Here is a 57,671-nt window from a genome sequence, read left to right as displayed (position 1 = left end):
ACTGGCTCGACCCCAGCGCCGATGTAGCCGATGGCCTCGCCCCCCTCGAGTTCGTTGCGCGCCGGAGTGAGTTCGAGCGCGAGACGCTCGCCATCACGCAATACTTCGATGTCCAGCGGCTCGCCAGGGCTGGCGCGCACGATATCGACAAAGTGCGGCCAGTCCTCCACGGGTTCACCGTTTACCGCCAGCACTTCATCACCAAGCGCGAGACCGGCCTCAGCGGCCGCCTCGCCCTCGACCAGCTGGCCCAGAACCGCCGGGAAAGGCGGCCGCCAGGGCGTGAGGCCCAGGCTCGGCAGCGGTTGGGGCGGGTCCTGGCCGACCAACCAGTCCTGTACGGGCAGACGATGCTCGCGGGTCTCGCTCTCTGCTTCGTCGCGCGCGCCGATACGCAATTCACCACTCTCGCCGATGGCCGCCACCAGCTTAATGTTGATCTCTTCCCAGGAACGTACCCCCTCGCCCTGTACCGAGGCGATCTCCTGACCGGCCTGTAAGCCACCGCGGTCCGCCGGTGAGTCGGGCTCAACGTCGCCTACCACGGGCGCCACTGTCGTGGTGCCGACGACAAACAGCGCCCAGTAGGCCACGATCGCCAACAGGAAATTGGCCAATGGACCTGCGGAGACGATGGCAATCCGCTGCCACACGCCCTTGCGGTTGAACGCCTCGCCGAGCTGCTCTTGAGGCACCGGGGCCTCGCGTTCATCGAGCATCTTGACATAACCGCCCAGCGGAATGGCCGCCAGCACGAACTCCGTGCCGTGGCGATCCAGGCGCGTCCAGATCGGTTTGCCGAAGCCCACCGAAAAACGCAGCACCCGAACACCGCAGCGCCGGGCCACCCAGAAGTGGCCAAATTCGTGGAAAGTGATCAGCAGGCCCAGCACCACGATGACGGCCAGCACATTCTGGATCAGGCCCAAGGCAGTCTCCTCTCGGGTTGCGTTAAGGGGGCGTCGCGCCTCGCCTCAGTGTTGTTAGAGCCGCTCGAGGGCGACCCGGCGAGCGTGAGTATTGGCCTCGAGAATCGTCTCGAGGTCCACCGCGGGCTGTACCGCAACGGCCTCGAGGGTGCGGCCCACCAGCTCATCGATGCCAGTAAAGCCGAGCCTTCCGGCTAGGAAGGCCTCCACGGCCACCTCATTGGCGGCATTGAGTACGGCCGGCGCGGTGCCACCTGTGGCCATCGCCTCGCGTGCCAGGCGCAGGCAAGGAAACGCACGCTCGTCAGGGGGCTCGAAGTCGAGGCGGGCTACCGAGAAAAGGTCCAGTGCCTTGACACCGGCCTCGATGCGTTCCGGCCAGGCCAGCCCATAGGCGATTGGCGTGCGCATGTCGGGGTTGCCCAACTGGGCAATCACTGAGCCATCAGCATAGGCGGCCATGGAATGAATGATGCTCTGTGGATGTACTACCACTTCCACCTGGTCGGGGCGGGCGTCGAACAACCAGCACGCCTCGATCAGCTCCAGCCCCTTGTTCATTAGCGTGGCGCTGTCCACCGAGATCTTGCGCCCCATCGACCAGTTGGGATGCGCACAGGCCTGGTCGGGCGTCACACCCGCCAGGTCAGATCGCGACCAACCACGAAAGGGACCGCCCGAAGCGGTCAGCAGCAGTTGGGTGACGCCATGGTGATCGAGACCACCGCGATGCTCCAAGGGTAGACACTGATAGATGGCATTATGTTCGGAATCGATCGGCAGCAGGGTCGCGCCATGCCGGATCACCGCGTCCATGAACAGCGCCCCTGACATCACCAGGGCCTCCTTGTTGGCCAGCAGCACGCGTTTACCGGCTTGCACCGCCGCCAGGGTCGGCAGCAGTCCCGCGGCGCCGACGATCGCCGACATGACCACATCGGCCTCGGCGGCCCTGGCCACCTCGACCAGCGCCTCAGGGCCAGCACCCACCTCAGTGGCGAGTCCGGCCTCCCTGAGCCGCTCGCGCAGCCAGCGCGCATCCTGCTCATTATCCAGCACTGCTACCGCGGGGCGATGCATACGACAGCGGTCGAGCAAGGCCTCCCGGGAACGATGGGCTGTCAGGGCATGGACACGGTAGCGTTCGGGATGGCGAGCAATCACGTCCAAGGTGCTGGCGCCGATCGAACCGGTGGCACCCAGCACGGTCACGCCGCGAGGGCGAGAAGCGATATCGGCCATCACGGCCCCCCTGCGGTGAGCAGGGCAAATAACGGCAAGGCGGCGGTCAGGCTGTCGATACGGTCGAGTACACCACCGTGTCCCGGGAGCAGATTACTGGAATCCTTGAGTCCCCGATGGCGCTTGAGCATGCTCTCGAGCAGATCCCCCAGCACCGAAGCCAGCGTCACCATCAGCGTGATGCCCAGCATAGTGACGAAGCCCCCGACTCCCATTCCCTCCCAGAAGGCGAAGATCACGGCCAGCACCGCGGTGACGGCCATGCCGCCATATACCCCTTCCCAGCTCTTGCCAGGACTCACCCGTGGCGCCAACTTGCGCTTGCCGAAAGCGCGGCCGGCGAAATAGGCGCCGATATCGGCCCCCCATACCACCAAAAGCAGGAACAGCAGCCAGATGGCGCCCAAGTCGCGCAATACGTTCAAGCCCACCCAGGCCGGCAGCAGCACCCACAGACCCATGGCCAGCCGGCATGAGGTGGCCTGCCATTGCGACAGTCTGCCGGGGTAGCGCGTCACCCAGTAGAGATTGACCAGCCAACCCACCAAGGCGATCCACAGCGGCCAGATCGACAGCAGCGCGCCCGATAGCCATAGCAACAGCATCAGCACCGCCAGGCCAACGAGTAGCGCCAGCCGCCGCTCCGGCGCCTCGACACCCGCCAGATCCGTCCATTCCCACCCGGCGAGCAGCACGATCATGGCGGTGAACAACGCAAAGGCGCCACCCGTCAAGCCGAAGAGGCCGACCAGCATGAGTGGCGCCAGCCAAGCCACCGTAAGGACACGCTGTCTAAGCATTTCGGTGCGCCTCGACCTGCTCATCGGTCATGCCGAAACGTCGCTGGCGGTGACGAAAATCGTCCAGTGCCTGATCGAAGGCAGCCCTATCGAAATCGGGCCAGAGGGTCTGAGTGAAATACAGTTCGGCGTAGGTCATCTGCCACAACAGGAAGTTGGAGATACGCTTCTCGCCGCTGGTACGAATACACAGGTCCACCGGGGCGTCATCGGGAAGACAGACCTCACGGTCGATGGTCTGCTCGTCGATATCATCGGCCGCAAGCTCGCCGGCGGCGACGCGCTCGGCCAGCCGACGAGCAGCGCTGGCAATGTCCCAGCGACCCCCATAGTTGGCAGCGACCACCAGGTGCATGCGTGTGTTATGGCGGGTCAGCGCTTCAGCGCGGGCGATATGGTTCTGAATCGAGCTAGAAAACGCCGAGCGATCCCCGATGATCGTCAGCCGGATGCCGTTGTCATGGAGTTTTCTGACCTCACGCTTCAGTGCCATCAGGAAAAGCTCCATCAGGGCACTGACCTCGGACTTGGGACGCTTCCAGTTCTCGCTGGAAAAAGCGAACAGGGTCAGCGTCTCGATGCCGCGCTCGGCGGCACGTCGAATCACCGCACGCACCGCTTCGACGCCAGCCCGATGGCCTCTGATACCTGACAATCCACGCGCTTTGGCCCAGCGATTGTTGCCGTCCATGATGATGGCCACGTGGCGTGGCATCCCACTCTCGACAGGCGCCGTCGGGCCACTGTCGAAACGGGAATCGGGAAGCTGCGGTGGCGTCATGATTTCTCGCATGAAAGGTGTGCCGAAAACGGGTGATACGCGTTGCCCGTGCTTACTCAGACCTGCATCAGGTCGTGTTCCTTGGCTTCCAGCATCTTGTCGATATCGGCGATGATCTTGTCGGTCAGCTTCTGTACCGCCTCCTCGGCCTGGTGCTGCTCGTCCTCGGAGATGTCCTTGTCCTTGAGCAGGGCCTTGAGATCACCATTGGCATCGCGACGCACATTACGCACCGCCACTCTGGCGTGTTCGGCCTCCTGACGCGCCTGCTTGATGTACCCCTTGCGAGTCTCCTCGGTGAGCATCGGCATCGGCACGCGGATGACGTTACCGGCGCTGGCCGGATTTAGGCCGAGATCGGAGGTCATGATGGCCTTCTCGATCTTGGGCACCATGTTCTGCTCCCAGGGCACCACGGAAAGGGTACGGGCGTCCTCGGTATTGATCGAGGCCACCTGGTTGAGCGGCACCTGAGAGCCGTAATAGTCCACGGTTACCGAATCCAGGATGCTGGAATGGGCTCTTCCGGTACGAATCTTGTTCAGATTGCCGTGAAGCGCCTCTAGGCTCTTCTTCATGCGGGATTCCGCATCCTTCTTGATATCGTCGATCACGTTGTCAGCCTCTATCTATCAGCGTGCCTTCCTCGCCGCCCATCACAAGATTGAGCAGGGCGCCGGGCTTGTTCATGTTGAAGACCCGTACCGGCATCTCATGGTCCCGCACCAGGCAGATGGCGGTCAAATCCATCACGCCGAGCTTCTGTTCAAGCGCATCGTCATAGCTTAAGCGATGGTACCTGACGGCATCGGGATGTTTGACCGGATCCTTGTTGTAGACCCCATCCACCTTGGTGGCCTTGACCACCACGTCGGCGTCTATCTCGATCCCGCGCAGGCAGGCCGCGGAGTCGGTGGTAAAGAAAGGATTGCCAGTGCCGGCGGAGAACAGCACCACGTCACCGGAGGTCAGGTAGCGGATTGCGGTACGCCGGTCATAGTGCTCTACCACACCGCTCATGGGGATGGCCGACATGACCCGCGACCGAATGTTGGAGCGTTCCAGGGCGTCACGCATGGCCAGCGCGTTCATCACCGTGGCCAACATGCCCATATGATCGCCGGTGACCCGATCCATCCCGGCTTCGTGCAGCGCCGCGCCACGAAACAGATTGCCGCCACCGACCACGATCCCCACCTGCACCCCGATGCCTACCAGTTGACCAATTTCCAGGGCCATGCGATCGAGCACCTTGGGATCGATACCGAAGTCGGCATCACCGGTGAGCGCCTCGCCCGAGAGCTTCAGGAGAATACGCTTGTACTTGGACTTGTCAGGGCGGGTCTTCTCGAGGCGGGAGGGGTCGGTGAGAGGGGTGGCGGGACGAGCCACATCGCGGGGACTCGCGAGTAGGGCATCATCCTGATCAGCGGTGGGCATGACATGTCTCCTGGATCGTCAACGTTGGAAGGTGTCCGACCTGATCCATCAGCCGGATACGCGAAGGCGTGCGCTCTCGCACACGCCATTCACGAACGGGAACCTGTGGCCTCAGCTCCGCTTGGCCTGCTCCATCACTTCCTGAGCAAAATCAACCTCTTCTTTCTCAATGCCTTCGCCGACTTCGAAGCGAGTGAAACCAATCACCTCGCCACCAGCCGCCTTGACGTACTCGGCCACGCTCTGGTTTTGGTCCTTGACGAAGGGCTGCTCGGTCAGGCTGTTCTCGGCCAGGTACTTCTTCAGGCGGCCCTGCACCATCTTCTCGGCGATCTGCTCGGGCTTGCCGGCCATGTCCGGCTGGGCCATGATGATGGCCTTTTCCTGATCCAGCGCTTCCTGGGGCATGTCGGCCGGATGCGCAACAGACGGATTGATCGCCGCCACGTGCATAGCGACATCCTTGGCCACTTCGGCGGTCCCACCCTTGAGCACGGTCAGCACGCCGATGCGACCACCGTGGACGTATTCGCCGACTCGACAGCCTTCACCGGCCTCGATAACGGCGCAACGACGCACGCCGATATTCTCACCGATCTTCTGCACCAGCTGCTCACGAGCGGTCTCGAGCTCGCCTTCCATCACCGCCGCCACGTCTTCGTTGCGGGCGGCGAAAAAGGCCTTGGCGATCGTCTCGGCGAAAGCCTTGAAGTTGTCGTCGCGAGCAACGAAGTCGGTCTCGGAGTTGATCTCGACCATGACGCCAAGACTGCCGTCCTCGGCCACACGGGTGACCACGGCGCCCTCGGCGGCGGTGCGGCCAGCCTTCTTGGCGGCCTTGAGACCGGAGCTCTTGCGCAGGTTCTCGATGGCGACCTCGACGTCACCGTCGGTTTCGGTGAGGGCCTTCTTGCATTCCATCATGCCGAGCCCGGTACGCTCGCGCAGTTCCTTGACCTGGGAGGCGCTGATAGCTGCCATGAGTTTCACCTCTATCTGGTTCTGCCTGGAGTATGTTCCCGAACCCACCGATACCAGCGGGCCCGGCGAAATCTAAGAAACAAATTCTGAGAAACGAATTCTGAGAAAAAAGGGGGCCGCGGCCCCCATCTCGTCTTTTCGGCGCCACCACCGGCGGCCGGCCAGACGCGCCGCGATTACTCAGCAGCGGTATTGCTTTCACTTTCTTCCGTGACCTCGACAAACTCGTCGGGACGCCCTTCCTTCGCACGGACACAAGCGTCGGCAACGGCCTTGACGTAGATCTGGATGGCACGAATGGAGTCATCGTTACCGGGGATCACGTAGTCGACGCCATCCGGGTTGGAGTTAGTATCGACCACACCGATCACCGGGATGCCCAACTTGTTGGCCTCGTTGATGGCGATGCGTTCGTGATCGACGTCGATGACGAACAGCGCATCGGGCAGGCCGCCCATCTCCTTGATACCGCCCACGCTGCGCTCGAGCTTGTCCTGCTCGCGCGTCGCCATCAGCACTTCTTTCTTGGTCAGCTTCTCGAAGGTGCCATCCTCGTGCATGGCTTCGAGCTCGCGCAGACGCTTGATGGAAACGCGGATGGTCTTGTAGTTGGTCAGCATGCCGCCGAGCCAGCGATGATTGACGAAGGGCATGCTCACGCGGTTTGCCTCTTCCTTGATAATCTTGCTGGCGCTGCGCTTGGTGCCAACGAACATGATCTTGTTGTTGGCCGCCGCCATCTTCTCGACCACCTCGATGGCCTCGTTCAAGGCCGGCAGGGTGTGCTCGAGGTTAATGATGTGGATCTTGTTGCGGGCGCCGAAGATGAACTTGCTCATCTTCGGGTTCCAGTACTTGGTCTGGTGACCGAAGTGAGCGCCTGCCTTCAGCAGGTCACGCATATTGACGTGTGCCATGGATGACTCCTGGAAAATCGGGTTAGGCCTCCACGCACCCCATGGATCCGACCGCCGGACTCAGCCGGCAGCACCCGGGACCATGTGCCGGTGCGTGTGTGATTTCAAGGCGTTGTTACTGCTTCAACACATTGTCGTGGTTCGCATACTTTCTCCGCTGCTATGGACCAGAGTGGCCGGATGACCGCGTGACACGACCGGGCACAGCGATTGCAGGAAAGCGCGCAGCTTTATACCATAGATCGACTCCCAGATGAAGTCGCTCATGCCGCGCCGACCTGCGGCGAACCCGGCGACCCCACCCTGACCGAGATTCCATGAACGTACCCATCAAGACGCCCGACGAGATCGACAAGATGCGCGAGGCGGGCCGTCAGGCCGCCAGCGTGCTGGAAATGCTCACGCCCCACGTCCAGGCAGGCGTCAGTACCGGTAAGCTCGACCGCCTGTGTCATGACTATATCGTCCATGAGCTGGGTTCCACGCCGGCACCGCTGGACTACTATGGCTTTCCTAAGTCTATCTGCACGTCGATCAACCGCGTGGTCTGCCACGGCATTCCCGACGATGCCAAGCAGCTCAAGAATGGCGACATCATGAATGTCGACATCACCGTCAAGACAGCCGATGGCTATCATGGCGACTCAAGCATGATGTTCGTGATCGGCGAGTCCATCCAGGGCGAACGGCTCTGCCGTGTCACCCAGGAATGCCTGTACCGCAGCATCGCCCTGACCAAGCCAGGCGCACATCTCTCCGAACTGGCCCGGGCGATCCAGCGACATGCCGAAGCCAACGGCTATTCGGTGGTGCGCGACTTCTGCGGCCATGGCATCGGTGCCGGCTTTCATGAAGACCCCCAGGTACTTCACTACGACGGCTATGCCCCCGAGGCCGATATCGCGCTGGCACCCGGCATGTGCTTTACCATCGAGCCGATGATCAATGTGGGCTCGCACAAGACCAAGGTGCTGCGCGATGGCTGGACGGCGGTGACCCGTGACAAGAGCCTGTCCGCCCAGTGGGAGCATACCCTGCTGGTGACCGAGTCCGGTGTGGAGGTCCTCACCGCTCGTGGCGAGGAAGACCTCTCCTTCCTCGAACGCTGAGTCGATTCCATGCTGCTGCATCACTACCGCTTCACCCCCGACGAGTCGCTGTTCGACGTTGACCGCTTTCGCAATGAGCTCACCGGCAGCCGTTCGCCCATCGCTCCCTTCAAGGCAGCGCTGCGCGAGATCCAGAGCCACCTGGATGAACGCTTCCGCGCCGGCGCCGACATACGCGACCTGGTGCACGGCCGCGCCTGGTGCCTGGATCGGCTGCTGGCAGTCGCCTGGGAGCAGCACACTTGGCCCGATGACGGCGTGGCACTGCTCGCCGTGGGCGGATATGGGCGCGGCGAACTGCATCCCCACTCGGACGTCGACCTGTTGCTGCTGCTTGAGCACGACGACGACGCACCCTATCGCGACGCCCTCACTGCCTTCATCACCTTCTTGTGGGACATCGGCCTGGAGATCGGCCACAGCGTGCGCTCGCTCGCCGATTGCGTGCGCGAGGCTGAGGCCGACGTCACCGTGATTACCAATCTTCAGGAATCACGCACCCTGGCGGGCCCGGAGAGGCTGCGCGATGCCATGCAAACGCAGCTATCCACCGAGCGGCTATGGCCCGCCGACCGTTTCTTCGAGGCCAAGTGGCAGGAGCAGATCCGGCGTCACTACCGCTACAACAACTCCGAATACCACCTCGAGCCCAACATCAAGAGCTCCCCGGGCGGCATGCGCGACATCCAGATGATCGGCTGGGTGGCCAAGCGACACTTCGGTACCGAGCGCTACGAAGACATCGTCGCCAACGGCTTCATGAACGATGCCGAGCTCCAGATATTGAGCCAGGGCCAGGCCTTCCTGTGGCAGGTACGCTACGCCCTGCACATGCTGACCGACCGCGCCGAGGACCGCCTGCTGTTCGACCACCAGAACACCATCGCAGGGCTGTTCGGCTATCGGGATACGCCGGAGCGTCTCGCCGTCGAGCAGTTCATGAAGCGCTACTATCGTCACGTGACTGCCCTGGCCGGGCTCAACGACATGCTGCTTCAGCACTTCGACGAGGCGATCCTCCACGCCGGTGAGAAGCTCGCGACGACCGTGCTCAACGAGCGCTTCGAGATCAAGGGCGGCTACATCCAGGCGCGTCGACGCAGTGTCTTCCGTGACCGACCTTCCGCCCTGCTCGAGCTCTTCTTGCTGATGGCTGAGCATCCCGAGATCGAGGGGGTGCGTGCCGACACCATTCGCCTGATTCGCGATCACCGTCACCAGATCGATGACTTGTACCGCGACGACCTGCGCCATCAGAGCCTTTTCATGGCCCTGCTGCGATCAGGCGGCAACGTGCCGCGCCAGTTGCGGCGCATGAATCGTTACGGCGTGCTCGGCAAGTACCTGCCCGAGTTCGGCCGCGCCGTGGGCCTGATGCAGCACGACCTGTTTCACATCTATACCGTCGACGCCCACACCCTGCGGCTGCTCAAGTTCGTTCAGTGTTTTCGTGGGCCCGAAGGGCGCGATGTATTTCCGGTGGCCGCCACGTTGATCCATCAACTGCCCAAGCTTGAGTTGCTGTGGATCGCCGGGCTTTTCCATGACATCGGCAAGGGGCGCGGTGGTGATCACTCCGAGATCGGCGCGCGAAGCGTCGAAGCCTTCGCCGAGCGACACGGCCTATCGAGCCGCGATACCCGCCTGGTCAGCTGGCTGGTCTGGCACCACCTGTCGATGTCGATGATCGCGCAGAAACGCGATACCACCGATCCCGACGTGATCGCCGACTTCGCCCGCCTGGTGGGTGATGAGACGCGCCTGGACTATCTCTACGTGCTGACGGTCGCCGATATCAACGCCACCAACCCGACCCTGTGGAATGGCTGGCGGGCCACGCTGATGCGCCAGCTGCATAGCGAGACCAAGCGTGCCCTGCGCCGTGGCCTGGAAAACCCCCTGGAGCGCGACGACTGGGTGCAGGAAACCCGCAGCGAGGCCCATTCGCTGCTGGAAACCATTGGTGCCGACATGGCGCGTGTCGACCAACTCTGGGAATCGCTGGGCGAGGATTATTTCCTGCAGTATGCCCCCAGCGAGATCGTCTGGCAGACCCAGGGCATTCTCGGCCACGAGGACAACGAGCTACCGTTGATCCTGATCAGCGCTCCCACCGACGACATGACAGAGGGCGGTACCAAGGTCTTCATTCACACGCGCTCGGCAGAGGACTTGTTCGCCGCCACCTCGGCGGCCATGGAACAGCTGGGGCTCTCCATCCACGACGCGCGAATCGCCACATCGAGCAACGACCGCACCCTGAACACCTTCATCGTGCTCGACGAGCAGGGGATGGCCATCCGCGAACACGCGCGCATCGAAGAGATCCGCCGTCATCTGGTGGAAGAACTCGATGACCCCGACGACTATCCACAAATCGTCACCCGGCATACCCCGCGTCAACTCAAGCACTTCCGGGTACCCACCGAGGTGATCATCGAACAGGATCCGGCCAACGAGCGCACCATGCTCGAGCTCACCGCTCCTGATCGCCCCGGCCTGCTGGCTCGGGTGGGCCGCATCTTCATGGAGCAGAGCATCGCGCTGTCGGCGGCCAAGATCGCCACCCTGGGCGAGCGGGTCGAGGATGTATTCTTCATCACCGACAAGACCGGCGCGCCGCTGACCGACCCGCAACGCCAGCAATGCCTGCGCGAGCGGCTCATCGAGGTGCTTGACGTGGCCGGCTGAGCATTGCCAAAGACGGGCGCCGAGTCCGCGATTGAGGCGTCGCCCGGGCTTGCCTATAATCGACGCCTCACTCGCACGGTTGCACTCCCTACGATAAAGACGCCGATCGGGCGTCCCTGGACTCCCATGAACCCGGACCTCGACGCCCTCAAGCCCTACCCTTTCGAGAAGCTCGCGGCGCTGAAGGCCGGTGTGACGCCGCCGGAGCACCTGGCGCACATCCCGCTGACCATCGGCGAGCCGCAGCACGCGCCCTTCGAAGCGGCGCTCGAGACACTGGTGGCCCATCGTCATGGCATGGCCCGCTATCCGGCCACCGCCGGCACGGCGGAACTGCGTGGCGCCATCGCCGACTGGGCGACCCATCGCTTCGGGCTCGACGGCCTCGACCCGGCGACGCAAGTGCTGCCGGTGAACGGCACGCGCGAGGCGATCTTCGCCTTCGTTCAGGCTGCACTGGACCGCAATCGACCGGCGAGAGTCGCCGTGCCCAACCCCTTCTACCAGATCTATGAGGGGGCGACGCTGCTCGCCGGGGGCAAGCCGCTATATCTCGAATGTCGTGCCGAGACAGGCTTTCGTGCGGATATCGAGGCCGTCCCCGCCGCGACCTGGCGCGAGGTGCAGATTGTCTTTGTCTGCTCGCCGGGCAACCCCACCGGGGCGGTGACGCCGCTGGCCGAACTCGAGCGACTGATCGAGCTGGCCGACGAGCATGACTTTCTCATCGCCTCGGACGAGTGCTATTCCGAACTCTATCTGGACGAGGCCTCCCCGCCGCCGGGCCTGCTGGAGGCGTGCGCGCGCCTGGGGCGCCACGACTACCGGCGTTGCCTGGTGTTTCATTCGCTCTCCAAGCGCTCCAACCTGCCCGGGCTGCGCTCCGGCTTCGTCGCCGGTGATGCCGCGCTGGTCGCCGCCTTCAAGCGCTATCGTACCTATCACGGCTGCGCCATGTCGCTGCCGGTTCAGCATGCCTCGATCACCGCCTGGGGCGACGAAGCCCATGTCCGCGCCAACCGTGACGCCTACCGCGAGACCTTTGCCGCGGTGACCGACATCCTCGCCCCGGTCATGACCTTCCCCGCCCCCGAGGCGAGCTTCTACCTGTGGCCGGCGGTGCCAGGCGGCGACGACGAGGCATTTGCCCGCGAGTTGTTCGCCAAGGAAAACGTCAGCGTGTTACCCGGCAGCTATATGGGTCGTCCCGCTGCTGACGACGGAATCGCCCGCCGTGGGCGGGTCAGCACCAACCCCGGTGCCGGCAGGGTCCGCCTGGCGCTGGTGGCCGAGCTCGACACCACCGTGGAAGCGGCCCGGCGCATCCGTTCGTTCATCGAGAGGAGGTTGTAATGGCGACACTGTTCGTGATCAAGAGCTGTGAGACCTGCCGCAAGGCACGCGAGGCCCTGGACAAAAAGGGTATCGTTTATCAAATTCACGACCTGCGCGAGGATGGGCTTTCGGCCTCACTGCTCGAGCACTTCCTGCAACGGGTCCCGGTGATGACACTGCTCAACAAGCGCAGCACCACCTGGCGAAACTTGGATGAGAACGACAAGGCCAACATCGATGCCAACAAGGCCCGTGAGCTGATGCAGGCCCATCCAACACTACTCAAGCGCCCTTTGCTCGACACTGGCGAAGAGATTCTCGTCGGCTACCGCGACGGGGATTACGACAGTCTCTAACGGGCACCTGCGCCAACAACGGACACGACCTATCGCGTTTCTGTGCTCCCGTATTTAATCTGACAATATTAATTTAGAAATTTTTCATTTAAAAAAAGGACCTCCCCATGCTCAGTTTTGCACTCGGCATCGGCACCCAGAATACCCAGGGCGATTGGCTTGAGATCTATTACCCGGCACCGCTACTGCACCCGGCTGCCAGCCTGGTCGAGGCCGCCGCCAGGGTCGTGGATGCCCCGGCAGGCAACGCAGCGGTGAGCTTTCTGCCCGAACACTGCAGTGAACTGGCCAGCGCCCTGCGCGACGCCGACCACTCCGAACAGGCCGAGTTGGCCGAGACCCTGGCCGCCAGCAAGCGCCCACTGGTGGCGATGTTCCTTGCCGATGATCAGCCGCCCCAGAGCGCGCCGGAGGTTTATCTCAAGCTGCATCTGCTGTCTCACCGCCTGGTCAAGCCGCACGGCGTCGACCTCACCGGCATGTTCGGCCTGCTGCGCAACATCGCCTGGTCCAGCGAAGGCCCCATCGATATCGAGGAACTGCCGGCCCGGCGACTCAAGGCGCGCCTCGAGGGCCGTCCGCTGTCGGTGGATTGCGTGGACAAGTTTCCCAAGATGACCGACTACGTGGTTCCGGTCGGGATACGCATCGGCGACACCGCACGGGTACGCCTGGGCGCCTATCTGGGCGAAGGCACCACGGTGATGCATGAGGGCTTCGTCAACTTCAACGCCGGTACCCAAGGCCCGGGCATGATCGAAGGACGCATCTCCGCTGGCGTCATGGTCGGCAAGGGCTCGGATCTTGGCGGCGGCTGCTCGACCATGGGTACGCTCTCCGGCGGCGGCAACATCGTCATCAAGGTCGGCGAGGGCTGCCTGATCGGTGCCAACGCCGGCATCGGCATTCCGTTGGGCGATCGCTGCACCGTCGAAGCCGGACTCTACATCACCGCTGGGGCCAAGGTCACTCTGCTCGACGACCAGGGAGAGGAGGTCAAAGCCGTGTCGGCCCGCGAGTTGGCCGGACAGGACGACTTGCTGCTGCGTCGCAACTCGATCAATGGCCGCATCGAGTGCCTGACCAACAAGAGTGCCATTGCCCTCAACGAGGCGCTGCATGCCCACAACTGAGGCGCAATCCCCGACCCTGGCGCTGGCTATCGACCTGCTGAGCCGGCCGTCGGTCACCCCGGACGACATGGGCTGTCAGGCAGTTATGATCGAGCGGCTCGAGGCCATCGGTTTTCATATCGAGCACCTGCCCTTCGGCGACGTGGAAAACTTCTGGGCCACACGCGGTCACCACGGCCCCGTGCTGGCCCTCGCCGGCCACACCGACGTGGTACCCAGTGGCCCCCATGTGCACTGGGATACGCCGCCCTTCGAACCCTGCATCGACGCTGAGGGCATGCTGCGCGGCCGGGGCGCCGCCGACATGAAGGGCAGCCTGGCGGCCATGGTCACCGCAGTGGAGCGCTTCGTTGCCGCCCACCCGGACCATCACGGGCGGATCGCCTTCCTGATCACCTCCGACGAGGAGGGCCCCGCGGTCGATGGTACCCGCGCCGTCGTCGAGCACCTGCGCGAGGCCCATGAGCGTCTCGATTACTGCATCGTCGGCGAGCCCTCCTCGACCGACCGACTCGGCGATGTGATCAAGAACGGCCGGCGCGGATCGCTCGGCGGCGTACTGCGTATCAAGGGCGTGCAGGGCCATGTGGCCTATCCGCATCTGGCGCGCAATCCCATCCACCAGGCGATGCCGGCCCTCGACGCCCTGGTGCGCGAGCCCTGGGACACGGGAAACGCCTTCTTCCCCGCCACCAGCTTCCAGATCTCCAACATTCGCGCCGGTACCGGCGCCACCAACGTCATCCCCGGTGACGTGGAAGTGGTCTTCAACTTCCGGTTCTCCACCGCTGTGACCCATGAACGCCTGCAGGCTCGCACCGAGGCGCTGCTCGATGCGCATGGCCTGATGTACCATCTCGACTGGACGCTCAACGGCGACCCGTTCCTGACCGCCGAAGGCGAGTTGATCGATGCCGCGGTGGCCGGAGTAAAAGCAGTACTCGGGCATCGACCCACGCTGTCGACCTCCGGCGGCACCTCCGATGGCCGCTTCATCGCCAGCCTGGGCAGCCAGGTGGTCGAACTCGGCCCGCGCAACGCCACCATCCACAAGGTCAATGAGCGGGTACGCGCCGCCGATCTCGATGACCTGAGCCAAGTCTACGAGGCGATCCTCATCAGACTCTTCGTCGACGGCACCGCCCAGCCTTGAGGCCATCATGACCACTGACGCGATGCGCTACCCCGATATCGAAATCTATCTGGCCAAGGCCTCGCGAGACGACCTGGATGACTGGCTTCGCGTGGCGATCCAGGCTGATACCCTGGCACCCGCCGGCAAGCAGCAGTGGCGTACGCGTGGTCGGTTCGGCCACGATGAGATCCCGGTGATGCTGGTGGAAAAGGCCGCCGATGGATTCGCCAGCCTGTGGTTCGACAGTCCCCACACACCCTGGGACACCGATCGCGCCTGTGCCCGAGCCGCCGCCGCCCATCTCGGCTGCGAGGTTCGCTGCTCGCTGGGCGGCTGGCAGCCCGGCGATGATCCGGATCGGTTCCTGCGAGTCTTCAGCGACGGCCGGGAGGAAGAGATCACCTGGCCCGACTCGGGTCGTTGACGCCGGGGCCAATAGCCCCGAAACGACAGCGCCCCGCAGGTGTTACATGTAGCACATAAATGTGTGTAATTTTGATAATTAGCCACCTTCGGGTGGCTTTTTTGGGCTATCTATTAAGATATTCCTATAGTATAAAGCATGTAAAGAGCGTAAGGAAAAGGGTATGGTCTCGGTCAGAGTGATTGGCAAAATCGTTGAAGATAACACGGGGGTCACCAGCGAGATTCCTCTGCTGATGACAGCGGAAGGAGAGGTTTCGTCGTTAACCGACTACCTGCTGATCCTGCACGCGAATGGACGATCAAAGTCGATGATGAATAAAGTCGTTCGGTCGGTTGCCATGCTTCTCGAGTACTTGGAAGCGAACACCGAAGCGTTCACCGACCCCGAGCAGATGTTTCAGACGTTCGTCAGGCGACTCTATAGCGGGACGACTTCTGAATCGGGGCTAGACCCTTCCGGCCTGTTTTGGGTACCTGCCTCAGAAACGACAGTGAAAGAGCGCATCGACGCACTCTCAGCGTTTACGGAATGGCTTGCCACTAAACAAGGCACCACGCCCTTGAACCCGTTGCGAAAAGCATCGCCCCATGAAGAGCGACTGAATTATGCCGCGTGGTTTCGGTGCAATCAGAACGACTTCTTGGGTCACATCAAAGACAAGTCCATCAGCACTACTGTCAAACGGGCACGAAGCATCAAGGGTCGTACTCTTCTGATGAGGACGGAAGATGATGCGATTGCTTTTCCCAATGCCAAGTTCGAAGCCTTCTTCACACAAGGCATAGGCGGCGCGAAAGATCCCCGGGTCGCCCTGCGAGACAAGCTAATTCTTCTTTTGATACACGGCGCAGGATTGAGGATTAGCGAGGCCATGCTGCTGTGGGTTACTGATGTCTTTGAAAAACCCGAGGACCCCAGCAAAGCCATTGTGCGCATCTACAGTGAGCGCGAAGGCGTGGCTCCTGATGGATGGAAAAACCGCCAGGGTGACAGAACTCGAAAAGCGTATCTCTATGAAAAATACGGGCGCATGCCGCGTTGCGATATGACAAGTACGCAGTTTTTAGGCTGGAAATCGAGGCTGGTCGACCACAATGACGGCTATCTCATTGCTCAATGGTTTCCCACTGACTTTGCCCAGCTTTTTATGAGCTTATGGAAAACATATCTGAAGTACCGAGCATCGGCAGATGCGCACCATCCCTACGCGTTCATAAGTTTCGACAGTAAGGCTTTCGGGAACCCCTACACGATCAACGCCTTTAATCAGAACTATGCAGCTGCATTACGCCGCATAGGCTTGGAGCCGAACAAAGCCGATGGTCTTGACCCCCATGGACATCGACATAACTACGGTCGGCGCTTGACCTTGGCAGGTCTCGACCCGCTGGTCATTAAGAAATGCCTTCACCATGCCTCTTTGGAATCGCAGGTCAGATATACCTTGCCTGGTACCAAGCATGTTTCGGACATGCTCAATTCGGCCACCGAGCAACTAGAACAGTCGGGCATAAACCAGCAACTAGCTCAGTCCAGTACCAAGGCGACGAACATGGACTGGAAATCCTTGGTAGAGCACGGCTTTGGCGATATCGATCCGCAGGGGCTTTATACCGGCAAGCAACCGAAACTGAGAAGCGTATAAGATGGCAAAAATACAAAATTATGGACGTTCGTCAGATCTGACATTGTCCTGGCTCACTCAGATGCATGGCGAAGACTGGCTGCAATGGCAGCAGTATGCCGCCGAGTGGATGGCAACTCAGGATACTGGCATTCACCATAGGCTGGATGCGTTAAGGCACTTCTTTGAAACTTACCTAATCCGCAAGGTTTTCAATACCAAAGACCCTTTAAGTTTTTTAAGAGGGAGAGATGAGCACAAAGCTTCCACTGAGGAGTTTGTCGAAGCGATCCGGACTGCCGGCGTCAGGAGCCAAGCATCACAAGCGGATCATGTGGTTCAAGTGATTGCTTTTATTGATTACATTATCGATCAACATTATTGCGCTGAGGATGATCACGGTATAGCACGACCCATTGTCTCTAATCCTTTTACGCGAATATTAAAGATCACTTCTACGCAGGAGACGGTCAGGAACCCGCTGCCTTACAGATACATTCAGCAGTTGCGGGAAATTGTGTGCCCTTATTCGGCTGGCGGCGTGAAAGAGAGCTCACGAAATGCAAATGGGCAATGCATACCTTGGAGTGGTCGGCATTTCCAGCACTGGTCATGGGCGCAAGAGAATGTGTTTACCTCTTGGTTTGAGGTTGACCCCAGCATTATCGATCACGACGATCCTGACTGCGTTTGGCGCACCATTACCGTTACGCGAAAAATGAAAAAAGTCACTGTGCATCAGATGTGGTCACCAGTGGTGGCCATGGTGCTCTTTGTGAAACTGCACCTTCCGCTCCGCACCTATCAGGTTCGCTTTCTGGATTCCGGTGAGGCGGATACTTGGCGCTATGATGATGCGCGCTGGGCACTGAATCCGCATGCCTTCGCATACGGTAATAAAAAGCGCCCCTACGCCAAGGGCATTTTCCGCCGCACCCATGACGCGATGACAGAGACCTATGCCACCGGTCTCTACGTATCTACCAACAAAACAGCTGATCAAAACAGGGGTGAACTAGATCGCGGGTACACAATTCCCTGGCAGCATGAGGAGCTGTTGTATTGGCTTAATAAGCTTCGCAATTGGCAAGAGAAGTACAACCCTATCACCGGGCCGGTGAGTGCTGTCGAACTGGATAGAAAACATACCAAGCGCGTCGTGAGCAAAACCGCACTTAAAGCAATGGGTGATTTTTGCTTTTTATTTCGACACGCCAGCGCAAGAAATATTGAAGACCGAAAAAAACCAGTTTATGAAAAGCCCGTCCTGAGCTCGTGGTATCAGCTACTGTTCCAGCTGGAGAAGAACTTGAAGGCAACAGGCATTGAGCTAAGTGACGGTAGCGCACTGAAATTAGTGGAGGGCTATTCGGAAGAAACGCCTAACATGGAAAAAGTCAAAACTTTATTTCCTCTCCATAGTCTCCGGGTATCGCTTATCACTGCCTACACAATGGATACTGCCCTGCCCCTTCCGGTCATTTCCAAGTTGTTGGCGGGGCACACGCGCCTGCTAATGACGATCTACTACAACAAGATCACGCCCTCAGTCATGGCGGCAAAAATGCAGGAAGCCCATGATGCGTTGGAAGCCAAGTCCGAAGCCTCGATCCGAACTTTCCTAAAGGACGCCGAGCTTTCCCAAATCCAATGTCGCACCGTCTACAACAGCGAAGAATCGGTTCAAGCAGCCTTGGTCAACCGTAACCCGATTGGCTGGGAGCACCGCTCGGGAGGATTGTGCCTGGTCGGAGGCAACACCGTCCGGTCGGATGAACTCAGCACGCTGGGGGGCTGCTGGAACGGCGGCCCGGCCATAGGGGATTCACAGAGATTTCATCATCGTACTTATTTGCCAGTTCCTCATGGACCAGAAAACTGTATTCGTTGCCGTTGGTTCATTACCGACGCCAGCTACCTGCCCGCGCTGAACAGCCAATTCAACCAAATCAGTTACAAGGCTCATCAGGCGGCAAGTCTGTCAGTGGAGATCGAGGGCGAGCTGGAAGCCTTGAAGGATGAGCTTTTCTTCGCGGAGGAAGAAGGGTCTCTGTTCACCAAACACGATGAACTTCAGGTGCTTGAGAGGCGATACGAAAAGCAACGTGTGGAGTCCGACGAGTACGCCAAGGATTACATCGAATGCTTCAATCTGATCCAGCGCTTGATGGATATCGAAAACCAGCGTGGAGAGGGCGACGAGAGCCAGAAGCTCATAGCGGTGGGCTCGCCTCAAGATCTAGCTGTAAGCATGCGCTTCATTGAGACAAAATCCGAATTACTGCACTTGTCACTACTATGCGAAGACGCTGAGTTCTATCCTGACTTACTGGACGACCTACGCAAGACACCAGCGATCGAAAAGCGAACGCGACAGCTCAGCCGGATGATGATGCAGAAAGGATATGATCCGATATTGATGGAAATGGACGAGCGGGCGCAGTTGATCGCCGCAAACGCACTGCTTCGAAAAATGGCTAAGATCGCGTACCCAGACGACAAAATGGAAGGTTATCGAATCGCGGCGAATTACATCGAAGCTCAAGAGTACCTGAAGGACGATAGTCTTCTGAACATAGGTCTTGAACAAATGCAGATAGCCGCTCCGATGGCGCTTTCGAGCCTCAAGCATGGGCTGATTGAACTTGAGGAGATCACCTGATGGAAATCGATATCGGGGTAATCCTCGAAGGCCTCAAGGACGGCAAGACGAAAAAGACACAGCAGTCGCTCGATAAGCTCAACGAAACCTTGCGCGAGTACTACGAGCGCGGCGAACGCGACTTCTCGATCACCGCCATCGGTCGACTTTCGGCAGAAGACGGGGGTATCGGCTACGAGTCCATCCGGGCGACGGCCAACAAACACTACCGCGATCTGATCGAGGCATGGGCGGCGAAGGCCAAGACCACCACCAAAAAGCCCCTTAGCAGGCAGAGCCGATCCCGCCGGGTGCCGCAAGACAATCAACTGCTTGAGCGCATTCCCGATCCCGCACTGCGGGTGCTGTTCGGGCAGATCATCGCCGAGCGCAACCGCTATCGTACCCAGCTCAATATTCTCAAGAACCAGGCCGAGGTCGTGATCGACAGGAGGCCAGTTAGGAATTTTGAGGCCCAAGCCGAACCCTCGATTGAGCTTCTGCCTTCGCTCAAGGGCATCGTCTCGGATAACGAGATCAAGGCGCTGCGGTTCGCCGCTTCCGATGAATGTATCGAACGTCAGGGGTGGCTGGTCACGCAAGCGGGACAAGTGAAAAACGAGCTTGGGGAGGAGGTGTTTCCCCGTGGGTTCATGACGGGGCTACGTAAGCTGGTGGGCGAGGTGGATGCCGATGCGTAATTGGCGTAGCTACCATCGAAGCGCAGCCGGGCTGCCGCGAAGTGAAGGACACGAGTATGGCTAACGGAAAGCAACTCGCGGCTGAGAACCTGAAACGGTTTGCGTCATGGTCGGCAGAGCGAGAAGCTGCCGGCGACTGGGCCGACTACATCCGTCAAGGCCAGCTTAACCGCACCGAGGTCGCCGCAGAGTGTGGCTTTGCCAAGTCCGTGCTACGCCAGAACCCGGCGGTGAAAACCGCCCTGGAGGTGCTGGAAGCGCGTCTGCGCGCAGAGGGCACCCTTCCCCCAGGTAAGGGGGAGAGGCCGCCGCAAACGCAAGATGAGGCGGCCTCAGCGTCGGTAGGCCGGCGCATTGTCACGATCAACAGCCGCAGCGAGCAGCGCGTGAAGGCGCTGGAAGAGCAGAACGCTGCTCTGCGTGCCGAGGTGTTGGTGCTGCGCGAGCAGCTCAAGCGTTACCGGACGATCGATGACCACCTCGCCCAGACGGGTCGCATGGTGCGGCCATGACAGATCTCTCGGTCGAACTGACCATCACGTCCATCCTGAGTCGCGGGGCGCGCGGCGGAGTCATCATGGCCGGTGTCGATACCAAAGGTCGGCGGTACGTGGCGCGCTGTAGCTGGACGCTGATCCCCGACGCATCCTTCCCCGGCAAAGGCCAGCGCTGGGCGCTGCGCGGTTCAGTGAGCACCTACCAGCAAGAGCAGCAGATCGATGCGACGCACGCCGAACTACTGAGACCCTCGGGCAACAACATGATCACCTGGATTGCCGGTTGTCCTGACATCCCGGGCGTGGGCCAGGTCAAGGCACAGAAGCTCTACGATTGCTTCGGGCCTGATCTGGTGTCGCTGATCGAGCAGAAGGACATAGACGCCCTGAGCGCTGTTGTCAGCCCCGAAGCGGCTGATCTGCTGTGCCATGCCTTTAAGAAATACCAAGTCGCGCAGACGCTGCTCTGGCTCGACCAGATGGACATGCAGCGGCGGATCGGTCAGAAGATCGTCGACTGTTATGCCGATAAGGCGCGGGAGAAGATCGAGGCCAACCCCTATGCACTGATCAGTTTCGAAGTGCGCTGGAAGACGGTGGATGCCCTGGCGCAACACCGATTCAGCGTGACCGAAGATGATCCGAGGCGACTTGAAGCAGCGGTCGAGGAGACGCTTTACCGGGGGCTCAAGGACGGCCACACCTGTTTGCCGGAAAAAGATGTCAAACGTCGACTCAAGACGCTGCTCGGTGACACCGATCTAGCTGAGCAGGCGCTGGTCACCGGCGGGAGCAGTCAGTACCGCAAGGTGGGTGACCTTTACCAGCCAACCGGCACCTATCTGATCGAGCTTGAGATCGCTCAGCGTCTCACGTGCATGACCGCTGGCGAAGTGGCTCAACAGGCGTCGATCTTCGCGACTGGCGAGGTTGATCACGGCGCGATGGAGGCGGCCATCCACTATTATGAGCGCACGCAGGGCTTCGCACTCTCGTCCGAGCAGCGCCAGGCCGTACTGTGCAGCGTGAGCGCCTGTCTCAGCCTAATCCTGGGCGGCGCAGGCACCGGCAAGACCACGGTGCTTAAGGCCCTCTACGAGGCGCTGGAGGCCGTGCAGCCCGGCGTGGCCATCTATCAGCTTGCGCTGGCGGGTCGTGCCGCGCAGCGCATGCAGGAGGCCACGGGGCGTGAGAGTTGCACGATCGCCGCCTTTTTCGCGCGGGTTTCCGAAGTGCCGCTTGGTAGTGATGCGGTGGTCATCGTCGATGAGGTGTCGATGGTGGATGCCATTATCTTCTATCGGCTCCTGCGCCACATCCCGCCTGGCACGCGACTGATCTTGGTCGGCGACCCAAGCCAGCTCCCGCCCATTGGCCCTGGCCTTGTGCTGCACGCACTCGCCGGTCACCCGGCAGTTGCCCAGACGGAGCTGAAAGTGGTCAAGCGGCAGTCGGATGCCAGCGGGATTCTGCCGGTTGCCGCGGCCGTACGCGGGCATACGCTGCCCGAGTACGCGGCCTACCAGGGCCGGGGCAGTGGAGTGTCGTTTATCGATTGTCCGGAAAACGCGCTCGATGAAGCCGTGGCGGGGCTCTACGCGGAGCTTGGCGGCAGCGGTGCCGACTACCACGTTCAAATCCTCTCAACCACGCGCAGCAACCCGGGCGGTGTGAAGCACCTGAATCAACGCCTGCATGAGCGCTATCGGCGTGACGACACGCCAGTGTACTGCGCTGACTCCCAATTCGGCGTGGTGCCCGCCAGGACACTTGAGTACGTGCCGCTCAAGGTCGGTGACCTGATCATCTTTACCAAGAACGACTACACGCTTGGGCTGCGCAACGGCTCGCTGGGCCGGATCATTGAAGCGCTGCCCGTTGAGGGTGCAGAGAGTGACTGCTGCAAGGTCGATTTCGAGGGCATTGAATACACCCTGAAGACTACGCAGCTTGAATCGCTCAGCCACGCCTATGCCATCACCGTTCACAAGTCGCAGGGGTCGCAGTTCCAGCGAGTCATCGTGCCGATTCGTCGGTCGCGCCTGCTCGATCAGGCCCTGATCTACACCGCGATCACCCGTGCGGTGGATCAGGTCGTGCTGATCGGGAATCGGGAGGCAGCGGCCGCAAGCATTCTCGCACCGGCCTCTGCCGCACGACGGTACGTTTCGCTGCCTGGGCTTTTGAAGGAGTCACACCACATGGAGCAAAGGCATATCCTTGATATTTAATGAGAGCCGACAGTCAGCGCTTTCTGGTGTCAATGGCCATCAGAAGTGACTCATATGCGGTCATAAATTTTGCCCCACCCGTACCTCTCGGCCGAGCTCCTATGTTCGAGCAAGCAGCTTCGCCCCATCCGTGCGTAGCTCTCCTTGAGGAGAAAGGTGCCGGTACAGTGTCTGCCGCGTGATGCCCAGCTCTTGGCAGAGATCACCGATGTCATTTTCAGAATACGGCTGCACAGAACACTCAGAAGCCGAATGCACCACGGCAGCGGAGGGAGGAATCCATAAGGCAACGAGGGCGGCAGCCGGTCAAAAACTGAAGTTTAGAAAAATTTGATATTTACTAACCTCAGCTTCAGCCGCAAGCGAAGCGAGTCGGTCTGAAAGCTTTTGTTTGCCCTAGAAACGTGTAAAGGGGGGCGCACCCTATGTCTCATGTTCCTTAGATCAAGGAGGAACGTCAGGGCTCCTCGGGTGGCCAAGATTGGCCTGATTCAAAATCAGGGTGACGCGGCTCATCTCTCGGCCTGCCATACTCCAGACGCCATTCCTCAATTTGGCCGAGAAGCATGCAGGCCGACTTCCGTCGTTTTTCGTCCTCAACCGCCATTCTGAAAAGTCGGACGCGCAGTTCGTTCGACGTGCGTGCGTGTTGCGTGAAGACGTTGGGATTTTGCCCATAGGGTCGTCGCTCGACGAAAGCACTTTCGAGTTGGTCCCAGATGCCTTGCGGCACCGGCGAGGGCTTAGCGTCATCGATCAGGCTCAGATTTCCCGCGAGGGCTTCGGGCGTTCTGAGCCAGTTCATCACCTTCGAGATGACGTGCCGATTGAGTTCCGGCAGGTCGAGTTCACACAAATTCCGCAGCCGCGCGGCCGCCTCGGGCCTGCGCTGGGTAAGCTCCGCGAGCCGTGCGACCAGCACGTCCTTGTGGTGAGGACGGCGCGTCAGCGCGATGCCGCGAATATCCGGATCGACAAAACCCACGAGTAGCTCATGCGCGCGCGGCGTGTCGAGTGCAGCGTAGGCATTGATGAAATTGTCCTCGCACTGCTCGAACGTCGGTACATCGGATGCGAGCTCGTACAGGAGATCGACGGCGGCATCCGATCGGCTCTCGCCGAGAGCGGTGACAAGCTCGCGCAGTTCATACCCTCGCAATCGCCGCTTGCCAAGCACGTCGCGCATCTTGGCGATCCCGGCGGCCGGGTCGTCGACGAACGGGCAGAGCGCGAGGATGCGGCGCAGAAGGTGTCTGTCTGAATCCTGCATCCAACTCTCTGTCCGCTCTACGATGGAATCGACCAGAGCGAACGCAATGGCCGCAGGCAAGACGACACCCGCCATCAACAGGCGATCGGCGGCGTCGAGGCAGGTGTAGTGGTCCCATTGGCCTGGCATGGCAATTACATCGAGCACGACCTCAGCGGAATCGCGACCGTCAATTGCAGCAAGCGCCCTTGCGAGCTCTTTCACGCCAGCGGCGGGTCTCCCGTCTGGGTTCTGTTCTCGCAGGCGCTTGAGTCCGGCATGGATAGCGGCGGCGAACCGTTTGCGCTGCTGGTCGTCGCCGGGCGGCGGAGTGCGGCCTTCGCGTGCGGCCCACATCAAGTCGTAGCGGAACGTCCGGCCGAAGGGACGCTCCGACTTCGGCACGAAGTCGCGCGCCATCGCGGCGGCCGCCTCGGAGCGGTATTCCGGCTCGGGAAGCAGTTCAATGAGTACCTGCTCGGCACCGGCCGCGTTGAGGTGCATGACGGCGACGATGTGCCGACGGGCACAGGTCATGATGCCGCCATTGCCGAGCGGTCCGCGATCGCCGGCTGCATGCGCGGCCCGGCCGCGGCGTACCCGTTCGATGTCGGCGCAGATGAGCCTCACCAGGTCCGCCATGTCTTCGGGCTTTCCGACTTGGGCGATCGACGAGGCCAGGTTGGCTTTCACCTCGCCGTTGAAGTCGTCTTGGCGCAGGACGACATCGACGCTACTTTTCAGGTAGGCGCGAAGGCGTGCCTTCAGGTCGTCGTCGGTGATGCGCAGAGGTTCCACGTCGGACCTGGCGACCCTGCTCAGAAGGCCGACCGCGACTTTGATGTCGAGCGGATCGCCGCTGGTGACGGACAAGAGGACACCGGCCGCGACGATATCGTCGGGAAGGCGGCGGAACACGACTTCCAGCTGCCTCATTATCTGCAACTCGAGTTCGTGCCGTACGCCGGGCTCCGCATCCACCTTACGCCGCAGCTCGCGCAGTTTCGCAAACACGCGCGCCGCAAGGTTGGCGTCTGAGCGCGCGGCAATGATGGAAATCATGCCGCCGAAGTGCCCGTTATTGAGGTCTTCGTTCTCGAGGCGTTGCAGGTATTTCTCGACGAGGCTGTCGGGAATGACGGTCGCAAACGGCAACCAATACTCGTGTTCGTAGAAGACGCCTTCGGCAATCTGGATGGCCACCCACTCGCTCACCCAGGCGGGATCGGTTTTACGCAGGTGCTCGAGTGCCGGCTGGATGTAGTGCGAACCCAGATTGCGCATGTCGCCGCCGGACAGCGCCGCCATCGCATCCTTGATGCTGCTGTCTAGCCCTGTCTCGCCGAAATCGATCAAATCGAGCACGGTTCGCAGACGCGCGGGATGGTCCGTAGTGCTCTCGATGATTTTCCGCATCGCGGCCATCGTCTTGGGTCTGAGGACCGCGGGCATGCGGTCGGTGTTTTGGCGCGCAACCTCCTCGAATGTCTGCGCATCCATCGAGTCGAGGACGCGGGTCAGCGCGTCGTCAGACCCGGTCCACATGAGGCCGGAGACCGCCGCCTTCTTCACCGCGATACTGTCATCCGCCGCAGCGAAGGCCGCAATCTCGCCATCGACACGATGATGAAGCAATTCGGAGACGAAATCCGTTCGCGCCTCTTCGCTCCAGCCGCTCACCTGTTCGCGCCAGTTCGGTCCAAGCGACGAGGCCTGGATGTCCGGCCAGAGCCGGTACGTGCTAAGTCGCGTTTGCTGGTCTTGTCCCGACAGAATTGGCACGATGATGTCGCAGAAGTCGTCCGCGCCGGTGGCGAGCATGGCGGCGATGGCATACTGCCGAAAGCTGCCGTCGCAGATCGCGTAGACGGCGCGGATGCACTCGCCGACGGCCGTGCGAACTTCATTCCAGACGGCTGTGCCGCAAAGCTGCCCGAGCTCGGCGGCAAATACGAGGTCGACGGCGAGCGCCATCTCCACCAGATTCCCGCCGGCGCGGGTGTTTCGCCTGGCGATTTCGCCGTCGCCGGTCTGCTCGGCAAACGTCTCGGCGATCATGCGCAGCGGTTCGGCCCATGCCGGATCGTTCACGTAGTCGGCCGTGAAACGGCTGGTCGCGTCGCAGTCATCTTCCAGCAGGTCGAGAAGCCGCGTGCGGACATTGAGCGCAGCGCAGTACTCCTGCAGTTGCTGATGCTCGAATTGAAACGCCGTTACCGGATAGTCAACGCGCTCGAGAACGTGGTGCGCCGTGAGCGTCGTGAGGACCGCCGGCGCTCCCACCGGCTCGATCTGGCCAAGGTGCGCAAGCTCTCGTGCTACGGCAGCAACGACAGCGCGGGCATCAGCCTCGGGCAATGCCACCGCACCGCGGCGGGTCATCTCAGTTGCAAGGGCTTTCAGGTACTCGGTTTGTTCGCCGAAGACCGGGGCTGATTGCAGTGCGTTTCTGTGTTCGTCTCGTTGTTCTTGCAGGCGAAGAACCTGGGCAATAATGCCGATCTTCGTGGAGGGAAAATCGGCGCCGGCTTCAAACAGCGACGCGACTTCCGAGAGGATGAACGGCGTGCGGGTCAGCTCGTCGAGCGACGGGTCGGCATCGATGCGGGTGCGAAGTTCGGCGACTCGCGCGCCAAGACGGGCCGTCAGATAGGCTGCCCGCTGCACGCGCCGAAGGCGCAACAACCTCAGCCTCAATGCACCTGGAAGCGGCGGCGTCAAGTGGTGAGTTCGGGTTGCGACGATGATGCCCGCGCTCGGAAAATCCCGTTCGAGCTCCCGGAGTGCCTCGTTCGCGTGCGCGGAATTCGACTCCGCAATTTCATTCCAGCCGTTCAACAACAACAGGAACGGTTCCGCCTGCTGCACGCGCGCGAGGTCGGCGGCTGTGAGACCTTCGGCCTGGAACGCAGGCATGCCGGCAATGTACTCAAGAATTCGTCGGCGAGATGACGTCCACGCCGGAAGTTCGACGATGAACGGTGTACCAGCGGTACGCACGCGTTGCGCGAGCTGTATCAGCGTCGTGGTCTTTCCCCGGCCGGCGGGCCCTTCGAGAACGATGCGGCGGCCCTGCGAGAGCGCCTGGTCGATCTGGTCAAGCGACAGCGCGTCGGCAGACTCCGCGCCATTCGGCTCCAGCCGCACCGCTGTGAGATCGATTAGCGGATGTCCTTTCGTCTTGCCGGCCCAAGTTCGCGTGACGGCGTCGGCCGCGCGTCTCGCTCTGAAAATGAGGTCCGCGACCTGCGGTTCGGCATCGATATCGAGGTGGAAGAAGCTGGCCCGAAGCGAGGCGTTCTCCGGCATCAGCATTAGCGTGATGATTTCCTCGCGCTCGATGATGTGAAGTTCAACCCCGTGGTCATTCTGAATTGCCTCTTCCCATCGCTTTCGGTCGGCGTTGCCGACTTTGGCGGACGTTACAAAGAGGAGCATCCCTAGGTCAGGAAAGTTCTTCTTGGCGGTCGCCGCGTCGTCAGAAACCTTCCTTAGCGTCGGCGTGATCGAGGCGGCGAGTCCCTTACCAATCCTCTCCGGCGTCAAGCTTGAGGGCGCGTAGGCATCGAGACCGAGATCCTTCTTGCGCTGGCGTGCAATGAGTTCGGGCCAATGCTTCTTGCCGAGTACTACCGCCAGCCCCTGAAAAAGCATCCCCTCCTCCTGCGAGGCGAGTTCATCGAGAGCCCTTTCGATGTCGGTTCTTAGAACAGCCATTCTCGCCCGCTCTTCTAGCTATAATCCACTGACTTCCCTACAAATCAAGTTTGCCTCGGCAGGCTAACACAGATAAATGCGACTGCAGCATTTTCCAGTATGCCCACTTTTAGTCGTCAGCTGTCTCACCTAGTCCATCAGCATAGGACTAAAGCACTCTTACCGGCCACGAGCAGAAGCTCACTGTACGTTCCTAGCTTCTCGCCATGCAGTTGGTGCAGTGGGTAGCGCCACTCACAACTCCATGACCGGCCGTATCAATAGCCGATTAGCTTTCGATCGGATAGGGCCCTCGGTCGAGCAGCAAGATGCCTGTCAGTGCGGCGGTCTGCGCACAGTGCAAATCAATCTGATCGCCAACGCAGTCGTTGATTATAATTTGCCATACGGCGGACATAAGGTAAGGGGACCGCATGCGAGCTAACTCGAGGTGTTTGTGTCGCCCCGTGCATCTATTGATTGGAATGGACGACGTGCACCTTGCGAGATACTGACGTACCTGGCCTCCGGGCGTCATGCTGCCATGAACAAGGAGATTGCGAATAAGACGAACCTCTGCGAAGCGAGGTGGCCACGTTAAGTGGTCAGTCCAATCTTGAGGCACAGCTGCCGACTCACAGATGCTGTCAAGCATTACTAAGCGTAGAACGGGATCGTCCGTGTGACGTGCGATGTCCCATGCCGAGAGCCTGAATTCGATAGCATCGTTCGACCAGCCAGAGTGGCTGGGCGGCATCTGAACTTGATGGTCCCATGCCGCTGCGACGTTTGCAGTCATTGCGCCGGGGGAAGGGTCAGCGTGCAAGGACGTTGCTTTGAGGAGCTTTCCGGTGAGGGCATTTACTCGCGACAGTTCTCGGCCAATCCACTGCGCTCCTCGATCACGAAATTCATCACTGTTCTCGTCGCTCGAGCGCGTCAAGTTAAACTCGACTGCTTCCCCAGAGACGCGACAGCCGGCCTGCTCGAGAAGAGCCGACTGAGGCTCCCGAAGTCCTGACACTGTGCATCGAAAGACATACTCCGACATTTGATTTGATCTCAGTTGTAAATGACGGCTTCGGGTCGACACCGGCAATTGGATCGTCGCCGAATTGAACCGCTGACCGTTTCAGGTCGTCGCCAATTATGCAGCTTAACTGCGGGAGAGCAGCTTTAATCCGTCTCGCCGCAGTTCGCCCTTGGGAGACACATGCCGGTAGAGCGTCTGCCGGGTAATCCCAAGTTCCTGGCACAAGTCGTCGACCTTGGTTTCCGGTTGCCCCATGCTGGCCATCGCCAGGCGCAATTTGGGGGCCGTCATCTTGTAAGGTCGCCCGCCTTTTCGGCCCCGTGCCCGCGCTGACGCCAGCCCAGCTATGGTGCGTTCGGCGATCAGCTCGCGCTCGAATTCAGATAAGGCCGCAAAGATCCCGAACACCAGCTTTCCAGCGGCAGTAGTGGTGTCGATGGCCGCACCATGGCCGGTCAGCACCTTCAGGCCGATGCCGCGTCCGGTCAGGTCATGGACGGTATTGATCAGATGGCGCAGGTCGCGCCCGAGTCGGTCCAGCTTCCACACGACCAAGGTGTCTCCTGGCCGGAGTGCTTTCAGGCAGCTCGACAGGCCGAGGCGGTCCTCGCGCTTACCGGACGCCTGGTCTTCATAGAGATGCGCCGGTTCGACGCCGGCGGCGCTTAGCGCGTCGCGCTGCAAGTCGGTGGCTTGGGAGCCGTCCGCTTTGGATACACGCATGTAACCAATCAGCATGTTACACCTGTCACATAAACGATCGATTATGTGACAGTGTTCATCAAGCGTGCCTGGTCGTCAAAGCTTGTCACTCATCGCGTCACTTAATCTATATGCTACAGATGGTCCCTCCTGGACATAATGTGACAAAACCCAAGGGAAGGACTTGCTCAGCAAGCACGGCGCCCCAGGCAGCGCGCCGTGCGTAAGGAAAAAGACTGAAACCCAACGCTTGGAAGAACCACTGCAGATGACATTACCCGCATTCGACGGTGCTGGTATGCTAAAGCGTTATAACACCACGCAATAGGAAAAAGTGCCTAACACCACGCGCGAAAAGGGAAAGTGACTCATGCTGGAGCAGGCACTGGTTCAGATGTTGCTGTTGTTAGGCGCTACGGTAGCTGTGGTATTGATCTTTCAGCGGCTTCGCATACCGCCGAGCCTGGGCTATCTACTGGTGGGTGTAATGCTGGGTGCCCATACGGCAGGGCCCGTGGTCGCCGATGAATATATTGGAGTAATCGCCGAGTTCGGCATTGTCTTCCTGCTCTTCACCATCGGCCTCAGCTTCTCAATGCCGCAGATCTATGCCTTGCGGCACACCATTCTCGGCTTGGGCACTGCCCAAGTTGCCCTGACGACGGCTGTGGTCGGCGTGCTGGCCTGGACACTAGGCCTGCCTGGCCCTGCTGCATTCGTGGTTGGGGCGGTGTTTGCCCAATCTTCCACCACTATCATCACCAAGCAGCTGATGGAGCAGGGAGAGAGTCAGACCCGCCACGGCCGGCTAGGGACCACCATGTCGGTATTTCAGGACATTACGGCGGTGCCCTTCGTGGTGGTAATTCCTGTACTGGGAGTAGCGGGTGCTCATGAGATTGCCGGAGCCCTGGGTCTTGCTTTGGCCAAGGCGCTGCTGGCCTTCATCATCGTACTGATCTCGGGGCGGCTATTATTGCAACCGCTTTTTCACCTGGTGGCCGAGAGACGTTCTGCAGAACTCTTCACTTTGACCGTTTTGTTTGTAACCTTGGTTTCCGCCTGGACCACTAAAACCCTCGGGCTCTCCATGGCCTTCGGGGCCTTCCTTGCCGGCATGGTGTTAGGCGATACGGCTTTCCGCCACCAGGTGGAATCCACGATCCGCCCCTTTCGCGATGTTCTCCTGGGGCTTTTTTTCGTCAGCATCGGCATGCTGGTGGAACCCGCCCAATTACCTGCGATCTGGAAGGAAGTCCTGCTCGGCGCCGTCGCCCTGCTAATGATCAAGCTCGTACTGGTCACGCTGATCGTGCGTTGCGCCGGGGTTGAGATGCAAACGGCATTCCGTACCGGCCTTCTGCTGGCCGTCGGCGGGGAGTTCGGCTTTGCACTACTGGCGATCGGCCTCGAGGGTGGCGTCATCGACAACTACTCCGCCCAGGTAGTGCTCACCTCGGTGCTGTTCTCGATGATCCTGGCCCCCTTCCTTATTCGCTACAATCAGCCTCTGGCAAAACGGCTGTTTGGGCACACCTCACGCAAACCGGACGGTAGTGCACCGACCCCAAAGAGCCTCGAGGAGCAGGGGCATGTCGTGATCTGTGGGTTCGGCCGAACCGGCCAAACCGTGGCGCGCTTTCTGGAAGCCGAAGGCGTGAACTATGTGGCACTGGACTTGGATCCTACCATCGTTCGTGAGGCACGCCTCGCGGGGCAACCCGTCTTTTTTGGCGATTCCTCCGATGCTGCTGTTCTGGAAAACGTGGGACTCGCGCGTGCGAGGCTACTGATCATCAGTCACGACGACCGCCCCACCGCGCTGATGACACTGCGCTATGCGGCACAGTTCGAGTTGCCGGCGGTGGTGCGTACCCGGGACGAGTCGGGTGTAGCAGAACTCCTCGAAGCAGGGGCCAGTGAGGTGATCCCCGAGGCCCTGGAAACCAGCATGATCCTGACGTCTCATGCGCTACAGACATTGGGAGTACCGCTCTACCGTGTCACGCGCCATCTACAGGAACAGCGAGCCAGCCATTACAGCATGCTACGTGAGCTGTTTCGTGGCAGCCTGGATAACATCCAGGATCACCGTCCAGAGGGCGAGTCGGAGAGACTGCATTCGGTAGTGCTGCATGAGGGCTGCCCGGCCATCGGTCAGCGCCTGGCTCAGCTGTATACGGAGAACGATCAAGTCTCTGTCACGGCACTGGTCCGAGACGGCCAGCGAAACCGCTATCCCGCGGAGGACACCGAAGTCCAGGCCGACGACGTGCTTGTGTTGCTGGGGACCCAAGATAATCTGGAGAAAGTTGAGCGTCGCCTGACCGGGACCGGCGCACCTTCGTCAAAGGAATAGCTTATTTCACGGGGTGCTCTTTGCTGAGCGCCTTAATGTGCTCGCTGAGTCCCAAGGCTCGACTGACCTCGAGCTCCAAGGCAATGCCGGTATTGAGGCTCTCATCCAGCCCGCCCGCCTCGGTGACCGCTTCAAGTACCTGGGAAGAGCGCCGAGCTTCTACCAGCACCAGAATCACGCTACGAGCCGCCATGAACTCCAGTCCGAAGAAGGTCAGATGCGGCTTGAGTCCTTTCCCCTGAGCGTTGGGGATGATGGTGGCGCCGGTTGCACCTGCATCACGAGCAGCATCCAGCACGATTTCGGTTTTGTCCTGGTCCACGAAGACCATCAGCAGCTTGAAGTCCATGTGATTCCCCCTCTCCAGCCAGATAGTGGACTCTTGGCATACTCTGCGACTCAACCGCCTGCAGCGCAAGATTGACCAGCTGCTAGCCGCGATCCTGTCACTCAACACTGTCGCCCACACTATGGGCGCCACCGGCCCTCGGCAGCTAGGTCACAGTGGCATACGGTGAAGCTTGGCCGGTTATTGCTTCGGCGGTAATGACGCAACTAATCTTTTTCCTCTCCGCGATCATCCCCAAGAGCAGTGCCGTCACTCTCTCTGGGGACTGCTCGATACGGTCACTTCTTCAGGGCAAGTCCCGCTGGGCCGAGCCCTGAGTCTCCATCCTTCGCAAACAATCACTATCACGCTAGCCGGTACTAGACACGACAAAGGCACACTGAATCTGCGTCTGGCGAAAAAGCGTTGCGATGGACTGCTGAAGCGCATAACACAGGGCTCTCGTCCCTGCATCAATAGAGCCGCAGGCCTACCTTGGTAATCCTGTTCCCCTCCATCCCGCTGACGACCCAATGAATACCGTGCCAATCCACATCGTCGCCGACCACCGGGTTACCACCGACCCGCAGGGAGACGAAATCGGCCAGGGTCAAGTCCTTTTCCCTTGGGCTCAAGGTCAGGCCATAAACATCGGCGACATCCCGCATCCTGGCATCGCCTTCGAAGGTAAAAGTGCCGAAGAAAGCACGCTCCTGTCGATGCTTGGCATCGCCGTTGAACAGGCGATTGAGGGCCGGCAGGTCGTGAGTCTGGCCAATCACACAGATTACATCACCGAGCTGAAGGCGCGTGCTGCCCTTAGGATGCAACATGGCATGATCGCGGAAGATCGCGGAAATCAATGCGCCCGAGGGGAAACGCAGCAGGCGGATAGGTACGTCATCGAGGTCGGCATTGGCCACGTCGTAGACGAACATCTCGTAATCATTTTCCGGCAATACCCCCAGGGGGCCACGGAGATTGGGCGTCATTGCGGCCGGGACCTCGACCTTCATCCAGCGGGCCATCCAGCCAATGGCGCCACCCTGGATCAGCAGCGACATTAAGACCACCGCGAAGGCTACATTGAAATAGAGCGACGCGTTCTGGACCCCCCCGATGACAGGGAAAATAGCCAGCACGATAGGGACGGCACCCCTGAGCCCGACCCAGGAAATGAAGCCAATCTCTCGCCAGCGGAACTTGAAAAAGGGTTTGACCGAGATGAGCACGGCCAGCGGACGCGCGACAAAGATGAGGGCCAGAGCGACAAGCGAGGCGGGAACGGCGTATTCAAGCAGTTCACTCGGGTTGACCAGCAAGCCCAGGATCAGGAAGAGCCCGATCTGGCTCAGCCATGCCAAGCCATCATGTACCGGCAGGATATAATTCAGATGGCGTCCTGGTTGGTTGCCGATCATCAGTCCGGCAAGGTAGATGGCCAGGAAGCCGCTGCCCCCTAGGACACTGGTCACACCGAAGACGAAAAAGCCGAGGGCCAGGGCCAGCAATGAGTAGAGCCCCGGCTCTAAGTCGACCCACCGGAGCAAACGGCCGATCGACCAGCCACCACCAACCCCGATGGCCAAGCCCAGTCCAAATTGAGTGAACAGGAACAGAATGTTGTCGACAGGACCACGGACCTCCCCGACTAGGGCTTCCACCAACAGGATGGTGAGGAAGATGGCCATGGGATCGTTGGTACCGGACTCGATCTCGAGGGTGGCCCCGACCCGCTCATTGAGGTTGATACCGCGTCCGCCAAGCATGGAGAAGACTGCCGCGGCATCGGTGGATCCGACGATGGCTCCCACCAGGAGCCCTTCCAGGAGGCTGAGCTGGAAGACCCACATCGACAGCATACCGATCAGGCCGCTAGTGATGAAGACGCCAAGGGTGGCAAGACTGAGCGCCGGCCTGAAACCCACCCGGAATGTCTTGATTCGAGTACGCAAGCCGCCGTCGAGCAGGATCATCGCCAGCGCCAGGTGGCCGATCAGGAATGCCACAGAATAGTCATCGAAGCTAATACCCAGCAGGCCTTCCTCGCCTGCCAGCATGCCCAGCACTAGAAACACCAGCAGCAAGGGCATTCCCACCAGGGTCGAAAGTCGACTGCCGACAATGCTCAGGGCAATCAAGAAGCCGCTGAGAATGAAGATGGTGTTGATGGTTTCCATAGCATCCTGCGTCGGCCTAAGATGCCGGGATTATCGCATGCCGAGGCGGCATCGGCGATGTGAACGCTAGGACGTAGCCCGCTGTTTCGACTCGTCATGGGTAAGTGGCTAAGGCTAAATTCGTCGTTCTTTTCAACTGTCGGAATCGATGGTTACCCTGGACCCATACTCCGATTCCCCGACTGCTGTTAGCTCACAAAGTACACCCTGTGAGCCATCCTCCCAGTGACGTCGCCTGGGCAACTCATAACTGTGGAAATCTATTGGGCCAGCCAACTTTGTCTAATCCATACCCTATGAGACTGAACGGTAGCTGTGCACATATCCACCGGACATCTGCGCCCTTTTGAGGGGGCGCTCCTGTCCAGTGGATATGTGCACAGCAATGTCAGGCACGGCGTGAGCACCCCCACTTCAGCATCTCGGCGGGAGTCGAGGTTTCTTACACACATAATTACACAGTGTGTAATAAAGGCAGTATTGAGAAAGCCCTGCCGTAGCAGAGCTTTATGTCACTCACTCACTTACACAAAATCTGCTATAAAGAACGCCTGCGGGGCGCTGTCATTGGTGGTGTAGTAGCCGCTTTCCTAGGTGATGACGGTAACGTCGTCGGCTTGCAAGCCTCTTTCGTTCTCGATGGTGTGGTAACGGACCTTCTGACCTTCGGCCAGGGTGCGGTGGCCTCGACCCCGAATGGCACGGAAATGGACGAAGACGTCTTCACCGCTGTCGCGGGTGATGAAACCGTACCCCTTGTTGACATTGAACCACTTGACCTCGCCGATCTCGCGATCGTCATCCTCGACCTCGGCCAGGTTAACCAGTTGCGGCGTGAGGGCATTGACCGCCAGGGTGGCGAGCAACAGCAGGACGAAAACAGCCGCGACGACGGCGAGATAGACCACCGCGACACCACCCACCTCGAGGCTAGCGAAGAGCTCTCGAGACAGCATGCCACCGGTGAGATGAACGAACAGCGCGATCAACAGGGGGGCCGGCATGGCCAGCAGCAGACTGATAAGACTACAACGAAGTACGACCTTTCGATTCATGGAGCTGACAGACTCTCTGGTAGTGGTGAACGTAAGGAATGACCCCTCATGGAGGTGCCACGATGAACGGTGACACACAACAAGAGAATTCTATCACGGGCGACGAGACGGCGCCCGCCGCGCTATCCCGCCGCCTGGACGCCTTGGAAAGCCGTATCGCCCATCAGGAGCACTGGCTCGACACACTGGACGAAGCCGTCGCTATCCAGGAGAAACGGCTATCGACATTGGAGCGCATCAATACCTTGATGCAAGAGAAACTCCGCGACCAGCAGCGGGCATTGCAGGAAGCCGAAGCGCAAGGGCCTCTGCCGCAAGATGAGATACCACCACACTACTGAAGCCGTGAGTCGAATGATTGGCAGGCAGCTCGCCAATCGCAGCGGTTTTTCTTATCGCTTACAGCTCATCGAGATACCGCTCGGCGTCCAGGGCGGCCATGCAGCCACTGCCTGCCGAGGTGATCGCCTGACGGTAGACATGATCCATCACGTCGCCGGCCGCGAAGACCCCTGGGACGCTCGTGGCAGTGGCGTTGCCGTCGAGCCCGGACTTGACCCGGATATAACCGCCGCTCATCTCCAGCTGGCCCTCGAAGATGCCGGTGTTGGGGCTATGGCCGATCGCAATGAACACACCGGGCGCAGCGAGCTCCCTGGTGCTGCCGTCCTGCGCCGACTTGAGGCGTACGCCGGTCACCCCGGTATTGTCGCCCAGCACTTCATCGAGGGTCTGGTTCCACTCCAGCACCACATTGCCATTCTTTGCCTTCTCGAACAGCTTGTCCTGCAGGATCTTCTCGGCGCGCAGGGTGTCCCGGCGATGTACCAAGGTCACCTTGGAGGCGATATTGGAGAGGTAAAGCGCCTCCTCGACGGCGGTGTTACCGCCGCCCACCACCACGACCTCCTGATTGCGGTAGAAAAAACCGTCACAGGTGGCACAGGCCGACACCCCCTGGCCCATGAAGGCCTGCTCGGAGGGCAGACCCAGATAGCGCGCGCTGGCGCCAGTAGCGATGATCAGCGCATCACAGGTATAGGTGCCACCGTCGCCCTTGAGCGTGAAGGGAGTCCCGCGCAGCTCCACCTCATTGATGTGGTCAAACAGCACTTCGGTGTCGAAACGCTCGGCATGGCGCTTCATTCGCTCCATCAATTCGGGGCCCTGCACGCCTGCGTCGTCACCCGGCCAGTTGTCCACGTCGGTAGTGGTGGTGAGCTGCCCCCCGGCCTGGATGCCGGTAATCAGCAGCGGCTGCAGGTTGGCCCGGGCCGCATAGACTGCAGCGGAATACCCGGCGGGACCGGAGCCGAGGATGATCAGGCGTTCGTGACGCGTTTCGCTCATGGAGAGGACCTCTAACTAGCTCTAGATGTAGCTCTAGATGGAATAAGTCGCGCTGGGCACGAATGAATAAGTTATGCGGAGGAGACGTTACAGCACATCGTCGTCACGCCCCAGCATCACCTCTGCCGGCTGCTCCTCGTCCAGTGGGATCTCGATGCGTATCTGGATCGGCGCGCAACACCAGTGGCAGTCCTCCCAGGTCAGCTGACTACCCTGGGAGAGGTCGATCAGCAGATCAAAAGGCGCATCACAGTAAGGGCAATGCACCGTTCGGGATTCAAGCTGTTCTTCGTTCACCTTGCTTCTACTCCTGCGCGACTCTGCCCGCCATGACGCCACGTCCGTATATCAGCCTGCATCAGGACACTATGTGGCATTGCCGGAATATGGCGCTCCGATATGCGCTTTTCAAGGCTCCTCATGGCGGTGACGCTTGAAATCGACGACTATCATGACCATGTCTGTACGAATAAACCAGGCAGATTCGATCACTCGCCGTGACGCGAAAGGAGACAGCAATGAGTTCCGAGTCCCTACCAGATACCCGGCAGACGCTGGAAGCCAGCGGTACGACCTACCATTATTACAGCCTACCCAAGGCCGCCGAGGCGCTGGGTAACATCGAGCGCCTGCCGATGACCCTGAAAATCCTGCTGGAAAATCAGCTACGCTTCGCCGACGACGAGAGCGTCGCCCGCGAAGACATGCAGGCGTTGGTCGACTGGCAAGAGCAGGGCCGCTCTGATCGCGAGATCGGCTATCGGCCAGCGCGGGTACTGATGCAGGACTTCACCGGTGTGCCCGGGGTGGTCGATCTGGCCTCCATGCGCGCCGCGGTGGAAAAGCTTGGCGAGGACCCGGCCCGCATCAATCCGCTGTCGCCGGTCGATCTGGTGATCGACCACTCGGTGATGGTCGACAATTACGGCAACCCGTCGGCGTTCAAGGACAACGTGGCCATCGAGATGGAGCGCAACCGCGAGCGCTACGAGTTCTTGCGCTGGGGTCAGGAAGCCTTCGACAACTTCCGCGTGGTGCCACCCGGCACCGGCATCTGCCACCAGGTCAATCTCGAATATCTGGGCAAGACGGTGTGGACCAAGGAGCAGGACGGCAAGACCTTCGCCTACCCTGACACCCTCGTCGGCACCGATTCTCACACCACCATGATCAATGGATTAGGCGTGCTCGGCTGGGGCGTGGGCGGTATCGAAGCCGAAGCCGCCATGCTCGGCCAGCCGGTGTCGATGCTGATTCCCGAGGTCATCGGTTTCAAGCTCACCGGCAAGATGCGCGAGGGCATCACCGCCACTGACTTGGTGTTGACGGTTACCCAGATGCTTCGCCAGAAAGGCGTGGTCGGCAAGTTCGTCGAGTTCTACGGCGACGGCCTCGATGATTTGCCCCTCGCTGACCGGGCCACGATCGCTAACATGGCGCCGGAATACGGCGCCACCTGCGGGTTCTTCCCGGCAGACGCCGAAACCCTCAACTACATGCGCCTCACCGGCCGCGACGATGCCCAGGTCGCCTTGGTGGAAGCCTACTGCAAGGCACAGGGCCTGTGGCGCCAGCCCGGCGCGGAGCCAGTCTTCAGTGATACCCTGAACCTCGACATGGGCGAGGTGGTCGCCAGCATGGCCGGCCCCAAGCGCCCTCAGGATCGCGTGGCGCTGACGGACATCAAGGCCACCTTCGAGAAGATCATGAAAGACGAAGGCAACCAAGTGGCCCCGCCTGAGGAGGAGGGCCGCTGGTTATCCGAGGGCGGCCAGACCGCGGTGGGAGTCAAGGAGAGCTACGATCACCATGACAGCCAGGAGGTCACCCTCGACGGCGAGTCGTTCAAGCTCAATCACGGCGCCGTGGTGATTGCTGCCATCACGTCCTGCACCAACACCTCCAACCCCAGTGTGATGATGGCCGCCGGCCTACTGGCCCGCAAGGCACGCGAAAAGGGCCTGACCACCAAGCCCTGGGTCAAGACATCCCTGGCGCCGGGCTCCAAGGTAGTCACCGAATACCTCAACGCGGGCGGCGTGCAGGACGACCTCAACGCCCTGGGCTTCAACCTGGTGGGCTATGGTTGCACCACCTGCATCGGCAACTCCGGGCCGCTGCATGAGCCAATCGAAAAAGCTATCGAGGAAGGAGATCTGACAGTCGCCTCGGTACTCTCGGGCAACCGTAACTTCGAAGGCCGGGTCCACCCGCTGACCAAGACCAACTGGCTGGCCTCACCGCCGCTGGTCGTCGCCTATGCCCTGGCCGGCAACGTGCGCTGCGACCTGACAACCGAACCCCTGGGGACCGGCAGCGATGGCGAGCCCGTCTATCTGCAGGATGTCTGGCCATCGCAGGCCGAGATCGCCGAGGCCGTCGAGAAGGTCAACACCGCGATGTTCCGTAAGGAATACGCCGAGGTCTTCGATGGCGACGAGGTCTGGAAGGCCATCGAAGTGCCTCAGAGCAAGGTCTACCAGTGGTCCAAGGAGTCCACCTACATTCAGCATCCGCCCTTCTTCGAGGGCATGGGCAAGACACCGGATGCCATCGAGGACGTCAAGGACGCGCGTATCCTGGCCATGTTCGCCGACTCGGTGACCACCGACCACATCTCGCCGGCCGGCGCTATCAAGCCCGACAGCCCCGCGGGCCACTACCTGCAGGAACGTGGCGTCAAGCCGGTGGACTTCAACTCCTACGGCTCGCGGCGCGGCAACCACGAGGTCATGATGCGCGGCACCTTCGCCAACGTGCGTATCAAAAACGAGATGCTCGAGGGTGTCGTCGGTGGCGAAACCCGTCATGTGCCCAGTGGCCAGCAGATGGCGATTTACGATGCAGCCATGCAGTATCAGCAGGAAGGCACCCCGCTGGTGGTCGTTGCCGGCAAGGAGTACGGGACCGGCTCCTCGCGGGACTGGGCCGCCAAGGGCACACTCCTGCTGGGCGTACGCGCGGTGCTGGCAGAATCCTATGAACGCATTCACCGCTCCAACCTGATCGGCATGGGTGTCGTGCCACTGCAATTCCCGGAAGGCGAGGATCGCAAGACCCTGGGGCTCACGGGCGACGAGCGGATCTCCATCGAGGGTCTCAGCGAGCTGTCACCGGGCAGCCAGGTCAAGGTGACCATTGCTTCCGACAAGGGCGAGAAGAAGCTCGAGGTGCTGTGCCGCATCGATACCGCCAATGAGCTGGAGTACTACCGCCATGGTGGCATCCTGCACTATGTGCTGCGCAGCATGATCGGTTCAACCTAAGCCATCACCCGCGCTGACGCAGACGCTCGCAGCGAAAGGCCCTGCCGGCAGATACCGGCAGGGCCTTCTTATGGACAAGCGTCAAACAGCAGGAAACGCCCGTGGTTCGCCGACAGCGCCCTAGAACGAGCGGCGCCGATAGCGGCGGTAGCTCGGCATCCAACTATGGCGCTCGATAGCGTCACGCAGCTTGGTACCGTCCGTCTTCAGCGCCATGCCTTCCTGCTGGGCCTGGGCCGCCACATCGAAGGCGATCACCTTGCTCAGCCCCCGGATGTCGCTCAACGGCGGCAATAGAGCGCCCTCCCCGTGCTTGACAATGGGTGCCTCGCGCGCCAGCGCTCGCGAGGCAGACATCAGCATGGCATCGGTGATCCGCCTGGCACCACTGGCGACCACGCCAAGCCCGATGCCGGGAAAGATATAAGCATTATTGCACTGGGCGATGCGATAGGTATGGCCGTCATGCAACACGGGCTGGAAAGGACTGCCCGTTGCTACCAGCGCTTGGCCATCCGTCCAGGCAAGTACGTCTGCCGGTACTGCCTCGGCCCGTGACGTGGGATTGGAAAGCGGCATGATCAGCGGACGCTCACAGCCGGCGTGCATGGTACGAACCACTTCCTCGGTAAAGATGCCCGGCATGCCGCACACACCGATCAACACCGTGGGCTTGATCTGGCGCACCACTTCCAGCAGCGCCTGACCACCCCAGCCAGCAGCCTGCTCGGGGGCATGCGCGAGACGGCGCTGGAAGTCGTGCAGCCAGGTCTGCTCTGCGGTGACCAGTCCTTCCCGATCCACCATGTAGACCCGGTTTCGCGCCTCCTTCTCGCTCAAGCCCTCGGCTTGCATGGCCACCACCACGTGCTCGGCAATGCCGCAGCCGGCGGACCCCGCCCCGACGAACACCACGCGCTGCTGGCCGATGCCTTCGTCGCGCGCCTGACACGCGGCCATCAGCGTACCCACGCAAATCGAGGCGGTACCCTGGACGTCGTCGTTGAAGCAGCACAGCTCGTTGCGATAGCGCTCCAACAGCGGCAGGGCATTGGCCTGGGCGAAGTCTTCGAACTGCAGCAGCACCCCCGGCCAGCGGCGCTTCACCGCGACGATGAACTCGGCCATGAAGGCGTCATACTCATCCTGGGAGACGCGCTCATGACGCCAACCCATGTACATGGGGTCGTCGAGCAGCGCTGGGTTGTTGGTGCCCACGTCAAGCATGATCGGCTGGGTGTAGGCCGGGCTGATGCCGCCGCAGGCGGTGTAAAGCGCCAACTTGCCGATGGGGATGCCCATGCCACCGATGCCTTGGTCGCCAAGCCCCAGGATGCGTTCGCCGTCGGTGACCACGATCACCTTGACCTTGTCCTTGGTGGAGCTGCGCAGCATGTCGTCCATACGATCGCGGTCCGGGTAACTAATGAACAGCCCCCGATGATTGCGGTAGATGTTGGAAAATTCTTCGCACGCCTTGCCCACCGTGGGGGTGTAGATGATCGGCAGCATCTCCTCGAGGTGCTCGGTCACCAGGCGGTAGTAGAGCGTCTCGTTGTCATCCTGGATGGCGCGCAAGTAAATGTGCTTGTCCAGATCGTTTTGGCACTGACTGTACTGACGATAGGCCCGCTCCGACTGCTCCTCGATCGTTTCCACGTTCTGCGGCAGCAGCCCGATCAGGTTGAATTCGATGCGTTCCTCGCGGGAGAAGGCGCTGCCCTTGTTGAGCAGTGGCATCTCCAGCAGTGAAGGACCGGCGTACGGAATATAGAGGGGTCGCTTTTGTTCGTTGGTCATCTCTCGTCTCGATACGGTGACTGGAACGGGCCATTGACACTCTTCTTGGCGTCTTGGTCTCAACTCTAGCATGCTGGACACCACAGCGCTCCGCTCAGCTCACCTTGGCCCGGGTCCTCTCGCTGGGAGGGCGGTCGAAGAAGATTGGGCGCAACTGCACGCCTAGCATGTTGCCGGCGAACCCCGCGACCAACCACACCCAGCCGTGCAAGCTGCCCGAGGCAATACCGCTGAAATAGGCGCCGATATTGCAGCCGAAAGCCAGGCGGGCCCCGTAACCCAGCATCAGCCCGCCAAGCGCCGCCGCCAGCACAGAGCCGAGCGGGATACGCAGGGTCGGCGCGAAGCGCCCGGCCAGCGTTGCGGCCACCATGGCGCCGAGGATGATGCCTACGTTCATTACCGTGGTGATATCGCTCCACACGCTGGCTTGCAGCGCCGCAGCATTGCTTGCGCTCTGCCAGTAGCCCCACTGGCTGACGTCGCCCCCGAGGAATTCGTAGGTCTTGGCGCCCCACAGGGCGAATCCCGAGGTGATACCCCAGGGGCGGCCGGCCAGCGCCAGGGTGGCAAAGTTGAGCAACGCCAGTGCCACCGCACCCAGCAGCAGCGGCCAGGGGCCGGTGAGCCAGCGCCGGTCGCGAAGATCGAAGCGTGGTGCCTCCTCTAGTTGGCCATGACGGCGCTTCTCCATCAGCACGGTGAATGCGGCGATGGCACCGAACAGGCCCAGGCTTACGGCGATACCGCCACCGGCTCCAAACGTCTGCACCAATGACACGGGTTGAAAGGTTGGCCGCTCCATCCACCATGACAAGTGGGCGGTACCGATCAGCGAGCCGACAATGAAGAAGGTCAGCGTGATTACCATGCGGGCGTTGCCGCCGCCCGCGGTGAACAGGGTGCCGGAAGCGCATCCGCCGCCGAGTTGCATGCCGATGCCGAACAGAAAGGCGCCCACCACCACCGAGACGCCGATTGGCGCGACAAAGCCAGACACGCTCTGTCCCCAAAGGCTTCCCGCTCCCAGCGCGGGAAAGAACAGCACCACGGCGATGGCCAGCATCACCATTTGGGCGCGAAGGCCACGCCCTCGCCGCTCGCTGATGAAGACTCGCCATGCGCCTGTAAAGCCGAAAGCGGCATGGTAGAGCGACACCCCGAGTGCGGCGCCGACCAGCATCAGAAGGCCCAGGCGAGTATCGAAGGCGATTCCCACGACAAGGGCACCGGTCAGTATCGCCATTCCCAGCAGCAGGGAGATGCGATGGGGGCGCAGCGCATCGACTGCAGTTGCCATGGAGATTCCTCCTTCGTTCGATCCCTTCAGCGTGGCAAGCCCGGCAAAATAGTGCACCAGACAGATGTCAGAACTTTACAGGGCGCCCGGAGGCGCCCTGTAGCGTCACTCCCTCACTTCTTACACGAATCGACCCAACCCCGCCGCGTGGCGAAGCCTCTCCATCAACGGCGCGGCCTCGGAACGGGCACGTTCGGCGCCCCTGGTCAACACCTGCTCGATATGGCCCGGATCTTCCATCAGCGCCTGGTAGCGTTCGCGAGGCTCGCGCAACTGCTCGTTGAGCAGTTCGAAGACCCGGTTCTTGGCCTCGCCCCAGCCGATGCCGTTCACGTACTCGGCGCGCATGGCATCGGTCTCGTCGACCGTGGCGAAGGCCGAGAATATCTGGAAGAGGGTGCAGGTCGCCGGGTCCTTGGGCTCGCCCGGCTCCAGCGAGTTGGTCTTGATCTTGCGCACCAGCTTCAATAGCTTCTTTTCGGAGACGAATAGCGGAATGGTGTTGTTGTAACTCTTGGACATCTTGCGCCCGTCGAGCCCGCCGAGCACTTCGACGCGTTGATCGACCACCGCATCGGGCAGGGTGAAATACTCCCCCTTGTAGAGATGGTTGAAACGCCCAGCGATATCGCGGGCCATCTCGATGTGCTGAATCTGATCACGCCCGACCGGTACCTTGTGAGCATTGAACATCAGAATGTCAGCGGCCATCAGCACCGGATAGCCGAACAGCCCCATGGTGACCCCCTTATCGGGGTCTTGATTACCAGCGGCTTCGTTTTCCGCCACGGCCGCCTTGTAGGCGTGCGCCCGGTTCATCAGCCCCTTGGCGCACACGCAGGAAAGCATCCAGGTCAGCTCGGGAATCTCGGGGATATCCGACTGGCGATAGAAGATGGCGTTGTCGGTATCCAGCCCCAGCGCCAACCAGGTCGCGGCGATCTCCAGGCGCGAATCCTGTACCCGCTGAGGGTCCTGACACTTGATCAGTGCATGCAAGTCGGCAAGAAAATAGTAGGACTGGACGCTGGGGTCCTGGCTCGCCGCGATAGCGGGCTTGATGGCCCCCACATAGTTGCCCAGGTGCGGGGTGCCGGTGGTGGTGATACCGGTGAGAACGCGTGTCTTGGTCATGAAGCGATGGGACTCTACGTGAGCGTTGACGAATGGCCCCATCTTACCGTGCAGCCCCGGCCAAGGCGACCGGGGCCAGCACCAGTGTTGTCTGGCGTTCACTTCAACAACGAGGCGTGGTCCACGCGATCCAGACCAAAGGCGTCCGCCACGGCCTGGTAGGTCACCTTGCCGTTGTGGACGTTGAGGCCGGCGGCGAAGTGGGAATCGGCGGCCAGGGCCTGCTTCCAGCCCTTGTCGGCCAGGGCGAGGACGAAGGGCATCGTGGCGTTGGTCAATGCCAGCGTCGAGGTGCGTGCCACGGCGCCGGGCATGTTGGCCACGCAGTAATGCACGATGCCATCGATGATATAAGTCGGCTCGGCATGCGTCGTCGCCTTGCTGGTCTCGAAACACCCGCCCTGGTCGATGGCCACATCGACCAGCACGCTGCCGGGTTTCATGTCGGCGAGCATGGCACGGGTGATCAGCTTGGGCGCCGCGGCACCCGGGATCAGCACGGCGCCGATGATCAAGTCGGAGTCACGCACCGCCTCGTCGATGGCATCGGCGGTGGAGAACACGGTCTTCATGCGTCCTTGATAGCGATCATCGAGGGTCTCGAGACGCGGGATCGACTTGTCCAGTACCGTCACTTCAGCGCCCAGACCCAGTGCCATGCGGGCGGCGTTCTCGCCCACCACCCCGCCGCCTATCACGGCTACCTTGGCCGGGGGCACCCCGGGCACGCCGGGCAGCAGCACGCCAGCCCCACCCTGGGCCTTCTCCAAGCTGTGGGCGCCCGCCTGCACTGCCATGCGGCCGGCCACGGTGCTCATCGGCGCGAGCAGCGGCAGGCCGCCCTGGCGGTCGGTGATGGTCTCGTAGGCGATGCAGGTGGCGCCGCTCTCCATCAGGCCGCGAGTGAGCGTTTCTTCGGCGGCCAGATGCAGGTAGGTAAATAGCGTCTGGCCGGCCGTCAGCCGCGCGACCTCCTCCGCCTGGGGCTCCTTGACCTTGAGGATCAGCTCGGCGTCGCCCCAGACCTTCGCCACGTCGGCCTCGAGGGCCGCGCCGACGGCAGCGTAGTCCGCATCGGCAAAGCCGGCGCCTTCGCCGGCCCCGGTCTGGAAGATGACCTGATGACCGCGGCCGACCAGTTCACGCGCTCCGGTCGGCGTCAGGGCGACGCGGTACTCATGGTTCTTGATTTCCTTAGGTACGCCGATCTGCATGGCGGCCTCCTGCGAACTGTTGTTGGGTGACTTTCCTCCCCATTACAGCACAGGCAGTCGATACATGAAGGGCGACTAACAAAGAACGGAATAAACACGACAAATCGCGCGTTTAAGCCAAATAACCTACTACGAAAGGATGCGTTGACAGAAAGCCTCACTCGCCGCGCCTAACCTTCGCCTTCAGGGCTTCGCCCGACCACATCGCCAGCAGGTATCGAACACTCCGTCCAGGGCCTCGCCACAGCCGTGACAGATCCATTCGGGCTCGTCGCTCTCGCCAGCGAGGGCGGCGTTGATCAACGCCTCGGCGCGCTCGCTGTTATGGGGCGCCACCCACACTTCAGGCTCGCAGTCACCCAGCGGCAACTCACCAGCACCGCCACCAAGGGTCATGTTGCGCAGCTCGACCGGCATGCCCGTCGCGGCCAGCACATTGCGCAAGTGGCTGACCAGCAGCGCATTGGAATGCGCGAAAACGCGGACATACGCAGGCGTCATGACAAGCTCAGTCCCGGTACACCCGAACGCCCAGGGCCTTCAGATAGGCGGTTTCCGGAATCGCCGGATGCACCGGATGGTCCGGGCCCTGGTGGCCCTGGAAGATGAGCTGCCCTTGGCGGTCCTGATGGCGCACCGCCCCGCGCACGACATCGATCAGACGCTCAGGCGCCAAATGCATGGAACAGGAGGCCGAAAGCAGCAGCCCGTCGCGACCGAGCAGACGCATCGCCTCACGATTGAGCTTGCCATAGGCGCGCTCGCCGGCCGGCATGTCCTTGCGCTTGCGGATGAAGGCGGGCGGGTCGAGGATCACCACGTCGAACACTTCGCCCTCGGCCTTGAGCGCCGCGAGCACCTCGAAGGCGTCGCCCTCGCCGACCGACACTCGCTCATCAAGGCCGTTAAGGGCGGCGTTCTCGGCGACGCGCTCGAGGGCGGCGCTGGACGAGTCCACGCAGAGCACCTCACTGGCGCCGTTGGCGGCCGCCTGCACGCCCCAGCCACCCACGTAGCTGAACAGGTCCAGCACCCGCTTGCCCCCCACCAGGCCGTTGAGCCAGGCGCGGTTGGTGCGGTGATCGAAGAACCAGCCGGTCTTCTGGCCGTCGAGTACCGGCGCGCTGAACCGCACGCCGTTCTCTTCCATCAACACCGGCTCGGCCAGCTCGCCCTTCACCACCTCGATGGTCGACTCGAGGCCCTCGAGACGCCGCCCGCTGGTGTCATTGCGCAGCACCACTACCCGCGGCGACAGCACCTTGTCCAGCGCGTCGAGCAGTTCGTCCACCACGGCCTGCATGCCGGCCGTATTGAGCTGCAGGACCACCACATCGCCATAGCGATCGACGATCAACCCCGGCAGCAGGTCGCCTTCGCCGTGCACGAGACGATAGAAAGGCTTGTCGAAGAGCCGCTGACGCAGCGCCAGGGCCTGGTTGAGACGGTGGACCAGCAACGAACGGTCGAGACCCTGCTTGGGGTCGCGGGAGACCAGACGAGCACAGATAAGCGAATGTGGATTGACGTAGGCCACCCCCATGGCCTTGCCGTTGGCGGCCTCCACCACGACCTGCTCGCCGGCCGGGATGTCCTTGATCGGGGTCACCGCCATGTCGATCTCGTTGGAGTACAGCCAAAGGTGGCCGGCCTTGAGACGACGGTCGGCGTTTTTCTTGAGGCGCAGGGAACGGGTCATGGTCATGGGAGGATCTCTTGAAAGAGTGGGTCGTTCAGCGTCAGGTCTGGCATCGAGCGCAGAACACGCTGGCTCGCTGTCCCAGGGACACCAGGCGCAATTCGTTGCCGCAGCGCCGGCAAGCCTGGCCATGGCGACCGTAGACGTTGAGGCGCTGCTTGAAATAGCCGGGCTCGCCGGTGCCGCCGACAAAGTCACGTAGGGTTGTGCCGCCCTGGGTGATGGCCGCGGCCAGCACCTCGCGCACCGCGCCCGCCAGGCGATCGTAGCGCTGGCGGGAAATGCCGCCCGCCGGCCGACACGGGTCGATGCCGGCCAGGAACAGCGCCTCGGCAGCGTAGATGTTGCCCACCCCCACCACTGTGGCGTTATCCATCAGGAACGGCTTCACTGCCAGGCGACGACGACGCGAGAACGCGAACAGCCGCGCGCCGTCGAAGGCCTCGGAAAGCGGCTCGGGCCCCAGCCGGGCCAGGCGGGGATCGGTGTCGACGCTCCCCTGTAGCCAGTCGATGAAGCCGAAGCGACGGGGATCGTGATAGCGCAGGATGAAGCCGTCGTCGAGCACCAGATCGACATGGTCATGCTTCCTCGGCAGCTCACCGAGACGCACCATACGCAGGCTGCCCGACATGCCCAGGTGCCACAGAAGCGTCGCCGCCCCGTCACCCAGCCCTGGCGGGGAGAGTGGCAGCAGCAGATACTTGGCGCGGCGCGACAGCAAGCCGATTCGCGCGCCCACCAGCCGTTCGACTAGATCCACTGGCACCGGCACGCGCAGGCGCGACTCGCGCACGATGACCTCCACAATCTCGCGGCCCTCAACATGGGGCGCGATACCGCGGCGTGTCGTCTCGACTTCGGGCAGTTCTGGCATGACGACCGGCACTCGAGAAAGGGATCGGAAACGCCTGAACCCGACCGCAGGGCCGGGTTCAGGAGGACAGGCATATCACCTGCGGTGGAAGCGATCCGTGGTCGCGAACGACCTACTTGATCTTGGCTTCCTTGTACATCACGTGCTTGCGGATCGTCGGGTCGAATTTCTTCATTTCGAGCTTGTCCGGCGTGTTCCGCTTGTTCTTGTCGGTGGTGTAGAAATGGCCGGTACCGGCGCTGGACACCATTCTAATCTTGTCACGCATCAGTGTTGCCTCCCTGGATGGATCGCTTAGACAGCGTCGCCGCGCTTGCGAATGTCACTCAGCACCGCCTCGATGCCTTTCTTGTCGATGACGCGCATGCCCTTGGAAGAGATACGCAGCTTGACGAAGCGATTCTCGGACTCTACCCAGAAACGATGGCTATGCAGATTCGGCAAGAAACGACGGCGGGTCTTGCGCTGGGAGTGTGAAACGTTGTTACCAGTCACCGGGCGCTTGCCGGTAACCTGACATACTTTGGACATTGGAGCCTCCAACCGCTTGGCCAGGTGTTTATACCTGAGTGTTCAAAACCTGTCGGGCAAACCGGGGAGATCCCGCAATATTTGGCCCAAGGGAATTCAAAGGTGGCACTTTATATCAGAGACCTCGTCGATTGGCAAGCGTCGCCCCGTTTCTGCCGTGCCCCGGCACGGCGCTACGTCACAGCCAGCCACGTTCGGCGAACGAGACCACCTCGCCATCGCCCACCACGAAATGGTCCAGTACCCGAATCTCGAAGAGCCCCAGCGCCTCGCGCAGCCGCTCGGTAATGCGCCGATCGGCATCGCTTGGCTCGGCGATCCCCGAGGGATGATTATGGGCAAAGATGATCGCCCCGGCCCCGAGTTCCAGCGCCCGGCGCGCGACCTCCCGCGGGTAGACCGAGGCACTGTTGAGGGTGCCGCGAAACAACGATTCGTAGAGGATCACCTGGTGCTGGCTGTCGAGAAAGAGCGCCGCGAATTCTTCGTGGCCGAGATGGCGCAGCTGCGAGGCAAGATAGGCCCGAACCAACGACGGCGACGTCAGCGCATCGCCTCGCGCCAGCTGGCTCGCCAGATGGCGGCGCGACAGCTCCAGTGTGGCCTGAAGCTGTACGAACTTGGCCGTGCCCAGCCCGTGTTCGGCGCAAAAGCGCGTCTGGTCGGCCTCCAGCAGCTGACGCAGGCCCCCGAAGGCGGCGAGTAGATCGCGCGCCAGATCCACCGCCGAGCGTCCCTGGACGCCCACGCGCAGAAATATCGCCAGCAGCTCCGCATCGGATAAGGCAGGCGACCCCAGCGCCAGCAATTTCTCTCGGGGGCGTTCCCCTTCGGGCCAGTCACGAATCGCCATGGATATCTCCCTACTTGTCCCAGATGGCTGTTAGTCGTTATTCGCTGCCACTCGCCGTCGGCCCGTTCGCTACGCAATATCGGGCGGCGATGGTAAGCTGGGCCCATCGTATTTCCGTTCGGATATTGCCATGTCAACGTTGCCTGGCCCGGAGAACGCCGGCGACCGGCCGATCGCGGGCCGCCACATATTGCTCGGAATCAGTGCCGGTATTGCCGCCTACAAGAGCGCAACGCTCGCCCGACTGCTTAAGCAGTCGGGTGCCGAAGTGCGCGTGGTCATGACCGAGGGCGCCCGGGCGTTCATCGCGCCAATGACACTACAGGCATTGACGGGGGAAGCCGTGCGCACCTCCCTGCTCGATCCCGACGCCGAGGCCGGCATGGGGCATATCGAGCTGGCCCGCTGGGCCGATATCATCCTCATCGCGCCGGCCACCGCCGATGTGATGGCGCGCCTGGCCATCGGCATGGCCGATGACCTGCTCACCACCCTATGCCTGGCGAGCGACGCCCACAAGGTGATGGCACCGGCGATGAACCAGGCGATGTGGCGACATCCCGCCACGCATCGCAATGCGGCGCGACTCGAGGCCGATGGCTGGCGCCTGCTCGGCCCCTCGAGCGGCGACCAGGCCTGTGGCGACGTGGGTCCGGGGCGCATGATGGAGCCTGAAGCGATCCTCGCGGCCCTGCTCTCTATGGCACCCGATGCCGCGCCGACCTCTCCTATGGCCCCCGATACCGCGCCTGCCGGGATATCCAACGCCACGATGGCCACACTAAATGCTTCACATGAGGCCATGGGCCTGACCATCACGATCACCGCCGGTCCCACCCGTGAGCCTCTCGATCCGGTACGTTATCTCTCCAACCACAGCTCCGGCAAGATGGGCTATGCGCTCGCCACGGCCGCCGCCTCGCTTGGTGCCCGGGTCAGGCTGATCAGCGGGCCGGTCGCGCTGCCCACGCCGGAAGGGATCGAGCGATTCGACGTGGAGACGGCGCTCGACATGGCCGAAGCCGCCGACCGCCTTGCCGAGGACAGCGACATCTTCATCGGCTGCGCGGCAGTGGCCGACTACCGTGCCGAAGCCGCCGCCGAGCACAAGATCAAGAAGCGCGAGGACGACGAGGGGCTGACCCTGCGTCTGGTCAAGAACCCCGACATCATCGCCGGCGTCGCCGCCCGCCGCCCCGATGACGGACCATGGCCGCTGGTGGTGGGGTTTGCCGCCGAGACCCGCGAGCTCGAGACCTACGCCCGCGACAAGCTGCTGCGCAAGAAGCTCGACATGATCGTCGCCAATGACGTCTCGCGCGCCGGAGGCGGCTTCGGCGCCGACGACAATGCCGCCCTGCTGCTGTGGCGCGAAGGACGCTGGCAGGATGGGGCGTGGCAGGGCAGCGACCGCCTGGGTCGCGACGACCTGCCCTCCCAGCCCAAATCGCAACTGGCACTCACCGTGATCCGACGCGCGCTACATTGCCTCCAGGCAAGGCGCAGCCCCTGATTCGAACCCGACCCTGGACGCTTCAATGCCCCACACTTCACCGCGGCCTCGCCTGGCCGTCAAACTGCTCGACCCCCGCATGGCCGACTACCTGCCCCACTACACGACCGACGGCTCCGCCGGCATGGACCTGCGCGCCCTGCTCGACGCCCCGCTGACGCTTTCGCCAGGCCAGTGCGAGCTGGTGCGCACCGGGCTCGCCATGCATCTCGACAACCCGAACCTCGCCGGCATGATCCTGCCGCGCTCGGGGCTTGGCCATAAACACGGCATCGTGCTCGGCAACCTGGTGGGCTTGATCGATTCGGACTATCAGGGCGAGCTGATGGTGTCGGTATGGAACCGCAGCGATCGCGCCTTCACTCTGGAGCCCTTCGAGCGCCTGGCACAGTATGTGATCGTACCCGTGGTGCAGGCCGAGCTTGATGTCGTCAACGACTTTGTCAGCAGTGCCCGAGGCGACGATGGCTTCGGCAGTTCGGGAAGACACTAAGTCCTCAAGACGTCAAACTTTTTTCAAGCACTCAAGCTTTTTCATCTAGTCAACAGGAATCGACGCCATGACCGAACAACGCCCCCAGAGCGTTCCCGCCTCGATCTTTCGCGCCTATGACATCCGCGGCATCGTCGACGAGACCCTCACCGAGGCAAGCGTCGAGTCGATCGGCCGCGCCATCGGCAGCGAAGCCGCCGCTCGTGGCGACTCCACGGTGGTGGTGGCGCGCGACGGCCGCCTGTCCGGCCCTCGCCTGCAGGACGCCTTGACCCGGGGCCTGACCGCGAGCGGTCGCGACGTCGTCGATATCGGCATGGTGCCGACCCCGGTGCTTTATTACGCGACTCACGTTCTGGAAGGCACCGCCTCCGGCGTGATGGTCACGGGGAGCCATAACCCCCCCGACTACAACGGCTTCAAGATCGTGCTCGGCGGCGAGACGCTTTCCGGCGAAGCCATCACCGCCCTGTACCAGCGCATCCAGCAGGACGATTTGGCCGAGGGCCAGGGCAGTGTTCGCCAGGAAGATGTTCGCGAGGCCTATCTGGCGCGCATCCTCGGTGACGTCACCCTCGCCCGGCCGCTCAAGGCCGTGGTGGACTGTGGTAACGGTGTGGCCGGCGAACTGGGTCCTCAGCTCGTCGAGCGGCTCGGGGCCGAGACCCTGCCGCTGTTCGCCGAGATCGACGGCACCTTTCCCAACCATCATCCGGACCCCGGCAAGCCCGAGAACCTCCAGGACCTGATCCGCGAGGTGCAGGCGAGCGGCGCCGACATCGGCCTGGCCTTCGACGGCGACGGCGACCGCCTGGGCGTCATCACCCCCAGCGGCAAGCTGATCTACCCCGACCACCTGCTGATGGCCTTCGCCGAGGACATGCTGTCGCGCAATGCCGGCGCCAAGGTAATCTTCGACGTCAAGTGCACCGGCAATCTGACCCGGGTCATCGAGGAAGCCGGCGGCGAGCCCGAGATGTGGCGCACCGGCCATTCGCTGATCAAGGCGCGCATGAAGGAAACCGGCGCCCTGCTCGCCGGCGAGATGAGCGGTCATATCTTCTTCCGCGAGCGCTGGTACGGTTTCGACGACGGGCTCTACGCCGCCGCCCGCCTGCTGGAGGTCCTGTCGAAGCAGACCGTCGATGCCGATACCTTCTTCGCCCGCTTCCCCCAGGATCTCAGCACGCCCGAGATCAATATCACCGTCACCGACGAGGCCAAGTTCGACCTGGTGGCCAGGCTGGCCCGTGAAGGCGATTTCGGTGACGACGGCATCAAGACCACCCTGGACGGCATTCGCGTCGACTACCCCGATGGCTGGGGCCTGTGCCGCGCCTCCAACACCACACCGGTGCTGGTGTTGCGCTTCGAGGGCAAGAGCGAGGCCGCACTCGAGCGCGTCCAGCGCCGCTTCGGCGACGCCCTTTCCCGGGTCGCTCCCGAGCTCGCGTTGCCTTTCTGATGGGGCGCCTCACGCTACACGATTGATGCTCAACGATTTATGCTTAACGTTTTATGCACAACAAGGACCCGCCATGACCGAGCAACAGCCCCGCGACCCGCAACTGACCGTCGAGGTGCTTTCGGAGGCACTGCCCTACATCCAGCGTTTCTCCGGCAAGACGGTGGTGGTTAAGTATGGCGGCAATGCCATGACCGAGGACGCCCTGATCGACTCCTTCGCCCGCAACATGGTGTTGATGAAGGAAGTCGGCATCAACCCGGTCGTGGTCCATGGCGGCGGACCGCAAATCGGCGATCTTCTGAAGCGGCTCAATATCGAGTCGCGCTTCGTCAATGGCATGCGGGTCACCGATGCCGAAACCATGGACGTGGTCGAGATGGTCCTCGGCGGACTGGTCAACAAGGGCATCGTCAACCTGATCAACCAGTGTGGTGGCAAGGCGATCGGGCTGACCGGCAAGGACGGCGCCCAGATTCGCGCCCGCCAGCTCAAGGTGGAACATCAGAGTCCCGAGATGACTGCCCCTGAGATCATCGACATCGGGCATGTCGGCGAGGTGGAGCACATTTCCACCGAGCTGATCGAGATGCTGGCCGAACGCGACTTCATCCCGGTGATCGCCCCCATCGGCGTCGACGCCGATGGGCATAGCTACAACATCAATGCCGATCTGGTGGCCGGCAAGGTGGCCGAGGCGCTCGGCGCCGAGAAACTGATGCTACTGACCAACGTGGCTGGACTGATGAACGCCGAGGGCGAGGTGCTGACCGGGCTGACCACCGCCCAGGTGGATGCCCTGATCGCCGACGGCAGCATCCATGGCGGCATGTTGCCCAAGATCCGTTGCGCGCTGGACGCGGTGAAAGGCGGGGTGAAGAGCGCGCACATCATCGACGGACGCGTGCCACACGCTACCTTACTTGAGATCTTCACCAACGCTGGGGTCGGCACCCTGATCACCGACAACACCCGCGACATGCAGGCGCAGTAAGCCTGACGGTGCCCCGCGCTTTGCGCCGAGCCAAGGCCCCCATTAGGATGAAGCGACCCCTATAAAAGAAAAGACGCACATGACGCAGGAAAATCCCACTCCCACGCGCCGCGAGCAGATCTTGCAGGCGTTGGCGCTGATGCTTCAGGAAGACAGCGGCAAGCGCATCACCGTCGCCGCCCTGGCACGCCAGGTCGGCGTCTCGGAGGCCGCGCTATATCGCCACTTTCCGAGCAAGGCGCGCATGTTCGAAGGGCTCATCGCCTTCATTGAGGAGACGCTCTTCGCGCGCATTAATCGCATCCTCGAAGAGGAAACCGAGGCGATACCGCGCTGCGGCAGAATACTCATCCTGGTGCTGGCCTTTGCCGAGAAGAATCCGGGCCTGTCGCGACTGCTCGGCGGCGACGCCCTGACCGGCGAGACTGCCCGTCTGCGGCTGCGCATTCACCAGCTCTTCGAACGGCTCGAGACGCAGTTCAAGCAGATCTTGCGGGAGGCGGAACTCCGCGAGGGACGGCGTACCTCCCTGACGGTGTCGGCCACGGCCAACCTGTTGCTGGCCTATGCCGAGGGACAAATCTCCCAGTACGTGCGCAGCGATTTCCGCCACCACCCCACTGCACACTGGGATGACCAGTGGCGACTGCTGTCGTCCCAGCTGTTGCAGGACGCACCGCAGCATATCTGAGCCTCGTCAACGCAAGAACCACACACGCAAAAGCCCCGACCAAGGCCAGGGCTTATACTCTCAAGACGACACCCCCAGAACGAATGTCTATCGGGAAAATCGATCGGGCGATGCCGTCGAGGCTCAGGCGACCAGGGCGTCGCCGATCTGGTGGCGTATCTTCTTCATGGCGTTCTTCTCGAGCTGACGAATGCGCTCGGCCGAAATGCCATAGACGTCGGCCAGATCGTGAAGCGTCGACTTATGGTCACTCAGCCAGCGCCGCTGCAGGATGTCCCGTGAGCGCTCGTCCAATGTCTCCAGGGCGAGCTGGAGGCGTCGTGTAGCGTCGCCTTCCCAGTCGCTGTCCTCGAGTTGGGTCGCCGGGTCACCGGAGGCATCATCGAGGTAGTGAACCGGCGCCTGATAGGTGGACTCTTCGTCATCGTTCGGTGCGGCGTCGAAACCGGCATCGTGAGCCGACAGGCGCCCTTCCATTTCGCGCACCACCTCAGGCTTGACATCAAGATCCTTGGCAATTGCCTCGACCTCGCTGGTGTTCAACCACGACAGCCGCTTCTTGGCACCGCGCAGATTGAAGAACAACTTGCGCTGGGCCTTGGTCGTGGCGATTTTCACGATGCGCCAGTTACGTAGCACGAATTCGTGAATCTCGGCCTTGATCCAGTGCACGGCAAAGGACACCAACCGCACCCCCTGGTTGGGGTCGAAGCGCTTGACGGCCTTCATCAATCCCACATTGCCTTCCTGAATCAGGTCGGCCTGCGGCAATCCATAGCCGGAATAGCTTCGCGCGATGTGCACGACGAAGCGCAGGTGCGACAGCACCAGGCGACGCGCCGCCTCAAGATCGCCCTCGTCATGCAGACGGAAGGCCAAGTCTCGCTCCTCGTCGGCGGACAGCATCGGTATGCGGTTGACCGACTGGATGTACCCGTTAAGGTCACGCCCCGGCGATAACTGGCCCACTGGCAGAAGACTGGTGCTCATATGCAGGATGTCTCCCTTTCGAAGCCCAAATACGTATCCAATCTCAAATACCTGGCCCTAATATGACGTACAGAATGATGTACAGGTTTCGCGACCTTTGAGAGCGGCAGCCGCCAAAGGTTCCGACAATTCAGCGATGATTGACCCAGGAGCCCAGCCTCACTCGGGGCGACCGCGTCTTCGCTGCTTTCGCCGATTGACTGGCGAATTCGTTTTACCGTGGCCGTATTTCGGCGAGATGTCGACTCACCGCAATCCAGGCCCCCAGCAGACCCAATAGTGTACTACATGCTAGCAGTATTGCCGAGCTGGACAACGCTAATCGAGGCAGGCTGAAGCTCGCCCCGTAGCTTCCCGCCAGCGCCGCGACCGGCGCCGCGAGCCAATCGCTGCCTAGCGTCAACAGGCCCCAGGCGATCAAGCCGCCCCCCAGGCCATACCAGGCGCCGCTGTAAAGAAAAGGCCGACGCACGAAGGCATGAGTAGCGCCGATCAGCGTCACCACTTCGATCTCCTGACGCCGGCTCTCCACCGCCAGGCGGATGGTATTGCCGACCACCAGCAATACGCCCGACCCGAACAGCACCGCCAGCGCCAGGGCGACGCGGCGCCCCAGCTCGGCCAGGTGGCGCAACCGCTCGATCCAGGCCAGATCCAGGCGCACCTCCTCGACACCAGCAATCGCCTCGAGGGCATCGGCCAGTTGCTGAACTGCGTCGGGTGAGGCATCCCCCGGGGTCACCACGACACTGGCCGGGAGCGGATTATCCTCGAGTCGCGCCAGGGCATCATCCAGGCCCAGCGAGGCCTGGAACTCGGCCATGCCCTCGGCCGCCGTGATTAGCCGGGTGCTGGCCACGCCATTCTGGGCGGCCAAGGCCTCCTCGATACGCTTCGCTTCGCCATCGTCCACCGGGGAGGTCAGGTAAGCAGTGAGGGTCGCGCTCTCGGTGAGCTCGGCATCGAGCAGCCGAGCGCTATCCAGCGTCAGCCATAGCGCGGCAGGCAGCACCAAGGCAATGGCGATGGCCAGCATGGTCATCAGACTGCCAATAGGATGGCGAAGTAGACGGCGCGCGCTGTCCAGGCTCATGGCGCGGTGATGGCGGGCCCAGCCGCGCAAGCGGTTACCCGAGCGGGCACGCTGGCTCTGTGCGCCCCGGGGCGACGGTCGAGTGGGCTTGGGACTCAAGCCGCCTCCTCGTCGGCCACCAGACGGCCGTCGCTCAGGCGCAGCACCCGATGGCGCAGCCGCGCAATCAGTGCCAGGTCATGACTGGCCACCATGACCGTGGTGCCGATGCGGTTGAAGTCTTCGAAGAGCGCCATGATGTCGGCGGAAAGCTGAGGGTCGAGATTGCCGGTAGGCTCGTCGGCCAACAGCAGCGCCGGGGTGTTTACCACCGCCCGGGCAATGCCCACGCGCTGCTGCTCACCGCTGGAAAGCTCGATGGGCAGCGCCTTTTCGCGGTGCAAGAGTCCTACCTTGTCCAGCGATGCCCGCACGCGGCGTGATGCCTCGCGGGGTTCGATGCCCTGGATCTCCAACGGCAGCGCGACGTTGTGGTAGATGGATCGATCGAAAAGTAGCTGATGATCCTGGAAGACCACGCCGATCTGGCGGCGATAGAACGGGACCTGGCTATGATGCAGACGATCGATGTCGTGGCCAGCCACCATCACACGGCCTCGGCTCGGCCGCTCCAGCCGCATGACCAGGCGCAGCAGCGAACTCTTGCCGGCGCCGGAATGGCCAGTGAGAAACACCATCTCGCCGCGCCGCACACGAAAATCAATATTGGCGAGCGCCTCGAAACGACCTCCATAGCGCTTGCCGACGTGCTCGAAGGCAATCATCCCTCGGCGTCTGCTCTTTCCCGGTCGAACAGGGCATCGACGAACTCGGTGGCCACGAAGGGGCGCAGGTCG

Annotated in this window: 49 protein-coding genes (2 of these 49 only partly in view); 20 read left to right on the top strand and 29 right to left on the bottom strand. The window is 61.6% G+C overall.

All coding sequences use genetic code 11. From position 1 onward, the window contains the following. From rseP to rpsB, 8 genes are all read right to left on the bottom strand, one after another. A protein-coding gene (rseP, locus tag KG088_RS05635) for an RIP metalloprotease RseP (RefSeq protein ID WP_213824521.1) crosses the window boundary here: on the bottom strand, positions 1-929 show its 5' portion. Its footprint begins 430 nt before the window's first position; only the first 929 of its 1,359 coding nucleotides appear in the window; its start codon is at positions 927-929; its stop codon lies beyond the left edge, outside the window. A 54-nt stretch (positions 930-983) separates the two neighbouring features. Next, positions 984-2,171 carry a 1-deoxy-D-xylulose-5-phosphate reductoisomerase gene (gene ispC / locus KG088_RS05630; protein WP_213824520.1) on the bottom strand — a complete coding sequence of 396 codons (1,188 nt, stop codon included), beginning with the start codon at positions 2,169-2,171 and terminating at the stop codon, positions 984-986. Further along, on the bottom strand, positions 2,171-2,971 hold the full coding sequence (locus KG088_RS05625; RefSeq protein ID WP_213824519.1) for a phosphatidate cytidylyltransferase: 801 nt from the start codon (positions 2,969-2,971) through the stop codon (positions 2,171-2,173). Before KG088_RS05625 ends, ispC begins: the two co-directional genes overlap by 1 nt. Further along, the gene (gene uppS, locus KG088_RS05620) at positions 2,964-3,752 is read right to left on the bottom strand and encodes a polyprenyl diphosphate synthase (RefSeq protein ID WP_213824518.1); all 789 of its coding nucleotides are present in this window, start codon (positions 3,750-3,752) and stop codon (positions 2,964-2,966) included. Before uppS ends, KG088_RS05625 begins: the two co-directional genes overlap by 8 nt. A 56-nt stretch (positions 3,753-3,808) precedes the next feature. Beyond that, a complete protein-coding gene (gene frr / locus KG088_RS05615) occupies positions 3,809-4,366 on the bottom strand; it encodes a ribosome recycling factor (RefSeq protein ID WP_213824517.1) in 558 nt (185 codons plus the stop codon). A gap of 4 nt (positions 4,367-4,370) precedes the next feature. Continuing rightward, a complete protein-coding gene (pyrH, locus tag KG088_RS05610; RefSeq protein WP_250148089.1) occupies positions 4,371-5,192 on the bottom strand; it encodes a UMP kinase in 822 nt (273 codons plus the stop codon). A gap of 111 nt (positions 5,193-5,303) precedes the next feature. Further along, positions 5,304-6,173, bottom strand: coding sequence for a translation elongation factor Ts (tsf, locus tag KG088_RS05605; protein WP_213824516.1), 870 nt, complete (start codon positions 6,171-6,173; stop codon positions 5,304-5,306). Between the two features lie 176 nt (positions 6,174-6,349). Further along, entirely contained in the window at positions 6,350-7,090 is a 741-nt protein-coding gene (gene rpsB / locus KG088_RS05600; protein WP_213824515.1) for a 30S ribosomal protein S2, read from the bottom strand. A 317-nt stretch (positions 7,091-7,407) separates the two neighbouring features. Between rpsB and map the strand changes: the two genes are divergently transcribed. The 12 genes from map (at position 7,408) to KG088_RS05540 (ending at position 22,970) form a co-directional block, all read left to right on the top strand. Then, positions 7,408-8,199, top strand: coding sequence for a type I methionyl aminopeptidase (gene map, locus KG088_RS05595; RefSeq protein ID WP_213824514.1), 792 nt, complete (start codon positions 7,408-7,410; stop codon positions 8,197-8,199). A 9-nt stretch (positions 8,200-8,208) separates the two neighbouring features. Next, a complete protein-coding gene (locus KG088_RS05590; protein WP_213824513.1) occupies positions 8,209-10,890 on the top strand; it encodes a [protein-PII] uridylyltransferase in 2,682 nt (893 codons plus the stop codon). Between the two features lie 126 nt (positions 10,891-11,016). Continuing rightward, on the top strand, positions 11,017-12,243 hold the full coding sequence (gene dapC / locus KG088_RS05585) for a succinyldiaminopimelate transaminase (RefSeq protein ID WP_213824512.1): 1,227 nt from the start codon (positions 11,017-11,019) through the stop codon (positions 12,241-12,243). Continuing rightward, complete coding sequence (locus tag KG088_RS05580) at positions 12,243-12,581, top strand: Spx/MgsR family RNA polymerase-binding regulatory protein (RefSeq protein ID WP_213824511.1); 339 nt, start codon at positions 12,243-12,245, stop codon at positions 12,579-12,581. Before dapC ends, KG088_RS05580 begins: the two co-directional genes overlap by 1 nt. Positions 12,582-12,688: 107 nt before the next feature. After that, entirely contained in the window at positions 12,689-13,714 is a 1,026-nt protein-coding gene (gene dapD / locus KG088_RS05575; RefSeq protein ID WP_213824510.1) for a 2,3,4,5-tetrahydropyridine-2,6-dicarboxylate N-succinyltransferase, read from the top strand. Beyond that, a complete protein-coding gene (gene dapE, locus KG088_RS05570) occupies positions 13,701-14,867 on the top strand; it encodes a succinyl-diaminopimelate desuccinylase (protein ID WP_213824509.1) in 1,167 nt (388 codons plus the stop codon). The genes dapD and dapE overlap by 14 nt, the downstream gene beginning before the upstream one ends. 7 nt (positions 14,868-14,874) lie before the next feature. Then, positions 14,875-15,273 (top strand): hypothetical protein, encoded by a 399-nt coding sequence (locus tag KG088_RS05565; protein ID WP_250148088.1) that lies wholly within the window; start codon positions 14,875-14,877, stop codon positions 15,271-15,273. 163 nt (positions 15,274-15,436) lie between these two features. Then, entirely contained in the window at positions 15,437-16,921 is a 1,485-nt protein-coding gene (gene gmtY, locus KG088_RS05560) for a gamma-mobile-trio recombinase GmtY (RefSeq protein ID WP_213824508.1), read from the top strand. A 1-nt stretch (position 16,922) separates the two neighbouring features. Continuing rightward, complete coding sequence (gmtZ, locus tag KG088_RS05555; RefSeq protein WP_213824507.1) at positions 16,923-19,562, top strand: gamma-mobile-trio integrase GmtZ; 2,640 nt, start codon at positions 16,923-16,925, stop codon at positions 19,560-19,562. Beyond that, a complete protein-coding gene (gmtX, locus tag KG088_RS05550; RefSeq protein WP_213824506.1) occupies positions 19,562-20,242 on the top strand; it encodes a gamma-mobile-trio protein GmtX in 681 nt (226 codons plus the stop codon). The genes gmtZ and gmtX overlap by 1 nt, the downstream gene beginning before the upstream one ends. 56 nt (positions 20,243-20,298) lie before the next feature. Further along, positions 20,299-20,754, top strand: coding sequence for a VPA1267 family protein (locus tag KG088_RS05545; protein WP_213824505.1), 456 nt, complete (start codon positions 20,299-20,301; stop codon positions 20,752-20,754). After that, positions 20,751-22,970, top strand: a complete 2,220-nt coding sequence (locus tag KG088_RS05540) for an AAA family ATPase (protein ID WP_213824504.1) — start codon at positions 20,751-20,753, stop codon at positions 22,968-22,970. The genes KG088_RS05545 and KG088_RS05540 overlap by 4 nt, the downstream gene beginning before the upstream one ends. Positions 22,971-23,427: 457 nt before the next feature. Here KG088_RS05540 and KG088_RS05535 read toward each other — a convergent pair whose 3' ends face one another. Together KG088_RS05535 and KG088_RS05530 are read right to left on the bottom strand one after the other, a co-directional pair. Continuing rightward, a complete protein-coding gene (locus KG088_RS05535; RefSeq protein ID WP_213824503.1) occupies positions 23,428-27,936 on the bottom strand; it encodes an NACHT domain-containing protein in 4,509 nt (1,502 codons plus the stop codon). Between the two features lie 1,135 nt (positions 27,937-29,071). Next, positions 29,072-29,686: a recombinase family protein gene (locus KG088_RS05530; protein WP_213824502.1), complete on the bottom strand. Its 615-nt coding sequence runs from the start codon at positions 29,684-29,686 to the stop codon at positions 29,072-29,074. Between the two features lie 334 nt (positions 29,687-30,020). On the opposite strand from KG088_RS05530, the gene KG088_RS05525 reads away from it, so the two are divergent. Continuing rightward, positions 30,021-32,009 carry a cation:proton antiporter domain-containing protein gene (locus KG088_RS05525; RefSeq protein ID WP_213824501.1) on the top strand — a complete coding sequence of 663 codons (1,989 nt, stop codon included), beginning with the start codon at positions 30,021-30,023 and terminating at the stop codon, positions 32,007-32,009. 1 nt (position 32,010) lies between these two features. Here the strand turns inward: KG088_RS05525 and KG088_RS05520 are convergent, their stop codons facing one another. The 3 genes from KG088_RS05520 to KG088_RS19925 form a co-directional block, all read right to left on the bottom strand. Continuing rightward, a complete protein-coding gene (locus KG088_RS05520) occupies positions 32,011-32,358 on the bottom strand; it encodes a P-II family nitrogen regulator (RefSeq protein ID WP_213824500.1) in 348 nt (115 codons plus the stop codon). A 452-nt stretch (positions 32,359-32,810) separates the two neighbouring features. Further along, complete coding sequence (locus KG088_RS05515; RefSeq protein ID WP_213824499.1) at positions 32,811-34,517, bottom strand: potassium/proton antiporter; 1,707 nt, start codon at positions 34,515-34,517, stop codon at positions 32,811-32,813. A gap of 590 nt (positions 34,518-35,107) precedes the next feature. Further along, positions 35,108-35,572, bottom strand: a complete 465-nt coding sequence (locus KG088_RS19925) for a cold-shock protein (protein ID WP_319941391.1) — start codon at positions 35,570-35,572, stop codon at positions 35,108-35,110. Between the two features lie 62 nt (positions 35,573-35,634). Here KG088_RS19925 and KG088_RS05505 point away from each other — a divergent pair, with 62 nt between their 5' ends. After that, entirely contained in the window at positions 35,635-35,913 is a 279-nt protein-coding gene (locus tag KG088_RS05505) for a SlyX family protein (protein ID WP_213824498.1), read from the top strand. A 58-nt stretch (positions 35,914-35,971) separates the two neighbouring features. Here KG088_RS05505 and trxB read toward each other — a convergent pair whose 3' ends face one another. Both trxB and KG088_RS05495 read right to left on the bottom strand, forming a co-directional pair. Further along, positions 35,972-36,922 (bottom strand): thioredoxin-disulfide reductase, encoded by a 951-nt coding sequence (gene trxB, locus KG088_RS05500; RefSeq protein WP_213824497.1) that lies wholly within the window; start codon positions 36,920-36,922, stop codon positions 35,972-35,974. A gap of 87 nt (positions 36,923-37,009) precedes the next feature. Continuing rightward, on the bottom strand, positions 37,010-37,219 hold the full coding sequence (locus KG088_RS05495; RefSeq protein WP_213824496.1) for a CPXCG motif-containing cysteine-rich protein: 210 nt from the start codon (positions 37,217-37,219) through the stop codon (positions 37,010-37,012). 221 nt (positions 37,220-37,440) lie between these two features. Between KG088_RS05495 and acnA the strand changes: the two genes are divergently transcribed. Beyond that, positions 37,441-40,188, top strand: a complete 2,748-nt coding sequence (acnA, locus tag KG088_RS05490; protein ID WP_213824495.1) for an aconitate hydratase AcnA — start codon at positions 37,441-37,443, stop codon at positions 40,186-40,188. Between the two features lie 120 nt (positions 40,189-40,308). Here the strand turns inward: acnA and KG088_RS05485 are convergent, their stop codons facing one another. The 10 genes from KG088_RS05485 to radC all read right to left on the bottom strand — a co-directional run bounded on the left by KG088_RS05485 (position 40,309) and on the right by radC (position 49,596). Next, a complete protein-coding gene (locus KG088_RS05485) occupies positions 40,309-41,988 on the bottom strand; it encodes an NAD-dependent malic enzyme (protein WP_213824494.1) in 1,680 nt (559 codons plus the stop codon). A gap of 94 nt (positions 41,989-42,082) precedes the next feature. Further along, positions 42,083-43,288 carry a YeeE/YedE family protein gene (locus KG088_RS05480; RefSeq protein WP_213824493.1) on the bottom strand — a complete coding sequence of 402 codons (1,206 nt, stop codon included), beginning with the start codon at positions 43,286-43,288 and terminating at the stop codon, positions 42,083-42,085. Positions 43,289-43,408: 120 nt separating this feature from the next. Next, entirely contained in the window at positions 43,409-44,422 is a 1,014-nt protein-coding gene (gene trpS / locus KG088_RS05475; protein ID WP_213824492.1) for a tryptophan--tRNA ligase, read from the bottom strand. Positions 44,423-44,520: 98 nt separating this feature from the next. Next, positions 44,521-45,636 (bottom strand): alanine dehydrogenase, encoded by a 1,116-nt coding sequence (ald, locus tag KG088_RS05470; protein WP_213824491.1) that lies wholly within the window; start codon positions 45,634-45,636, stop codon positions 44,521-44,523. A gap of 183 nt (positions 45,637-45,819) precedes the next feature. Beyond that, positions 45,820-46,137 carry a putative signal transducing protein gene (locus tag KG088_RS05465; protein ID WP_213824490.1) on the bottom strand — a complete coding sequence of 106 codons (318 nt, stop codon included), beginning with the start codon at positions 46,135-46,137 and terminating at the stop codon, positions 45,820-45,822. A 7-nt stretch (positions 46,138-46,144) separates the two neighbouring features. Then, complete coding sequence (locus KG088_RS05460; RefSeq protein ID WP_213824598.1) at positions 46,145-47,335, bottom strand: class I SAM-dependent rRNA methyltransferase; 1,191 nt, start codon at positions 47,333-47,335, stop codon at positions 46,145-46,147. Between the two features lie 40 nt (positions 47,336-47,375). Next, positions 47,376-48,212, bottom strand: coding sequence for a bifunctional DNA-formamidopyrimidine glycosylase/DNA-(apurinic or apyrimidinic site) lyase (gene mutM / locus KG088_RS05455; protein ID WP_213824489.1), 837 nt, complete (start codon positions 48,210-48,212; stop codon positions 47,376-47,378). Between the two features lie 112 nt (positions 48,213-48,324). Next, the gene (gene rpmG, locus KG088_RS05450; RefSeq protein ID WP_092522892.1) at positions 48,325-48,480 is read right to left on the bottom strand and encodes a 50S ribosomal protein L33; all 156 of its coding nucleotides are present in this window, start codon (positions 48,478-48,480) and stop codon (positions 48,325-48,327) included. A gap of 26 nt (positions 48,481-48,506) precedes the next feature. Beyond that, positions 48,507-48,743, bottom strand: a complete 237-nt coding sequence (gene rpmB, locus KG088_RS05445; protein ID WP_213824488.1) for a 50S ribosomal protein L28 — start codon at positions 48,741-48,743, stop codon at positions 48,507-48,509. 178 nt (positions 48,744-48,921) lie between these two features. After that, positions 48,922-49,596: a RadC family protein gene (radC, locus tag KG088_RS05440; RefSeq protein ID WP_213824487.1), complete on the bottom strand. Its 675-nt coding sequence runs from the start codon at positions 49,594-49,596 to the stop codon at positions 48,922-48,924. 130 nt (positions 49,597-49,726) lie between these two features. Here radC and coaBC point away from each other — a divergent pair, with 130 nt between their 5' ends. From coaBC to slmA, 5 genes are all read left to right on the top strand, one after another. Next, positions 49,727-51,109, top strand: coding sequence for a bifunctional phosphopantothenoylcysteine decarboxylase/phosphopantothenate--cysteine ligase CoaBC (gene coaBC / locus KG088_RS05435; RefSeq protein ID WP_213824486.1), 1,383 nt, complete (start codon positions 49,727-49,729; stop codon positions 51,107-51,109). A 25-nt stretch (positions 51,110-51,134) separates the two neighbouring features. Beyond that, a complete protein-coding gene (gene dut / locus KG088_RS05430) occupies positions 51,135-51,602 on the top strand; it encodes a dUTP diphosphatase (protein ID WP_213824485.1) in 468 nt (155 codons plus the stop codon). Positions 51,603-51,669: 67 nt separating this feature from the next. Then, complete coding sequence (locus KG088_RS05425) at positions 51,670-53,067, top strand: phosphomannomutase/phosphoglucomutase (RefSeq protein ID WP_213824484.1); 1,398 nt, start codon at positions 51,670-51,672, stop codon at positions 53,065-53,067. Between the two features lie 73 nt (positions 53,068-53,140). Then, positions 53,141-54,061 carry an acetylglutamate kinase gene (gene argB, locus KG088_RS05420; RefSeq protein WP_213824483.1) on the top strand — a complete coding sequence of 307 codons (921 nt, stop codon included), beginning with the start codon at positions 53,141-53,143 and terminating at the stop codon, positions 54,059-54,061. 79 nt (positions 54,062-54,140) lie between these two features. After that, positions 54,141-54,752, top strand: coding sequence for a nucleoid occlusion factor SlmA (slmA, locus tag KG088_RS05415; protein WP_213824482.1), 612 nt, complete (start codon positions 54,141-54,143; stop codon positions 54,750-54,752). A gap of 123 nt (positions 54,753-54,875) precedes the next feature. Here slmA and rpoH read toward each other — a convergent pair whose 3' ends face one another. The 4 genes from rpoH to ftsY all read right to left on the bottom strand — a co-directional run. Then, complete coding sequence (rpoH, locus tag KG088_RS05410) at positions 54,876-55,742, bottom strand: RNA polymerase sigma factor RpoH (protein ID WP_213824481.1); 867 nt, start codon at positions 55,740-55,742, stop codon at positions 54,876-54,878. Positions 55,743-55,956: 214 nt separating this feature from the next. Next, positions 55,957-56,934 (bottom strand): permease-like cell division protein FtsX, encoded by a 978-nt coding sequence (ftsX, locus tag KG088_RS05405; protein ID WP_250148087.1) that lies wholly within the window; start codon positions 56,932-56,934, stop codon positions 55,957-55,959. Further along, a complete protein-coding gene (gene ftsE, locus KG088_RS05400) occupies positions 56,931-57,599 on the bottom strand; it encodes a cell division ATP-binding protein FtsE (protein WP_213824480.1) in 669 nt (222 codons plus the stop codon). The genes ftsX and ftsE overlap by 4 nt, the downstream gene beginning before the upstream one ends. Then, positions 57,596-57,671, bottom strand: partial view of a signal recognition particle-docking protein FtsY gene (gene ftsY / locus KG088_RS05395; RefSeq protein ID WP_213824596.1) — the end only. 1,190 nt of this gene lie beyond the right edge of the window; only the last 76 of its 1,266 coding nucleotides appear in the window; its start codon lies off the right edge, out of view; it ends in the stop codon at positions 57,596-57,598. The genes ftsE and ftsY overlap by 4 nt, the downstream gene beginning before the upstream one ends.

Origin of the sequence: Halomonas jincaotanensis (genome assembly GCF_018448785.1) — a bacterium.
GTDB lineage: Bacteria > Pseudomonadota > Gammaproteobacteria > Pseudomonadales > Halomonadaceae > Halomonas > Halomonas jincaotanensis.
Note: the sequence above shows the minus strand (reverse complement) of the source record. Positions and strands in the feature narration are given on the sequence as shown.

Excerpts from the sequence above, each read along its gene's own strand:
- KG088_RS05540 (WP_213824504.1), top strand. The coding sequence starts at position 20,751 with ATGACAGATCTCTCGGTCGAACTGACCATCACGTCCATCCTGAGTCGC.
- gmtX (WP_213824506.1), top strand. The coding sequence starts at position 19,562 with ATGGAAATCGATATCGGGGTAATCCTCGAAGGCCTCAAGGACGGCAAG.
- KG088_RS05480 (WP_213824493.1), bottom strand. The coding sequence starts at position 43,288 with ATGGCAACTGCAGTCGATGCGCTGCGCCCCCATCGCATCTCCCTGCTG.
- KG088_RS05425 (WP_213824484.1), top strand. The coding sequence starts at position 51,670 with ATGACCGAACAACGCCCCCAGAGCGTTCCCGCCTCGATCTTTCGCGCC.
- KG088_RS05465 (WP_213824490.1), bottom strand. The coding sequence starts at position 46,137 with ATGACGCCTGCGTATGTCCGCGTTTTCGCGCATTCCAATGCGCTGCTG.
- radC (WP_213824487.1), bottom strand. The coding sequence starts at position 49,596 with ATGGCGATTCGTGACTGGCCCGAAGGGGAACGCCCCCGAGAGAAATTG.
- mutM (WP_213824489.1), bottom strand. The coding sequence starts at position 48,212 with ATGCCAGAACTGCCCGAAGTCGAGACGACACGCCGCGGTATCGCGCCC.
- rpsB (WP_213824515.1), bottom strand. The coding sequence starts at position 7,090 with ATGGCACACGTCAATATGCGTGACCTGCTGAAGGCAGGCGCTCACTTC.
- KG088_RS05525 (WP_213824501.1), top strand. The coding sequence starts at position 30,021 with ATGCTGGAGCAGGCACTGGTTCAGATGTTGCTGTTGTTAGGCGCTACG.
- KG088_RS05590 (WP_213824513.1), top strand. The coding sequence starts at position 8,209 with ATGCTGCTGCATCACTACCGCTTCACCCCCGACGAGTCGCTGTTCGAC.
- gmtY (WP_213824508.1), top strand. The coding sequence starts at position 15,437 with ATGGTCTCGGTCAGAGTGATTGGCAAAATCGTTGAAGATAACACGGGG.
- rpmB (WP_213824488.1), bottom strand. The coding sequence starts at position 48,743 with ATGTCCAAAGTATGTCAGGTTACCGGCAAGCGCCCGGTGACTGGTAAC.
- rpoH (WP_213824481.1), bottom strand. The coding sequence starts at position 55,742 with ATGAGCACCAGTCTTCTGCCAGTGGGCCAGTTATCGCCGGGGCGTGAC.
- KG088_RS05485 (WP_213824494.1), bottom strand. The coding sequence starts at position 41,988 with ATGACCAACGAACAAAAGCGACCCCTCTATATTCCGTACGCCGGTCCT.
- pyrH (WP_250148089.1), bottom strand. The coding sequence starts at position 5,192 with ATGCCCACCGCTGATCAGGATGATGCCCTACTCGCGAGTCCCCGCGAT.
- ald (WP_213824491.1), bottom strand. The coding sequence starts at position 45,636 with ATGCAGATCGGCGTACCTAAGGAAATCAAGAACCATGAGTACCGCGTC.
- KG088_RS05625 (WP_213824519.1), bottom strand. The coding sequence starts at position 2,971 with ATGCTTAGACAGCGTGTCCTTACGGTGGCTTGGCTGGCGCCACTCATG.
- KG088_RS05515 (WP_213824499.1), bottom strand. The coding sequence starts at position 34,517 with ATGGAAACCATCAACACCATCTTCATTCTCAGCGGCTTCTTGATTGCC.
- slmA (WP_213824482.1), top strand. The coding sequence starts at position 54,141 with ATGACGCAGGAAAATCCCACTCCCACGCGCCGCGAGCAGATCTTGCAG.
- KG088_RS05460 (WP_213824598.1), bottom strand. The coding sequence starts at position 47,335 with ATGACCCGTTCCCTGCGCCTCAAGAAAAACGCCGACCGTCGTCTCAAG.
- dapD (WP_213824510.1), top strand. The coding sequence starts at position 12,689 with ATGCTCAGTTTTGCACTCGGCATCGGCACCCAGAATACCCAGGGCGAT.
- trxB (WP_213824497.1), bottom strand. The coding sequence starts at position 36,922 with ATGAGCGAAACGCGTCACGAACGCCTGATCATCCTCGGCTCCGGTCCC.
- ispC (WP_213824520.1), bottom strand. The coding sequence starts at position 2,171 with ATGGCCGATATCGCTTCTCGCCCTCGCGGCGTGACCGTGCTGGGTGCC.
- rpmG (WP_092522892.1), bottom strand. The coding sequence starts at position 48,480 with ATGCGTGACAAGATTAGAATGGTGTCCAGCGCCGGTACCGGCCATTTC.
- tsf (WP_213824516.1), bottom strand. The coding sequence starts at position 6,173 with ATGGCAGCTATCAGCGCCTCCCAGGTCAAGGAACTGCGCGAGCGTACC.
- coaBC (WP_213824486.1), top strand. The coding sequence starts at position 49,727 with ATGTCAACGTTGCCTGGCCCGGAGAACGCCGGCGACCGGCCGATCGCG.
- KG088_RS05520 (WP_213824500.1), bottom strand. The coding sequence starts at position 32,358 with ATGGACTTCAAGCTGCTGATGGTCTTCGTGGACCAGGACAAAACCGAA.
- KG088_RS05545 (WP_213824505.1), top strand. The coding sequence starts at position 20,299 with ATGGCTAACGGAAAGCAACTCGCGGCTGAGAACCTGAAACGGTTTGCG.
- gmtZ (WP_213824507.1), top strand. The coding sequence starts at position 16,923 with ATGGCAAAAATACAAAATTATGGACGTTCGTCAGATCTGACATTGTCC.
- dapC (WP_213824512.1), top strand. The coding sequence starts at position 11,017 with ATGAACCCGGACCTCGACGCCCTCAAGCCCTACCCTTTCGAGAAGCTC.
- KG088_RS19925 (WP_319941391.1), bottom strand. The coding sequence starts at position 35,572 with ATGAATCGAAAGGTCGTACTTCGTTGTAGTCTTATCAGTCTGCTGCTG.
- trpS (WP_213824492.1), bottom strand. The coding sequence starts at position 44,422 with ATGACCAAGACACGCGTTCTCACCGGTATCACCACCACCGGCACCCCG.
- uppS (WP_213824518.1), bottom strand. The coding sequence starts at position 3,752 with ATGACGCCACCGCAGCTTCCCGATTCCCGTTTCGACAGTGGCCCGACG.
- KG088_RS05580 (WP_213824511.1), top strand. The coding sequence starts at position 12,243 with ATGGCGACACTGTTCGTGATCAAGAGCTGTGAGACCTGCCGCAAGGCA.
- argB (WP_213824483.1), top strand. The coding sequence starts at position 53,141 with ATGACCGAGCAACAGCCCCGCGACCCGCAACTGACCGTCGAGGTGCTT.
- dapE (WP_213824509.1), top strand. The coding sequence starts at position 13,701 with ATGCCCACAACTGAGGCGCAATCCCCGACCCTGGCGCTGGCTATCGAC.
- KG088_RS05505 (WP_213824498.1), top strand. The coding sequence starts at position 35,635 with ATGAACGGTGACACACAACAAGAGAATTCTATCACGGGCGACGAGACG.
- ftsE (WP_213824480.1), bottom strand. The coding sequence starts at position 57,599 with ATGATTGCCTTCGAGCACGTCGGCAAGCGCTATGGAGGTCGTTTCGAG.
- acnA (WP_213824495.1), top strand. The coding sequence starts at position 37,441 with ATGAGTTCCGAGTCCCTACCAGATACCCGGCAGACGCTGGAAGCCAGC.
- map (WP_213824514.1), top strand. The coding sequence starts at position 7,408 with ATGAACGTACCCATCAAGACGCCCGACGAGATCGACAAGATGCGCGAG.
- dut (WP_213824485.1), top strand. The coding sequence starts at position 51,135 with ATGCCCCACACTTCACCGCGGCCTCGCCTGGCCGTCAAACTGCTCGAC.
- KG088_RS05535 (WP_213824503.1), bottom strand. The coding sequence starts at position 27,936 with ATGGCTGTTCTAAGAACCGACATCGAAAGGGCTCTCGATGAACTCGCC.
- KG088_RS05565 (WP_250148088.1), top strand. The coding sequence starts at position 14,875 with ATGACCACTGACGCGATGCGCTACCCCGATATCGAAATCTATCTGGCC.
- KG088_RS05530 (WP_213824502.1), bottom strand. The coding sequence starts at position 29,686 with ATGCTGATTGGTTACATGCGTGTATCCAAAGCGGACGGCTCCCAAGCC.